Raw genomic sequence first — 57,671 nt, forward strand, 5'->3', positions numbered from 1 at the left:
ACTATTGGGGGTCAGTTCATGAGCAGGCTTTTTAATATCTGCTAACAAATTAGCTGCGTTGTCTAACCAACAGGCACAAAAAAGCTCGCCAATATAGCGAGCTCTCTTCTTAGTCAAACTTGTTTAGCATTACGATTTAGCTGCGGCCGCTTTTGCTTGTTCAGCACGCTTACGGCGAATTTCTTTTGGATCGGCTAACAGTGCTCGATAAATTTCGATACGATCTTTATCTCGAACGGTTGCATCTAACTTAACGTTGCGGCTGTATACGCCAACTTTATTTTTCGCCAAGTCGATTTCTGGATACAACTCTAAAACACCAGACTGCGCAATAATCTCTTCAACGGTCGCGTTTTTGTTCACCACCAAGGTAAACACACGCTGTTCGTGCGGAAGCGCAAACACAACTTCTACGTGGATCATATCTGATTCAATAGTCATGGCTTAGTAAACCTGTTTCGCTCGTTGAGTAAAAGCACTGACCATATTGCTTGTCAGTTCATTGAAAATCTTGCCAAATGCCATTTCAATCATTCGACTAGAAAATTCAAACTCTAGTTTAAGTTCAACCTTACATGCTTGGTCGTCTAGAGGAGTGAAATACCAGCCCCCCTGCAATTTTTTGAACGGGCCATCCACCAGCTCCATCAAGATCTCAGCGCCATCCGCTAAGCGGTTCGATGTGGTAAATGTTTTGCTGATACCAGCTTTAGAGACATCAACCGAAGCCACCATAGTTGAATCTGAAGATTCGATCACACGAGAACCAGAACATCCTGGCAAAAACTCAGGATAACGAGCAACATCATTGACCAAGCTGAACATCTGGTCGGCACTAAAAGACACTAATGCTGAACGAGTAACCTTTGGCATATAGACTCCTGTTAAAGACAGCGTTACATTAACACAAACTGCAATTTTAATTGTATTGGGCCAGAGCGCAAATAAAAAGGATTCCCCATCTAGGGCGCATTCCGTATAATGAGGCCATTATGGCAAAGAATAAATCAAAATCAAAAGCCGGTAGTAATACCATTGCGCTTAATAAGAAAGCTCGCCACGAATATTTCATCGATGATGAGATAGAAGCGGGGCTTGAGCTACAAGGCTGGGAAGTAAAATCCCTACGTGAAGGCAAAACCAATATCGCAGAAAGCTACGTATACATCCGAGATGGCGAAGCATTCATCAGTGGTATGACGATCACTCCGCTCACTCAAGCGAGTACTCATATCGTGGCGAACCCAACACGTATCCGTAAACTATTAATGTCGAGAAAAGAACTCGACAACCTTATCGGTCGTATTAACCGTGAAGGCATGACGCTTGTCGCAACCGCACTTTACTGGTCTCGCTCTTGGGCGAAGATTAAAGTTGGCGTAGCGAAAGGTAAAAAGCTGCACGATAAACGTACTGATATGAAAGAAAAAGATTGGGCGAGAGATAAAGCACGAATTATGAAGAGTAATTTGCGTTAATTTTAAGCACTTAAACGCACAGTGCTAGACAGGGTAAGCTTTTCTGGTACTATGCAAATAACACTTGGGGCTGATTTAGGATTCGACAGGAATTTTGAAGTCTGAGGTGCATGCCGTGGGGCGGTTGGCCACGTTAAAAGCCGCAAAAAAATAGTCGCAAACGACGAAAACTACGCACTAGCAGCTTAATAACCTGCTCAGAGCTCTCTTACCCTAGCTTCCGCTCGTAAGACGGGGACCAATAAGAGATCAAACCCAAACTAGCTAGCGTGGCTTCTCCCACCTGAGAGGAAAAGCGCGAATTATAATTCAGGTTAGCCTTTAACTAGCGTGTCGGTTCGCAGGTTGCTGGTGAAATTAAAGATCGACTAAGCATGTAGTACCAATGATGAATGATTTTTGGACGCGGGTTCAACTCCCGCCAGCTCCACCAAACGTTTGGAAAAGGCCACCTTCGGGTGGCCTTTTTTGTATTTAATTACATGTACTTACTTATAAAACACCACCTATTCTGCCTCATGATGCTTCATACTATCCCACGTTTTTAGTACCCAACTATTTACCTTATACTCAAATCACCACTTAAATTGGGTACTAAGGGAAACTAAATGCCAAGACGAGTTCCGCCTCTAACTGACGCTAAAGTTAAAAACACTCGAGCAACAGACAAAGAGCAAGTTCTTTCTGATGGGAATGGGTTACAGATCAGAGTATTGCCAAATGGAACTAAATCATGGCGGTACGTTTATACCAATCCAGCTTCAAGAAAGCGCGCTAGTATTTCCTTAGGAACCTATCCAACTACGACGCTCGCAACCGAAAGGATTCTAGTACAGGAACTCAGAGAGCTTGTAGCACAACGTATAGATCCCAAAGCTCACAAACTCCAAGAAAGAAAAAAGGAAGAAGCGAAAACTTTTGAGACAACCTTAGATACAGTCTCATAAGGTATAGTTTTTTATATATCCAGAGTCGCTCTATGAAACTTACCGCACTGCTTAAAAAGCACCTGAGCTAGGACTTTTTACCTCTAAATAAAACCAGGCAATAACAAGTTAAAAATAAAAACCATCATGCCACGCAAAAACAAGAACATAACACCACCAAACAAGCCAAAAACCAACTTAAAATTGACATTATATGCTTAATTAGTGATATTTTATGCCAATCTTAATTATAGCTAAAAACTGACAATGAGCACGACAACCACAACATCGAATACCATCCAAAATAAGACATGGAAAATGCCAGATACTCTGGTGCTAATTTTCTTTATCGCGTTGCTTGCGACAGCAATGACATATGTCATACCTGCAGGCATGTTTGAAACACAAGACATCAGCTATGTTTCTGATGGTGCAGAGAAAACTCGTACCGTTCTAGATCCAGCTTCATTTGCCTATCACACCGACCCCCAAGGCAACCCGATTTACAATACTGTCGGACTATTCGCCAGCGGTGGTGATATCGGCTTAATGAACTTCGTATTTGAAGGTTTAGTGTCTGGATCTAAGTGGGGTTCAGCAATCGGCGTTATCATGTTTATGCTTGTGATTGGCGGTGCTTTCGGCATTGTGATGCGCACAGGTACTATTGATAACGGTATCTTGCGTCTCATAGACAAAACCAAGGGCAGTCAATCTCTTTTCATTCCAGTATTATTTGCACTGTTCTCGCTCGGTGGGGCTGTATTTGGTATGGGTGAAGAAGCCGTCGCCTTTGCCATTATTATCGTGCCGCTAATGGTACGTATTGGCTATGATGGTATTACTACGGTAATGGTGACGTACGTAGCGACTCAGATTGGTTTTGCTGCTTCTTGGATGAACCCATTTTCTGTTGCTGTTGCCCAAGGCATTGCTGGTGTACCTGTCTTATCTGGGGCATCGGTGCGTATCGCTCTATGGGTTTTCTTCACCGCGCTCGGCATCGCTTTTACGATGTGGTATGCGAATTCGGTAAAGAAAGACCCTTCGAAATCTTACAGTAAAGCTGGTGATGTTTACTTCAAGAAGCAACAAGGAGACTTGACTCAATCACGTTGGAATATCGGCGATACGTTGGTGATTCTCACCGTGATAGCGAGCATAACCTGGGTTATTTGGGGTGTAGTGGTTCACGCATGGTACATTCCTGAAATTGCCTCTCAGTTTTTCACTATGGGATTTGTTGCTGGCTTAATCGGTGTTATTTTCCGATTAAATGATATGACCATCAACGACATGGCCGATTCATTTAAGGAAGGCGCAAGTGTGATGCTAGCGCCCGCTATTCTTGTGGGTAGTGCTAAAGGTATCTTGCTGATTTTAGGCGGCGGCAGCGATGCAACCGAGCCAAGCGTACTGAATTCAATCTTAAGCAGTGCGGGCGGTGTGATTAGTGCATTGCCAGAAGCGATGGCTGCTTGGCTGATGTTCGCCTTCCAAGCTATTTTCAACTTCTTTGTAACGTCAGGATCAGGGCAGGCAGCTCTAACGATGCCATTAATGGCGCCACTCGCCGATTTAGCAGGTGTGACTCGTCAAGTCGCGGTTTTAGCATTCCAGCTAGGTGATGGCTTTACCAATATCATCGTCCCAACATCAGCTTCTTTGATGGCAACACTAGGTGTATGCCGCATTGACTGGGGTGATTGGGCAAAATTCTGCTGGCGCTTTATCGTGCTGCTATTCTGCTTGTCGAGCGTTATTATTGTTGCGGCTCACCTGCTGGGTTTTGCATAACAGCGCCTTTCAATATTTACGTGTATCTCAATGGGCAGTTTACTGCCCATTTTTAATCACAGCTTTCAATAACAATCATCCAACACAGACTCAGAATAGATTGTGAACCAGAGACAAAGGAAACTAGTGTGAGAAAAACTACTTATACCAATGATGTTCTAAATGGACACCCTGTAATATCTCAACTCAATGTTGATGACTTACCGATGGGATGCCATCGTTTCTGGTTTGAGGCACAAACTAACGGTGTTGGTCAAAATCATCATTTACCTGTGGTCGTCTATCGCGGTGAGCAAAGTCAAAATGCTCGCAAAATAATGGTAACGGCAGGCGTTCATGGTGATGAATTAAATGGAGTTATTACCGCACAGAAGGTCATTCAAAAGCTCGTAAACGAGGAGATACACGGCACAGTCATCATTATTCCGATGATTAATGTGTCAGGTATGTTGATGCACAGCCGAGATTTTATTTCATCGGATCCGGATGCATCCCCAGCAAACCTTAACCGTATATTCCCTGGAAACCCGAACGGTGATGCCTCACAACGTTTTACACATTCAATTTGGCAGAACCTACTCAGCCATAATGCGGATCTTGCTATCGATCTGCATACCCAAACTCGCGGAGCAGAGTATCCTTTGTATGTCTTTGCCGATTATCGAATCCCCGCAGCAATCAAAATGGCTCGATTGATCAATCCTGACTGTATTTTTGATGATCCAGGTGATGATGGCGTTTTAGAAACGCAGCTCAATAAAAGTGGTACGCCCGCTATCACCGTCGAGGTTGGTTCTGGAAAGGTTTTACAACCCGACCTCATTGAGCGTTCAGTGAATGGCGTGATGAATATCCTGCACTCGGAAAATATCATCTCTACAAAGATAGATCAGCCTCACTATGCCTGCTTTGAAGGCAAAGAAACGGTGACCATTAGAGCCAATGTCGGTGGTTTCGCTCTCCCTCAAGTTAAGGTCAGTGAATCAGTACAATCAAAACAATTGATTTCAATTCAATATGATAGTTTTGGTTCTGAGAAACAACGTTATTACGCCCCTGCTGATGGCTATGTACTCAGTGTCAATCAAGATCCGATGCGTGAACCGGGCGCTTTGTTAGTCAGACTATTGAAGTAACACGTCACTTCATCAAATGGCTCTTTACTGATGGCATTTGAGTCGTTAACCCATATTGTGAAAAGGGGATAACTCGGCAGAGCTATCCCCTTATTATTACTTATAAATATTAATCACTTACTGTGATCGGTATGACTATGATTAGTATTACTGCTGAGAAAGCCCAGTACCAATGCGCCAACCATGACTGCACAAACAATGGCAAATAGACGTGTCATTTGTGCCGAGAGGGACGCAGATCCTGGGTGGCTGATGATCTGATAAGCCAAGGTCGTAAAATTAGTAAACAAGAGCTGATAAATCGTCAGATTCGCCTGCCGCCTGATAGCAAAACACGCAAGTTGCAAACCACACACCAAACTCACGCCATAAATAACCAAGATTGGAGCGCCTGACACCATCATGATCATCACAGGTAACGTAAACAGAATGCCAACGCCAGTGGTGACAAGCTTGTTTCGGCTGAATGTACGGTGGTCGTGATTCGATGGGCTTTTCAACATACTGCCAAGCGTAATCGCAATCAACATCGTTTGTGACACCGAATTTCCTACCAAAATCGCCAGCACAACCACAACCGCGGTCGCTTTAAATGCAACCATGATATAGTCACCAGTAGTGGGCGCATCGGAAACGGCCGCAGTCGGAAGGACATTCACTTCATCCCCCGGGAACAACCAGAACCCCAAGTAAGTGACGATCAAAGCTATCACCAGCTTTTCAAAGAACAATAGGGGCAATCCCGCCATTGGGAGATGCATCTGCTTGTTGACCACCACCATTACGATGACCACGATAATGGTCAGTGTCGCGATGATATCTTTTGTATTCTGATGGCTACGCTGATAACTCCAGAACAGCAATAGCCAGCAATAGAGGACAAAACCGGTTGGCGAGTCGACCAATACACTACCAAAAAACACCACACCAAAGCTGATTAAGATTAATGCAACAATCACCTTTAATATTAAATTAATCGGTGGTTTGGATGGCATCAATGTCATGAACATCACAACAAATATGGGCGACAAAACAGCGAGCATCTGCCCACTTTGTTGATGGTAGAACAATAGCGAAAGCGGCAGTAACACCAATCGAATAATGGAGTTAGCTGAGCTATGAAACATAAGTCCACACGCTTAGAATTCTCATCCAAAGCTGAGCAAGCCACTCACCTGGGGTACTTTGCTCTGTCATGACAGCCACTGTGGCTTGTGAACCAAAACGAATGTTGCTTGGAACCTCACCATGATCAAACACAATATTGACTGGGTAGCGCTGCGCGGCAATAGAATTGGTGTCTGAATTTAAAAAGCCAGTCTCTTGGTCAGTGCTATTGCTGCCACCCGTTCCCCAACCAATGCTATCAACCGTGCCGTATAGCACTCGCCCCGGTAACGCATCCAATACGATCTCAACTCTTTGCCCGACTTGTATATGCTCTAGCGAGTTTTCTCTGTATAACGCAGATATCCACACCTCTCGCGGATCAACAAAGGTCAAAACAGGTGAGCCTGCGGTTGCTCGCTGGCCTACCGTCAGTTGTAGGTTACTCACCACGCCATGAGAAGGAGCCATCACTTGGGTTTTCTGTAAGTTGAGCTGAGCCTGCTCAAGGGCTGCAATCGCCGCCAACACTTGTGGATTATCACTCCCTTCTGGCCCTAACGCTTGTTTTGCCTGAACCAAAGAGGCTTCTGCGGCTTTCAATGACGCTTCAGCACGATCACGATTCTCTATGGCGTTGTCTAATTCAGAGCGGCTAACCAGCCCTTTACTGGCGAGTTCACTCACTCGACTCGCTTGCTCTCGAGAATTATCCCGAGCCGCAACCGCCTCGGTCACTTTCGCTTGTGCAACGTTAACCGCCGCTGTGCTTGCGCCAATATTTTGGCCTACTTGAGCAAGATTCGCTTCAGCGGAACGCAAACTGATCTGATAGTTTCGAGCATCAATTTCAAACAACACTTGGTTCGTTTCAACGACCTGATTATTTTCAGTTTGCACAGACGTGATATTGCCAGAAACTTCAGGAGCAATACGCACAATATAAGAGTGAACACGGGCGATCCCCGTCATTGGTGTGACGCGGTCGGCCCACAAACTGTAAAGCCACACTACTAAAATAACCGAAATAATAATTAAACTAAGCTTACGCGAAGATTTTTCTGCTTTTGACATGCTCTCTCTCTCGATCCGACAGCACGATTTACTCGCCTGCCGAATACGATGTTTTAAAAATTAAAGTGAATTCCACTTCATTGTAGTCTAGTCGATCTGTCTCTTGAGTAAAAACAAACGATTACTTGAAATATTGTCACGGCAACAATTAACAATCAACAAAAAGCCACACATCCCATTAATGAAATGTGTGGCTGTTTAGATCTGTTCTGCTACGAACTTAGATAAGTTTAGGGGTTACTCCATATCACCTAACAAGTAATCTTCATCGCTGCTCACTACTGCGCCGTGCTTCAAGAAGTTCTTACCTAGGATCATGCTGTATTCGAAGCGAGAACGGTCTTGAAGGTTTACCCTCACCTCTTTCTCTAGGTCTCCGAGCTTAACCTTCATTTCTACCACAGGGCGAATGTTCACCTTCTCGCCTTTCTTGGCTTTGATACGCATTACATCAATCACTGGCTTGGTGAAATCTTGCTTATCGCCTTGGTTGTTTTGATAGGTAAAGCTCACCATGTCTTGGCCATCTTTCTTAAATCGTTTGATGTTGACTGCGTTCATTGAGCTTACATCCGCACCAGTGTCGAGCTTGGCCGGGAACTTCATGCCGTTCACTTCTACTACTTCAATATGCCCAACTTTAAACAGTGGTTCGGCTTTCAGAAGGTAATCAGAACGCGTATTAACGTAAACGCCCTCTTTTGCCATCTTCTTGCCTAAAATAAAGTACGCTTCTTTCTCATTTGTATTGAGCACGTCGATGGCGAACTCTTGCGTACGCACTTTTCCAGACACCGCAAACTCACCACTTACAACAGGGCGAGTATCATCCCCGACTTTAAGCTTCTTAATAATTGGCTTGGTCACCTTCTGCTTCTCACCATTTACATCCGTAAGATAAAATTCAACGGAAGCATCTTTGCCTTTACCTGTCATTTCAAAACTGTCGACCTTCAGCAAAGGTGTATTGACAGTGAAAGAAGCCACAGCCTTAAGCGGGAAGTCATCTAGGGTGATGTCCTCTTCCGGCGAGATAATCATAGGCTCACCAGACTCAGCCACATCACTAAAGTTCTCTGAACCTTCTAATAAAATATTCTCAGCACTGGTGTCAATCATGAAGAGTTCGCTGGCGGTGTTGGTTCCAAATCTCAACTGCGACTCACTACTCGAGCGCTCACGTAGGTACACCAGAACGTCTTTAGTCGTGTTTTCATCGAGTTGAACAGGCACATACACCAAAGGTCTCTTCTTACCGCTCACGCTTAACATACGAACCAACGGCAATGTCATCTCTTTTTGCTTGCCGTCGTTGTCGAACATATCAAACGTCACTTCACTGTTCTTCTTATCTATATCGATGTCTTTTGCATGAAGGATGCTGTAGCGATTTTTTAATGAGAAGGTCGCGTTCATCGCCATTCCAGAGATAGACACCACCTCTTTTCGGCCAACAACGGTCGCGTTCTGTTGCTCTTGCAAGTAGTCATAACCTGCAAACACCAATGCGTTATCTGCAAGGAAGGTTTTGCCGATCAATACTGGCGCAGAGAAATGACTTCTGTCGGTCAGGTTAACGTCTGTTTTTAGCTCTTGGTCTGCAATGGTGAGCGACATTTTTACGGTAGGACGAAGTAAAGGCGTACTGCTAGTGCGGCTGCGTATCATGCTGACACGCTCTAAAGGCGCTTCGATTAATACCATGTCTCCCGTGCGTGGGTTTTGGACCTTAAAAGAGACCACAGCTTCATATTTCGCAAAGGTGCTGCCATCCCAATCATCGTAATCAACATCAGAATTGTTCAACAGGTCTTCGGTTAACGCCGCCATCAACTCTTGGTCTTTGAGGTTTTGGTAATCGGGATTAGAGCTCTTCACATGAATGTCTTCAGCATGCATAGAAGTGGTTTCTGCACCGGTATCAATTTTACCAATGAAAGGAACGTCTTTTAGCCCTTGAACGCTAGATAGGTACACGTTCTCAGTACGGCCTAATACCGACTTACCATCGAGTTCGTAAGTAGGATTTTGAGTGGTATGTGAAGTATCAGTAGCCAAAGTGTATTGTGAAAAAAGTAGAGTGCTTAAAAGAGTTAGAGCCAAAGGTATCTTTTTCATTAGTTGGTCCGTTGTGATCAGTTCACTAATAATACTGGCGTTTCAGCGAAGAGTTCCCCCACCAGTAATGGTTCTCACAAAACGTTAACGCTATGAGTTTTTCAATGACAAACCGATGACTTTGCGCTGCATTCGCTTATCGATTATTGACTAATGGATACCCAATAACCTTTTCAATACGTGGTGTTCTATTGGAGAAATGAATACAAAAAAGGCCAACGACAAGCGCTGACCTTAGCGATTCAAAACACACCTGAAGCGAGTTTAACTTGCTAAAACACAAACGGTTCTAGATAAACATAGCACTAAAAAGTCCCGACTGTTTTCTTTGCACAGATAGCTCGAGCTTTTTCTGCGTCCTCACCTTTATTTTTGAGATAGCACTGTCGATAAGATTTGACGTAGCGCTCAAATAACACCTCGGCTTCAGGTTGTGGTTTAGAGAGCAGTTGGTTAACGAACTTTCTTGATCCAACCTCAAAATGCTGAGTATCGATTGGGCTATTCCAATCCCCTCCCCAGATCATAAATCCGTGATGGGCAAACAGCTCCACCACATCTTCAGCCATGCCGCGGCGTTCTATTTCATCACGCGCACGAAAGCGAGTACGGTTCACATAGCTTGTCGCAGATTGTGAAGGCTTTACCGTGATTCTTCCGTTGCTATCGAACTCTAAGAAAGGGTTTTGAACTGGGTTGATGTCTATCGCCACACCATAGGCATGCTTCGACCAACCTCCTCCTCCGGTAATAGGCCGAGCGTTAAACGCGCTGCTGTTGTTCGCATCCATTGAGGCGTTGTCGTCCCCTCTGAATTCACGCATAAGGCGAGCAGAATGAAGAGGAAAATTGCGCTGTTTAAGCTCTGAAAAGATTTGTTCAACAGCAGGCGCAACCACATCAAGCACGATCATATTGCCCTGTCGCGTTTCCCCTTTGAAATTAATGAAATCGAAGTCCACTTTGGATAATCGCTCACAACCAACGGGCGCACCACTACTCAAGACATTGTTCTTTTTCATCATGTCGCATTGCCATTGAGATATAGGGGCAACTTGGGCATAACTCGCAGCACTGAGCACAGTGACCAGCCAGCCGAGAATAAAACGTTTCATATCAAAGACTCAAAAATAGTAAGAGTGAAAAGTAGCAGAGTTGGAAAATAACATATTAAGCCAAGTTGAGCGTACGCTTTGTTAGCGCGTTTTGTCCCAATAGACAATCTCTCGAACTCGTCCGTTCTGGTCGACATCCGCTTCTCCACCAACATCAGAAGGCTCTGGTAAGGTCGATAATTGCGAAGCGTAATAGGCAACCAACATAAGTACGAACGCATCGTAAATATCGTCTATCGCGACGTCTTTGCGTTTAGTATTTGAAATGGCCAACGCCAAGCCTTCACACCATTGAGGGGCGAGTTGCTGAATAATAGAAAGCCGTTCCTCTTTGCCTTCTTGAGTTCGTTTTGAAAACGCTAGCGGTTCACCTTTCAAAGCTGCAAACACCACCTCAGGATGTGATTCCCTGATAGAAAGACTGGGGTGAGATTCAATGAGCTCATCAAGCTCACGGATCTTGGGCACTATTCCCCAAGTCTGTTTAGAAAACTTCTTATCAAGCTGCTCAACATTAGCACTGCACGCCGCAATGTAATCGGTTTGGTAAACCACCTCTCGGCACGGAACAGGAAAAACGGAAGAGCCACGCTTGCTGGTGAGAAAACGCCTTGCCGCTTTATCGCATAAGCGATCTGGAGTCTGTGAATCGCTAAAGCCAATAGGCATGTCGATTAATGTTTTTGATCCCGTAAGATCATCAACCAACTCATCGAGCGTATTTACCACGTTGAACACTGGCTCCTGATTATCAGAGACAATCCAAGCGATCCAACCCGCCTTGCAGCCATCAATTCCGATGTATTTCATTGTTTGTAGAGATGCCTTCAGTCCACCTTCGAATATTTCCACTCAACTCATTCCCGCAATTGCAAAAGCCTTTAGCTTAGAAAACAAAAACTGGAACCTCGTTACGCTGTTTAAGAAAGAGTTCCGCTTATCATTCTTCACTACCCTGAATTTTATATTGTGTAATGGCCGAACAAATACAAACGTCACAATAGATGGCAACGACTAAAGCACAGTTACCGATTACCCATTACCCATTACCCATTACCCAACATCAATAACGCGTTTTAATCTCGCAAAAGTTTTCATGCTCTCATTTGCTTCAATAACTTCGTAATCTGGGTTATTTGCCTTCAGATAATAATTTCCTTGAGAATCTTTTTGAATCACCCGCAGTAGATATTGATTGTCACCGCTCTGATCTTGGATCTCTATAGCCATTGTATTGCCTGTTATAGAGCCGGCAGAAACCGGACTAACCAACTCTAAAAGTAATAGCTGTCCATCCAAAATAGGCGATTTTCCACCATTCATTGAGTTACCAGATGCACGAGCTAAAAAGTGTTTTTGAGGGTCTACGTTATGTAGATCAACTTCCATCAACTCCAAATCATCATGGGTTCCCGTTTTAAAGTGGCCACAGGCAATCTTTAGATTAGGATAATAAGGCAGTTGAATAAGTTGCGCGGAAGATTGATCGCTTTCTAATACTGTCTCTGTATTTTTCCTTCTGTCTGCATATTTTGCTAACTGCAAATCCACTAACTCTTTAACTAAATCTCCTAATGCACTGATGTGATTCGGCTCAATTGGAAAGTTATTTTTAAAACGCCCATCTTCAACGACAAACCATGGAGTGGCATTTTTTCGGTTTCCCCCAATAAATGCATTGATAGGATTACTTTTCCAATACTGCAACCAAGTTGTCGACTCAACATCAAGCATCTGTTGTTTACTCGGTAAATCAGCGTCTCTAATCGAAGGGTAACGCGCCAAGACTTGACCACTTTTCGTTGCAAGATCTTGTAATGTTGGTGGAATTTGAAAACCGTCTAGTTCCAAAAATGCCTCTAACAGAATCGCTTTAAAGCTTTTCGTCATACTCATTTTTTGTATCGCATTCAGCAGGAACGTTTTATGTTCATGAGTCACAGCTTGAATGGCAGGTTCACTAATCTGCTCAGAGACTAATTCAAACCAACTTCCATGTTGCTTATTCACTTTGTTAAAATCGTAACCTGCACGATAAAACTCAACTGCTCTAGGTCTATGCCCTAAATGATTCATTAAATAAACAAACTCTTGGGACGAGGAGTGTCGCAACTGCTTCGATAGCTCTTGCCAGAATTCAGTCACTTCAGGGTCTATAGTGATATAACACCCCTCACCGAGTTCAGGAGATCGCGTTGATGTTGAGAGCTTGCTTAGCGATGAGGTCAAGTCCTGCAAGCCTAATACTTCTTGCTTATTCAAGAATGAACGATGGTTACCAATGAAATCAATGACCACTAAATGAGTCTTGTTAACGTGCCTCCTCAATCCTCTCCCAAGCTGCTGAATAAAGATAATGTTTGACTCGGTTGGCCGTATCATTAACACGGTATCAATTGACGGTAGATCCGTACCCTCATTAAAAAGATCAACCGTAAACAGAACTTGTACTTCACCTTGGTCAAGTAACCGCAACGCTTCATTGCGGCGTACAGAGGATTGACTGTGGACAGAGAGTGCTCTAAACCCTTCTTTCTCAAACGTTAAATTAAATTGCTCAGCCATATAATTAGCGTGAGTGATGGATACACAAAAAGCGAGAGTTCTAGATTGACGTCGCAGCTTCCAGTGTTCAAAAACGTGCTTCGCACGACGAGTCGTGGCAAATTGTGCATCGAGTGCAGAAGGCTCAAACTTACCGTTTCGCCAAGGAATCTCTTGATAATCAACAGAATTATCCCAAATTCCGTAATAGTGAAATGGCACCAAAATTTGGCTATCTATGCCATGAACGAGGTTTCTTTCGAAAACGAGATTATCATGGCAAAGAGATAATATATTGGCTTGGTCAGGCCGCTCTGGCGTTGCAGTCAACCCGAGCAAAAACTTAGGTTCGAAGTGATTCAGTATATTTAAGTAAGTGTTAGCGCTGGCATGATGAAATTCATCTACAACAATATAATCAAAGTAATTTGATGCAAACTTCTCTAAGTGATGCTCTCGGCCAAGGCTTTGTACTGACGCGAAAAGCATCTCTTTGTCCTGATCTTTGACTTTACCATGATAGTAGCCCGCAGACTTTTCTGGCCAAAGCTTAGAATAGGTATGAAAAGCTTGTCTCAGAATCTCTTCCCGATGTGCAACAAACAGAACTCTTTTGGCGTTCATCTGTTGAGCATCAAATGCTGATAACCACGTCTTGCCCATTCCGGTTCCCATAACCACAAGGCCGCGAACGTTCCCTTTGTTGCGACTAGCACTAAGTGCTAGTAATGCCTCAACCTGTGCCGAGTTAGGCGAATATGTTTCTTCATCAGTTAAAGAGCGATCTCCCACGGCTTTTAATTCTGGAGGTTGGCGGCGTTTAATATAGTCACTAATCCACTCATCTGAGATTCGAATAGCAGAAGGGTGGTGAAACAGCTTGTCAAATTGCTCTCTAATTTTGAAAAATTGTTGAGCGGGTTCTGAATCTAAAGGAGGTTGATAATCTAACCTTAAGCACCATTCATAGGCATTGGTTAATGCAGTTCTACTGATATTATTTGAGCCAACAAATGCAGTGCCATTATAGAAGCTCTGCTCCTCATCACTTCTCACAAAAATATAAGATTTGAGGTGAAAACTACGATTATTGGACTCAAAAATCTTAACCTCAACACCGTCATTATTTAGTGATGCGAGCGACCGTAAAGCGATTGGATGAGTAATATGAAGGTAATCGGAGGTTAGAATTCGTAGCTTAAGCGTGGTTCCTGCGCTGCGATGCCTTTCAATAGCTTCATAAATACTTGGAAGCAGTAAATCTAACCCTGATGGTTGTATAAAGGAAACCGCGATTTCAATCTCAGTGGCATAGTTGATGGCATGAACCAACTGGGGAAGCAACGGATCGTCATCCCCTACAGTTAAAAGATCCTGTTTTATGGTTAATGATTGCTTTGGCATAAAAATATTACCCTTTCTTAATCAGCAACGCATTTAGCCAACGTTCTTCGACCCTATCTGGCCGCTGATCACCGGTCTGCCAAACTTCCTTAACCTCCAACTGAGTTCCTTCTAAAACGGTCAGCAAACTGCTTTCCGTCAAATTGGTAAACCGGCGCCCCCCTTTTACGACTTCCTTGTCTCCATACTTAAAAGAACAATAAAACACGGCTTTGGGTTTAAGGTAGGAGGATAAGTGCTCCAGAGTTTCAGGTAGCTCAGATAACGAAACATGCAGCAGAGAAGCACACGCCCAGATACCATCATATTGCGTAGTACTTTCAAAGCGAGTAAACGCACATTGCTGAATCGGAAGCGATGTATGTTGCCTCGCGAGCTCCACAAGTTGCTCGCTGAGATCAAAGGCTGTGACTGCAAACCCTGCTTTGTGAAAATACAAGGTGTCACGACCAGATCCGCAGCCCGCATCAAGAATGCTTGCGCCGTCATTGAGTAACGGTATAAACCTTTGATAAACAGGGGCCATGTCAACCTCAACCGTTCCTGAAAAAAATAGTTCAGCATTCTGATCGTAATAAGTCACGAGTCCACTCTCAGTGTGTCATTTAATTCACCCATTCTAACATATTGAAAAAGAGGAAGTGTTGTTGTGTATCAGCTCGATATTCATCCTTAACAACCTAAGCCCAAATAGCATATTGACCGTCTCTCTCATCACCCTATCAATAACCACTACAAACTAAACTCCGCAGAAAAATGAAACAAACCAGGTGCAAGGTGACACGTGAACAGGGATAATTATTTTGATGCTACCCCAACCTCACCCCCTGCAGAATTAGACTAATGAACACATACTCACATATAGATACCCCGTTCAACCTACGCCACACCTGTTGGTTTTGTGGTGAACCTTCCAATGATGTTGTTGAATTTCCTAAGACAGCGCAAGCTGTTGCCAAGATTGGTCACTCACCGATAGCACTGCCGGCTTGTAATGAGTGTGCGAGAATTAACTACTCAAAGAATCTGACCTCAATTTGGGCTGTGCGCGATCAGATAAAACACGCACTCATCGATAAATACGCAAAGCACTTAGGGATTGGTGAGAACTGGACGGAGCAAGAGCTTATTGATTCAGATTTCTCTGGCTCGACGCTTGGCGGGTTTGGGCGCAGTGCTTGGAAGATGTATCAAATCGCCAAACAACGCGTCGATTATAAAGGCTGGCCTTTGTCGGTTGATGACATCCCACTTGAGGTATACGACGAAACCAGTGGCTTTAAGTTTGACGGTACTCGTTATGCCTCAATCAATTCATGTATCGACTATTTCACCAAGGCAGCAGGCGTAGACAAAGAGCTGTTGTCGCAGCTTGTCGACATCGTTTCATCAGAAAGGTTTAGCTACGCACTGCGAATCACCAAGCTGAACAAGAATGTCTCTAATACCAAGCGCTCGGAGATCGTCGAAGAGGTACTACAACAAGAGTCTGAACAAGAAGAGATACTGCTTGAACAAGCTAATTCAATGTTTAACCCAAACGTCGAAGAGGTGAATATTTCAGGCTCAATAGCGCCTGTATTTGCCATTCAGTGGGCGCTGGCTAACAAGGTTAAAGATTTAGCCCACCTTTGTGCTCTCGAAGATGAGTATTTTGACTATTTCGAGCACCTCGGCGGCCCTGCAGCTTTCATGTCCTATAACGGCCTACAACTCTATTTAGAGTCGCGTCAAGATCCTGAATGGGTAGAAGAGTTGGATCCAAATAAACAGTATTGGTGAACATGCCTCGCTACTGGTGAACACGTGTAAGCTCGATAATCGTGTCAAACACCCATTGTTAGTCCTTGTTTTATATAAAGATCTAAAAACAGAACCCTATAACAGTTAATTGTTGCAATTCGGTTAAATAGAGTGAAAACTTCAAGCATCTAAAACTATTTAATCACTGCCATCTGCGGTGAGTAAGGAGTGAATTGTGCTTGCTGTTCTTCGTATTATTTTGGCTACGGTGTTTATTATTTTCACCACTCTATGTGCTTTTGTTTACTGCTTGTTTAGCCCCAAGAACCCCAAGCATGTGTACGTTTTCTGTCGTTGGTTCAACCAACTCCAAAAGATCATCGGTGTAAAACTGGTGCAACGCGGCCTAGACAATGCCCCGACACCAGAAAACAGCGTCTACATCTCTAACCACCAAAGCATATTGGATTTTGTGACCGATCCAGGAATGCTAAGACCACGCACTGTTTCATTGGGCAAACGCGATTTGTTGTACGTGCCTTTCTTTGGCCTGCTGTATTGGATCACCGGTAACATCATGATTAACCGCGAAGACAAATCCAAAGCACGCGATACCATCAAGCAAGTGGCGGAAGCGATTCATCAGAGAGATCTGTCTGTTTGGGTTTACCCGGAAGGAACCCGTAGTAAAGGGCGTGGACTACTGCCATTCAAAACAGGCGCTTTCCGAATGGCAATTGAAGCTGGTGTGCCTATCACCCCGATGTGTACTAGCACCACGCACAATAAGATCGACTTTAATCGTGCCAATAATGGCATTGTGATCACCGAGATGTTGGAACCTATCGATGTGACTGGCTACAAGATCAGCGACGCTAGAGAACTGGCCAATCGCTGTCACGCACTCATGGCAGAGAAAATAGCAGAGCTTGATGCCGAAGTGGCTCGTTTAGAGGCGCAGCAAAAAACAGAGTTGGATTCAGATCGTTCTTCTACGAACTAACTCGCAACGAAAGCACTGAGTCATCGCTCAGTTACTTAAAAAGACACTCAACGATCGCAACTCTCATTGTTCTTGTTTTACTTGCTGGCGCTTATCCGCAAAATAAAAACAGGCGTTAACGGCTTTATAGATCAATGGGAGCAAACGATGGAAGTGATTCACCATGGTGGCAAACATACTGTCACAGGATCTTGTCACGAGCTAAGAGATTCAGGCCAAGCGGTGCTCATCGATTGTGGCCTTTTTCAAGGTTTAGATCTTCAAGGTAAAAAGCTTCAAGGTGCGGACACTCGCCCTCTTGATATTGAATTTGAAACATCCCACCTCAACGCTCTGCTGCTGACCCATACTCACATTGATCATATTGGCCGATTACCTTGGTTACTCGCCAGTGGGTTTAACCAACCGATTTATTGCACGCAAGCCACCGCTGAACTCGCCCCTTTAATGATTGAGGATGGCTTAAAGCTGCAAGGACTCAGCAATAAACAGTCGAAGCTGATACTCAAAAAGATTCATTCGTTAATTGCTCCCAAGCCTTACGGGGAATGGTTTCCAATCACGTCTAAACAGCAAAACAACGGAAAGGATCATCATAGGCCAAATACTCTGTATGCTCGCTTTCAACCTGCGGGGCACATCTTAGGTTCTGCCTATATCGAGATTAAGTTACCAAGCCAAGAGGTCGTAGTCTTCTCTGGCGACTTAGGCCCAACTAACACACCACTGCTGCCCGATCCTCTGCCACCACAACAAGCCGATTACCTATTTATCGAATCCACTTACGGCACCAGTAAACATGACGATATTGCAACGAGATCGGAGCGCTTGAAGGCGATCATTGATCGTTCGCTGCTTGATGGTGGCGTTATTTTAATTCCGGCTTTTAGCATCGGCAGAACACAAGAACTGCTGTTTGATATCGAAAATCTGATCTTTGAGCATCAACTCAGCAGCGATATTCCTATTATTCTCGACTCACCTATGGCTCAGAAAGTGACGCGTTCATACCGACGCTTTAAAGAGCTCTGGGGACAAGAAGCAAAGCACCGCCTTGAACTGAAACGTCACCCACTCGCTTTTGAACAATGCATTACTGTTGATGGGCATAGAATGCACAAGAAAATCGTCAATCGCCTTAAGTCGACAGGTGAACCCGCAATTGTGGTCGCAGCTTCTGGAATGTGTCAGGGCGGCAGGATAATGAACTACTTATCCGCCTTACTTCCCGATAAACGAACCGATGTGATTTTAGCAGGCTATCAAGCGCACGGGACGCTCGGGCGAGAGCTACAACAAGGAGAAAAACAGGTTTCCATCGATAACCAACACGTTGAGGTGAAGGCTCAGATCCATAGTATGTCTGGCTACTCTGCTCATGCTGATAAAGATGATCTCAATCGATTTATAGAAGAAATAACCGTGCCACCCAAAGAGGTACATTTGATTCACGGCGAGCCAAATACTCAGTCTGAGTTCGCTAAAGAATTACAGGCGCGAGGGTTCGTAGTTGTTTGAAACAGGCATCAAATTAACAACTTTTACTAGGTAGATATTAAGGCCTCAATTATCAAACCTTCAAAAGCCATAGTCTCATAGACCTGCTAGCTCACCTGATGCAGGTGATATATTCCAACCTACTTATCCCACCATCCATATGTCAGCCGTTTATGCTAATCGGCTTTAACCGCTGTTTTGCGCAATTTCGTTTCTTATGCGCACCTCAAGATCCCCTTTCTGTATTAATCACTATTTATTCACTTTTCAAAACACAACAAATAACAACTAGTTGCATATCAGGTTAAATGGAACGATTCTAGAATTAGCACTAAGCATTAACAAACACCCTCTATAACTTGCTTTATGTCACAGTAATCCTAATGCGCAGTTAAATAATTTAACACTCGGGTTACAAGTGAAGTATTGTGTTGTTCGAAAAACAATCATAAGCAAAACTAACAGGGAAAATACTCATGCAGTCATTCGTTGATTTTTTGAATGGAATAATCTGGAGCCCAGTACTTATCTACCTATGTTTAGGTGCAGGTTTGTTCTACTCCATCATGACTCGATTTGTTCAAATCCGTCACTTCTTTGAAATGTGGCGCTTGCTACTATCGGGTAAAAGCTCATCAAAAGGCATCTCGTCTTTCCAAGCTCTAGCCGTTTCGCTATCTGGCCGTGTAGGTACAGGTAACATTGCTGGTGTTGCTGCCGCTATCGGTTTCGGTGGCCCAGGTGCCGTATTCTGGATGTGGGTTGTAGCCTTCTTTGGCGCCGCGACTGCTTATGCAGAATCTACGCTAGCGCAAATCTACAAAGAAGAAGACGAAGGCCAGTTCCGTGGTGGTCCGGCTTACTACATTGAAAAAGCAATGGGTCAGAAGTGGTACGCATGGATCTTCGCAATCGCGACTATTTTTGCATGTGGTATTTTGCTTCCAGGTGTTCAGTCAAACAGTATTGGTAATGCTGTAGAAGCTGCATTTGGTTCAGGTGACATGATTGAAACAGCTGTCGGTACATTCAGTTTCGCTAAAATTTTCACCGGTACTGTTGTTGCTATCATCCTTGCTTTCATCATCTTTGGTGGTGTTAAACGTATTGCGAACTTCACACAGATCGTTGTTCCTTTCATGGCATTGGCTTACATCATCATCGCGTTCGTTATCATTCTGCTAAACATCGGCCAAGTGCCAACGGTTTTCGCAATGATCATTGGCGATGCATTCACACCTATGGCAGGCTTCGGTGCTGCAATTGGTTGGGGTGTTAAGCGTGGTGTTTACTCAAACGAAGCGGGTCAAGGTACAGGTCCTCACGCGGCTGCGGCTGCAAGTGTTGATCACCCAGCTCAGCAAGGTTTGGTACAAGCTTTCTCTATCTACATCGATACTCTTCTAGTATGTTCTGCTACAGCGTTCATGATCATCATCACTGGTGCTTACAACGTTCACGGCGGCGCTGAGGGTGTGTTCCTTGTTCAGAACCTAGCAGCAAACATCGGTGCGAATGGTCCTGTATTTACACAGCTTGCTATTGAAAGTGCACTACCAGGCATTGGTAAGCCATTCATCGCATTTGCTCTGTTCTTCTTCGCATTTACAACGATTCTTGCTTACTACTACATCGCAGAAACGAATATTGCTTACCTACGTCGTACCATCAAGATCCCTGGCATGATGTTCGTACTTAAGCTTGTTCTTATCACTGCCGTTTTCTATGGCACAGTTAAAACAGCGAACCTTGCATGGGCAATGGGTGATGTTGGTGTTGGCTTGATGGCATGGTTAAACATCGTTGGTATTCTGATCATCTTCTTCATGTCTAAGCCTGCGCTTAAAGCTCTAGCTGACTACGAAGAACAGCAGAAACAAGGCGTAACTGAGTACACATTCAACCCTGTAAAACTAGGCATTAAAGGTGCAACTTACTGGGAAGAGAAGTACAAGCGTAAAACAGGCAAGTCTCCAGAAGCAGAAGCTGCAGACACTAAACCTGTAGAGCAACCTTCAGCTTAAGCTTTCCTTAGCAAATAGATCGCTTTAACAAATAGTGCTATTAATAACGCATAAAAAAGGGGTTAGCTATTTCGGCTAACCCCTTTTGTTTTATTCATAACCAATAAATGGCTTATAACAAACTAACTGTTCCCGAGTTAGAGTATTAAGCAGCGATTTCTTGTGTTGCCATTTGAGGCGCTTTCTTCTCACCGATAGGCAGTACTGTGCGGCCGTATTCGTTGTTGATTACTTGTGCCATTGCAAAGTAGATAGCTGAAGCGCCACAGAAGATACCTTCAAAACCAGCGATAGTGCCGATTAGTTCGCTGCCAGTGAAATCACGAGCTGCAAGTAGGAAGAACAAGATAGTTAGTGAACCGAATACTACTTGCTTCGCCACTGGGTAGCATAGAGAGCCGATGAACATGAAGCCTGTGAAGATGCCCCATAGTAGTAGGTACCAACCCATGAATGCTGCAGGGCTTGCAGGTAGGCCCATGTAAGGCATCACGATTAAACCAACCAAAGACAACCAGAATAGGCCGTAAGAAGTAAACGCAGTTGTACCGAACGTGTCACCACGTTTGAAACACATTGTGCCCACGATAACTTGGCTCAAACCACCGTAAAAAATACCCATAGCAAGAATCATTGAATCGATTGGAAAGAAACCTGCGTTGTGGATATTAAGAAGAATAGTGGTCATACCGAAACCCATTAAGCCTAGTGGCGCTGGGTTAGCTAGTTTGGTCGACATTGCGAATTTACCTTATTAAAGTGGTTAATTAAAAAAAAGCGATAAAAATTATCAGAAAATTTTAATCTATAAACCGTACAACTAGGTAATCCAGTTATCGAAAACTAAGATTGTGTAAATGATCTTATGGAAAATAGGTTTCATAATGAATCTATTCAATTCACCGAAACTATCAATAAACAGGTTCCCTATCACGTTCGTTCCTCACTGTAAGGAATGACGAGTGAGGTAAGTGTTGAGGCAATGAGACAAAGCCTGGTGCTACGTCACTCTAGAATCGAGGGACGGGATATCTGGAATCTACTCTTCGATATGAGCACTTGCGGCACACAAGAGCCCTCTGTCACGTTCGTTACTTACTGTGGGGAATGACGAGTTTTTTTTAGGTACGATAAACGAGATGGGGATGCGAAAAGAGTCTTTAGATTTGAGTAAGCGCCCCCTTAATAGCAAACGTAGGCAACAGATGGCGAGCTTTTCGTTACTCGTTTACTCGCATCCCGTATCTACTCACTCACCTGTTATCTTAAATTATGCTTGTTGAGCTTTAGACTCAGACACTTGAGATTGAACGTCTGAAGAAGCGTTTTTACTCGCATCGCGCTTGGCTAACAACGTCACGACAATCAACTGAGCAACAAGAGCACCTAACACAACCAATGCACTTCCCGTAAAGCCTGCGACTACAAAACTAATCAGAGCAATAGAGCCGTTCATCAATGCGTAAGGAAGCTGCGTCTTAAAGTGTTCAAACTGATCACACCCTGCCCCGGTTGAAGAAAGAATCGTGGTTTCAGAAATCGGTGAGCAATGGTCACCAAACAAGCCACCAGACAACACAGCGCCAATTGCGACGAGAAGGGGAGCATCTATCGCAATCGCGGTTGGAATAACCAATGGCATCATTATCGCGAAGGTTCCCCACGACGATCCCGTTGCGAATGAAATGATAGCCGATAATAAAAACGCGACCGCAGGTACTAACCAATATGGAAAGCCGCTCTGTGCTTGCTCAGCAATATAAGCTGCCGCACCCAACTCTTTACCAACGGTGCTTAATGCCCAAGCCAATACCAAGATGATCGCGACTGGCATCATGTTTCCCATGCCTTTTAAGTACACAGAAACACCATCAGACAACTTTCTTACACCGTAGTAAGCCATTAACGAAATTAATGTAATCGCCGCAAAGAAATAAGCCGATGATAACGCCGCTCTAAATGATGAACCTGCGACCTTTTGGAACGGGAAACCTTGTGGTACCAGCATGGCACACAACACCACCAGCATCACTAACAATGGTGCCCAGACAAAAGATGCCTTTGCATTTTTATGCGAGAACGGATTTAGTGATTCGTTATTCACGCCAGAGTTAATTCCCGCCTGGCAATCACGCTCAGCTTTTGCCATTGGCCCAAAATCTAAACCTTTAACGGACACGAGCGGAACGATGAAAATCGCGAGGAATGCGTAGAACTGAAAAGGAATCGCACCGATGAACGCATCCCAATCGGACATGTTGACATTCAACGCCGTGAACTCTTTCTGAATAAGGCTCATGATATACACGCCCCACCCAATGAAAGGGATAAGAATAGCAACGGGCGACGAGGTTGAATCAATGATGAATGCTAGCTTCTGTCTAGAAAGTTTCAGTTTATCGAAAAGGGGACGAAAAACAGGGCCAACAATTAAAGGGGTGCCTAAGTCTGAGAAAAATATAACGATTCCACCCAACCATGCTGACAATTGAGCTTGGCATTTATTGCTTACCCACTGAGTCACTCGCTTTGCAAACGCGACGCCACCACCGGACTTTTCCATCAATGCGACAAAGCCACCGATGAATACCAACAGCATGATCACACCAGCGTTATAGCTGTCGGTAAGTTGAGGGACTAGGTAACCTTTCACCATGGTACCAAACGTATCAAGCGGGTTAAGTTCGCTAAACATGCCAGTCAGCATTGCAACACCACTCAGCACACCAGCAAAAAGGCCTATCACCACATTCCTTGTCGCCAATGACAACACCAAAGTAATCACAATGGGGATGAGTGACGTGATATCTGTCTGTTCCATAGGTACACCTTAACCCTAAAATAAGAGAATAAATATAAATTAAATTTGAATATAAATTCACAAGCATCATTTGTACAGAACTTTATCCTCTAACTGGATAATTAGTCTTTAAATGCGCTTCAACATAGCCAAATAGACCAATCACCCTGCTTAAATAGCCAAGTTCGAAACGGAAAAAAGCCGAAAGTAGAAACTTTCGGCTTTTGATTATTTATATCGCTATGGTCGTACTACTGAGCTCGTAACTTAGGCCACCTCTTCAGTATTCAGACTATCAATTACAACTAATTTCATCCCAGAACCAATTCGATTGAACTGGGCTTTCCCATACGCCCGGGCCGTTTTTAGCCACGAAGCACTTGCCGTTATGCGTCACTTTGTCGCCATTACTCACTTGGCTAACGCCCGCTTGCCACGTGATAAACACAGATGGGTCAACAACGACAGGTGACTCGGTAACTGGCGGTTCAACTGGTGTTGGGTCTACTGGTTCTGGATCGACAGGGGCAGGATCAACAGGCGTTGGATCTGTCACAACTGGTGGTGTTGGCTCGCCCGCTACTAGTTTCCAAGGGCCACCATTGGCAGGGTCATCCCCTTGTGTCCACCATTTCGCTTCATAGGTTGCGCCGTTATGCGTCACTTGGTCACCCGCGTTGTAAACCTTGGTCGCACTCCAACCATTACCACCCGGATCAGTACCAGGATCTACCGGATCAAGCTTATCGACCACTTTCACTTCAGGCCAGCTCGCATGAGAACCATAAAAGTTAGTCACACACTTATCGTAATCTCCAGCCACCAGCGCGGAATAAGCAGTTTGAAAGCCCACTAGCTCACACTCAAATGAATACCCTTCTGGGCGGTCTGCGTAGTATTTCCAGTTACCATCCCAGTTGGTGTACAACACATCCGTTGCTCCGTTGAGATTCAAGCTTCCGTAAGGCGTTTGCTGCCAACATGTATTGGCTTCATCGGCTTCTACAGGAATTTGATAGTGCGCGGCTAACCCTTCCCAGTAACGAATACGGTTAACGGGTTGGCCTTTGTCTTTGTTCTGCTCGCCACATTCAATACCACCATTGATCACGTTGATTGTGGTACCAAAGCCATAGCCAATACCCGCATCCAATTCACGTTGAGATGGTGTCCATGTTCGGTCAATTACATGCAGCATTGCCGGTTTAGGCGCTTGTGGTGTTAAAAAGAACCAGATAGCAGACGCTAAGTTCAACCAAGAATCCGCCACTAAGCCCGGATTGTTGAGAAGCACCGTCGCATCGCCATCGAACATCACTTCAGAGAACGCGCCGTAATTAAAATGGTAAGAAAGCTGTTTAGCACCACGTCCGAAGTAACCCTGCCCCGCAGCACATGGCCAACGGGCATTCTGCCAATCATTCTGACCACAACCTGTGGTGTAACCTTCTTGGCCTTCAGACCAACCCATTTCGCGAACATGCACCAGCGCTTGCTGCCACTCTTCTAGAGCTAATGGATTATCAGAGGTGTTGCCTATCGCGATGTGCCCACCCGTCTCTTGTGAAAAGTGAGCAAAGGCCGTGATGATGGATTTCTTACAGATGGCATCGGAGTCACGGCCATCGGTGTACTCTCCACAGAACGCTGGGAATTTACCGATCGCACGTAAGAAGCGAGTGTAGGTGTATTCTGGCGCTGCCATCTGAGTGAGGAAGTCCCATTCAGATTGAGGGAACACGCGCTCTACACGCTTTATGTTTTCAGGATTCGAGGGGGAACCGGGTTCAATCGCTTCAACGATTGTATTCGGGCGAGTTTGAAGGGCCTGTGACCAGATCGCATACATAGGATCGGATGTTTTCGCTTGTTCAGCAGCTTGTAGAGCCGACTTTTCAACAAGGTAACCATTCGGGTTTTGCGGATCAGGTTGAATGTTCAAAGACGCATGACTTTGCGCTGCTAATGTGCAGCCCAGTACTGTCGCCAAATATTTGATTTTTAACATGATGTATTCTCTTATCTGTCCTTAATAAGTCCATCAAAGAGTATGCTTCACATGTGGAATGGCCTAGCTGTAGCTGTGTGAATTTATAAAAAGTGCGAGTGATCTTTTTGATACATGGCTCAGCACAACAAAGCGTCTCATGGTTTCTTGAGCTGATATCTAGTTTCCAACTCATTTGGTTTCTAGTTATTGTTCATTTGATTTCGAGGTATTGCTCATAAGCCTTTAATGTAATGAATCAATATAATCAATCGAAAAGAAAAAAGCCCCGAACTGAGTTCGAGGCTTAAGATCTTAATCAAAGCTGGTTAAATCTCTAAGAGATTATTCCCACTCGATAGTTGCTGGTGGCTTACCAGAAATATCGTAAACAACACGTGAAATGCCGTTAACTTCGTTGATAATACGGTTAGAAACCTTACCTAGGAAGTCGTATGGTAGGTGTGCCCAGTGAGCAGTCATGAAGTCGATAGTTTCTACGGCACGTAGAGATACAACCCAATCGTACTTACGGCCATCGCCCATTACGCCAACTGAACGTACTGGTAGGAATACCGTGAATGCTTGAGATACTTTGTGGTAAAGGTCAGCAGCGTGAAGCTCTTCAATGAAAATAGCATCTGCGCGACGCAGTAGATCACAGTACTCTTTCTTGATTTCGCCAAGAACACGAACACCTAGACCAGGACCCGGGAATGGGTGGCGGTAAAGCATGTTGTATGGAAGACCAAGCTCAAGGCCGATCTTACGTACTTCATCTTTAAACAGCTCACGTAGAGGTTCAACAAGACCCATTTCCATATCATCAGGAAGGCCACCAACGTTGTGGTGAGATTTGATTACGTGTGCTTTACCTGTCTTAGATGCTGCAGACTCGATTACGTCTGGGTAGATAGTACCCTGAGCAAGCCATTTAGCATTAGATAGTTTCTTAGACTCTTCATCGAAGATATCTACGAATACGTGACCGATGATTTTACGCTTAGCTTCTGGTTCAGCTTCGCCTTCCAGAGCTTTAAGGAAACGATCTTCTGCATCGACTTTGATGATGTTTAGGCCGAACTGGTCACCAAACATATCCATAACTTGCTCAGCTTCGTTTAGACGAAGAAGGCCGTTATCAACAAATACACATGTTAGTTTGTCGCCGATAGCGCGGTGAGCAAGCATCGCAACTACAGATGAATCAACACCACCAGAAAGACCAAGGATAACTTCGTCGTCACCTACTTGTTCTTTAATACGTGCAACTGCATCTTCAATGATTGAAGCTGAAGTCCACAGACCTTCACAACCACATACGTTAAGAACGAAGTTCTCAAGCATTTTCAGGCCGTTTTTAGTGTGTGTTACTTCTGGGTGGAATTGAACACCGAAGTACTTCTTCTCTTCGTTTGCCATTGCAGCGTATGGGCAAGTGTCTGTTTCAGCGATCTTTGTGAAATCAGCTGGAATCTCAACTACTTTGTCGCCGTGGCTCATCCAAACATCTTGAGTAGACTCAAGGTCAGCGAAAAGTGCAGATTCGCCAGTCACTTGTACCGCTGCGTAGCCGAACTCGCGCTCAGTAGACGTTGCTACTTTACCGCCAAGTTGCTCAGCCATAGTTTGCATGCCGTAGCAGATACCGAATACAGGAACACCTGAATCAAATACGTACTGAGGTGCACGTGGAGAGTTCTCCTCCGTTACACTTTCAGGACCACCAGATAGGATGATGCCGTCTGGATTGAATTCACGAATATCCGCTTCTTCTACGTCCCAGCTCCAAAGTTCACAGTAAACACCGATCTCACGAATACGACGAGCTACTAGCTGTGTGTATTGAGAACCGAAGTCTAGAATTAGAATACGTTGGTCATGAATATTTTTAGTCATTGTAAGCAGTCTTATTGGCTATGTGATAAAATGGAGGTGAGTTTACTCACCTCTGATTAACTCTTCAAGAAATAAAGCAAACGTTTTCGTTAGATATCTTTAACCACGTGTTTTGAGACAATCGGACTTTTAACAAAACAGGCGGTAGATATAATACCAATCACAGTAAGTAAGTGTTCAGGAATAGCGTAGGAAAAAAGCCTGAGAACGAGGCAGCTCTATTCGACAAAGAGTTCTGATAAGTAGTTATTCTACAATCAAAAATTCTAACGAAGTTATCGAGGTTTTTAACAAGCTAGGATGACCAGTTATTTACTACGATTGGTATATTAATGTGCCGACTAAATCAGCACATTATTCAAACGTTTGGACGTATTATTAACCTAAACGGTAGTTAGGTGCTTCTTTCGTGATTTGAACATCGTGTACGTGAGATTCTTTCATGCCCGCACCAGAGATACGAACAAACTCAGCTTTAGTACGCATGTCTTCAACAGTTGCAGAACCCGTTAGGCCCATGCTTGAGCGTAGACCGCCCATCTGTTGGTGAACGATCTCTTTTAGACGACCTTTGTATGCGATACGACCTTCAATACCTTCTGGAACAAGCTTGTCTGCAGCGTTGTCAGATTGGAAGTAACGGTCAGAAGAACCTTGAGACATAGCGCCAAGAGAACCCATACCACGGTAAGACTTGTAAGAACGACCGTTGTAAAGAATAACTTCACCCGGTGCTTCTTCAGTACCCGCGAACATTGAACCAACCATCACACAAGATGCGCCAGCAACGATAGCTTTACAGATATCGCCAGAGAAGCGGATACCGCCATCTGCGATTACTGGAATACCGTATTCGTTAGCTACTTCAGCTGCGTCTGCGATTGCTGTTACTTGAGGAACACCAACACCAGTAACGATACGAGTCGTACAGATTGAACCCGGGCCGATACCTACTTTAACCGCACTAACACCCGCTTCGATAAGAGCACGAGCGCCAGCGCCAGTTGCTACGTTACCACCGATGATTTGTAGATCAGGGTATGCAGCGCGAGTTTCGCGGATACGGTTAAGTACGCCTTCAGAGTGACCGTGTGAAGAGTCGATAAGTAGAACGTCTACGCCAGCTTCAACTAGAGCAGCAACGCGCTCTTCGTTACCAGCGCCAGCACCAACAGCTGCACCTACACGTAGGCTGCCGCGCTCATCTTTACATGCGTTTGGTTTACGTTCTGCTTTGTGGAAATCTTTTGCAGTGATCATTCCAGTCAGTTGGAAGTCATCATTTACAACAAGAACTTTTTCAACACGCGCTTCGTGCATTTTCTCTTGAACTTCTTCACGAGTTGCACCTTCTTTAACAGAAGCAAGGCGAGCTTTAGGCGTCATTACTACATCAACTTTCTTAGAAAGGTCAGTAACAAAGCGAACGTCACGGCCAGTAATGATACCAACCAATTCGTTTGTTTCAGTAACAACAGGGAAACCGGCGAAGCCGTGTTTTTGAGTAAGGGCTACAACATCAGCGATTGTCGCGTCAGGGCTTACAGTTACTGGGTGAGAAACCACACCAGCTTCGTAAATTTTAACCTGGCGAACCATTTCAGCTTGCTGCTCGATTGACATATTCTTATGAATAAAGCCAATACCACCTTCTTGCGCAAGGGCAATTGCTAGGCGTGCTTCCGTAACAGTATCCATCGATGCAGAGATCATTGGGATGTTTAAAGAAATGTTTTTCGTTAACTGAGTGCGAAGATCAGCTGTGTTCGGAAGAACGGTTGAGTGTGCTGGGACGAGTAAAACGTCATCAAAAGTTAAAGCTTCTTTTGCGATTCGTAGCATTTGCAATATCTCACAACAAAGGTGTTAAAAGGAGTAAACCCAACTTTATCGTTTCGCATAATAAAGTGATTTGGATTTGATATTGCAGACGGATTATACGCACGGCGAAATCGCTTGGCTACACATTTTTGTATTTTTAATTTGCATTTACCCCCTTGCTATGTATTATATTGCCGCTATCTTCCATACTCACGCCCTGTGAGATTCCAAGAAAGACCTTCCTTCAAGGAAAGATAGTGCTTCTATGACTAATCCAAACATCTTTACTGTTTCTCGCCTCAACTCAGAGGTTCGTCTCCTATTAGAAAACGAAATGGGAATAGTCTGGCTCGTTGGTGAAATCTCAAACTTCTCTGCACCTGTCTCTGGTCACTGGTACCTCACGCTAAAAGACTCTCGCGCTCAAGTTAAATGCGCCATGTTTCGTGGCAATAACCGCCGTGTGACCTTTAAGCCTCAGAACGGCAATCAAGTTTTAGTCAAAGCTCGCCTATCTCTTTACGAGCCACGCGGTGACTACCAACTGATCATCGAAAGCATGCAGCCAGAGGGTGACGGTAAACTTCAGCAAGAATTTGAAAAGCTGAAGATGAACCTTGCCGCAGAAGGACTGTTTGCTCAATCAAGTAAGCAAGCTCTTCCTGAACACCCAAAACGTGTTGGCGTTATCACATCTAAAACCGGTGCAGCGCTGTTTGATATTCTTGATGTACTAAAAAGGCGCGATCCTTCGCTACCGGTTGTGGTTTACCCGACCATGGTTCAAGGCGAAGAGGCGGCGATTCAGATTGCCCAAGCGATTGGACGCGCTAACGAACGCAATGAATGTGATGTGTTAATCGTCGGCCGTGGTGGCGGCTCACTGGAAGACCTATGGTGCTTCAATAACGAGATCGTAGCTCGCACAATCGCAGCAAGCCAAATCCCGATTATCAGCGCCGTTGGCCACGAAGTGGATGTCACTATCGCTGATTTCGTTGCCGATATGCGTGCCCCAACGCCATCAGCTGCCGCAGAATTGGTTAGCCGTGACAACAGTCATAAAGAGCAAGCTTATGCCTCTAAACGTGCTCGCTTGGTGAGTGCGATTCGTCATGTGTTAATCAAACAAGCACAATCCACTCAAACGTTAAAATACCGCTTGGAGAAACAACACCCTAGCTACCAACTTCAAAAGCAGAGTCAGCAGCTTGATGACCTAGATATGCGTTTGCGTCGTGGTATGACTCAATACCTAAAACAGCATGCACAGCGTGTTGAACGTAAACAGCACCAGCTTCAATTGAACTCGCCAGTGAAACGCCTTGGCGAACAGAAACTGCATCTGCAACGTTCAGAGCAAAAGCTATTGGATGCAATGGACAAGACATTACTAACCACTCGCCACCAGCTCGCTATGGCTGCAGAGAAGTTAGAGACCGTTAGTCCACTGGCAACCCTAAAGCGTGGCTACAGCATTACTCATTCCGCATCGAGCAAGACAGTATCATCAATTAACGATGTCGAAGTCGGTGAAGTGATCACCACTCAAGTTGAAGACGGTGTGATTGAGTCGCAAGTGACCACAAGAGTGACTAAGAGCGAGCTTTAAGTTCGACCTAACGTTTCAAACCAGAAAGCCCTATCGATAATCGACAGGGCTTTTTAGTATCTAACGCTTTCAAAAAACTAACCTATTCCAACCCTACTCAGTAGTAGAAGGCTCCTTCATGGTTAGCATCCCTTCAGTCACAATAAAGTTGATGATGAAGTCTAGCCCTTGGCTCTCTTTGAGGTTGGTGAACACGTATGGCTTGGTTGGACGCATGCGTTGTGTGTCTTGCTCCATCACCTCAAGTGACGCACCCACATATGGTGCTAAATCGATCTTATTGATAACCAGCAGATCAGAACGCGTAATACCCGGTCCGCCTTTACGTGGGATCTTCTCCCCTTCCGCTACATCAATCACGTAGATGGTAAGATCGGCTAATTCAGGGCTGAACGTCGCACTCAAGTTATCACCGCCACTTTCGACGAATACCACATCGAGGTTCTTATGCAGCTTGGCAAGCTCTTCTACCGCAGCTAAGTTCATCGACGCATCTTCACGGATCGCCGTGTGCGGACAGCCACCCGTTTCAACACCAATAATACGATCTGGTTCTAGAGCCTCTGCTCGCGTAAGTATCTTGGCATCTTCTTGAGTGTAGATGTCGTTGGTTACCACTGCGATATTGAGCTTGTCGCGAATCGCTTTACAAAGCACTTCTAATAGCGCTGTTTTACCAGACCCTACCGGGCCGCCAATACCAATTCGAAGTGGTTGCTTATAACTTTCCATTGTCTACTTCCTTATATTCTTTTTGCTACATCGTTCGCGCTAACCGCTACGAACGAAATAGTCGTGTGTATTGTGTTTCGTGCAATGAACTCGCTAATGCCATCGAAGGCGAAAAGCTGCCTATCATCCAATCTTCTATCGTGCGGGCCTTTTCGATCACCTCAGGAAAGGTGTTGGTGATATTAATCAATGCCAACTGACCATCGGTTTGACCTAAAGGCACTAACTTGACCCCTGCGGTAACGATGTTTTCAAGCCAACTCCATAAATAACCCTGCTTGAGGCTCTCTAAATCAATACCCCAATGCTGAGCCGCCATACACATGCCCAACAATTGGTTTGGATGACTATCAACAGAATCCACCAGCGAAATATCGATATCCAAGCGCTTCAACAAGGTGTTCAATGCATGCCCACGCTGCTTTTCTTCCGCTCGCAATTCACTGGTTTCACGGCTTGAGTATAAGTAGTTACACCAATGCTCAATCTCATCGATTTCACCCTTTTCTAGCGCGTGATAAAGACGCTCTAAGATAGGTAATTCCAAAGTTGCGACACTGGAACTGACGATGGTATTAAGCCACTGTTCCATGCTGTTGCGATCGGTCACCCACCCCGCTTCAACCGCTAACTCTAAGCCTTGCGAATAAGTGAACCCACCAATCGGCAACGATGGACTGATCAATTGAAACAGACGATAGACGGCTACATTTTCTGTTGTGGTCATAATCGTGCCCTCAGTCTTCCAGAATCAAATAAGTTCGAGAGCCTACGCGCCTAACAGCAATAGTGCGCTTGCTGAAGCCACGCCGACTGACAACCATTTAGAGTAAACCGCGCGGCCAACAAAAGTACCGATAACCATCAGAGCCAAAGCACTGATACTCATGCCTGTTGCGAACTGAGTCAGGTTGCTCGCGGCTTCAACGCCGTGTGCGTAACCATGGAAAAACAACATAGCAATCGAAGCAACTAATACGCTGTTTACACGCTTGGTTGATGGTGAGAATACATGCCATAAACATAAGCTGACGACAAACAGAGAAGCGATAATGGCAGGCTCAACAATCACAGAGAAACCTAGGGCTTGGCCTGCGATAAGCCCTACCACTAAAGACACCAACCCACCGCCAATCAAAGCGGCTTTTATCTTGCTTGAAAACGACAGTGCGCCAATTAACAAACCGAAAGCAATCAGCATGATCAGGTGATCCATGCCAGTCACAGGGTGAGTTAAGCCAGACATAAACGAGTGAGACTCATGAACTGAATGCGCCCCATGTCCCGGGTGAGCGAAAGCCATCGTTGATGTTGTTAGAGAAGCTATTGTGAAAGTGCATAAGCCTGCAGCTGTTTTAAAGTTCATCGCGAGTTCCTTGCTTTATACCAATCGTAGTAAATAATTGCTCACCCTAGCTTGCTAAAATGCTCGATAACTGCGTTATAATTTTTGATTGTAGAATAACTACTTATCGAAAAATTATGCCTTGTTCTCAAGCCTTTTTTCTGCGCTATTGTTGATCACTTACTTACTGTGATTGGTATTATTGTTATTAATATCGTTGTTATATAAATCGTTTAGTGAGTCATCAATGACTCGATTAATGATGGTGATGATGTCCACCAGAGCGACCGCCATAAGCACCGCCTTCTGGTTCAAACGGTTGTTTCTCAGTGGTCACTTTCGCGCCTAAGCCTTCAACCATTTCATCTAAAACATGGTCGTGTTGGTAACGAACCCAACCCGCTTCCACTTGCAGCGGAACATGACGGTTGCCAAGGTGATACGCCACTCGCGTTAGCAAGTGTGGGTCTTCACAATAAACAGTCGAAACAGTTTCCGGTGCCGCTTTCACTTCTACGACTAAACCACATTCACTTGAGAGTTGTTCGCCGCCACGCAAGATATGACCTCGTGGTAGAAACAGCCCTGCATTGCGCCCGTCATCTAGCATCACCTTAAGGCGGCTTTTGATGCGACTATCGATCGGCAGGCTCAAATAGCCGTCCGGTGCATTTTGTATTTGAGTATTCAGTTGAGTCAGTTCAATCATGCTATTACCTCAATCTCCTTGTGAGATTTATAACGTTCAAAATAGGGTCACTAAAATAAGATTCTTTAGTCAAAGGCTTAGAATAGAAAGTACCGCTGAGCCATTGGCAGCTCTTCAGCAGGCTCACACGTGAGTAGTTCACCATCGGCGCGCACTTGGTACGTCTGAGAGTCGACTTCAATCTTCGGCATCCAATCATTGAGCTTCATGTCGGCTTTGCTGATGTTTCGGCAGTTGCTCACAACACCAATCAAGCTCTGCAGACCCAATTGCTTGTCGATGTTCTGCGCCTTGGCTTCTTTAGAGACAAACAGCATTGATGTGTTCTGACACGCCTTGCCGTAGCTACCAAACATCGAGCGATAGTGAACTGGCTGAGGTGTTGGGATTGAAGCGTTTGGGTCACCCATCGGTGCCATGGCAATCATGCCACCTTTCAAAATCACGCTGGGCTTCACACCAAAAAAAGCGGGCTTCCACAACACTAGATCAGCTAACTTCCCTGCTTCGATAGAACCGATTTCATGAGACATGCCATGCGTGATAGCAGGGTTGATGGTGTACTTAGCGACATAACGTCTTAAACGAAAGTTATCGCTGTAATCAGAATCTTCTTTTAGGCTGCCACGCTGAACTTTCATCTTGTGCGCGGTTTGCCAAGTTCGAGTTATTACTTCACCCACTCGCCCCATAGCTTGTGAATCCGAAGCGATCATCGAGAACGCGCCTAAGTCATGAAGAATGTCTTCTGCGGCAATGGTTTCACGGCGAATACGCGATTCGGCGAACGCGACATCTTCAGCAATCGATGGTGAAAGGTGATGACACACCATCAACATATCCAAATGCTCATCGACGGTATTGATAGTGTAAGGACGTGTCGGGTTAGTTGAGGAAGGCAGAACGTTCGGTTCACCTGCTGCGCGAATAATATCGGGAGCATGACCACCGCCCGCACCTTCAGTGTGGTAGGTATGAATCACTCGGTCGCCAATTGCGCCAAGTGTTGATTCAACAAAACCAGATTCATTCAGAGTGTCGGTATGAATCGCAACTTGTACGTCCATCTCGTCAGCCACACTCAAACAGGTATCGATTGAAGCGGGAGTGGTTCCCCAGTCTTCGTGTAACTTCAAACCCACCGCGCCTGCCGCTACTTGCTCACGTAGTGCTTCTGGCTGACTGGCATTGCCTTTGCCTAACAAACCAAAGTTCATCGGGAATTGATCGAGTGACTCTAGCATGCGGTGCATGTTCCAAGGCCCCGGTGTGCATGTGGTCGCGTTAGTACCTGTGTTTGGCCCCGTGCCACCGCCGATCATGGTTGTCACACCTGACGCCAGTGCTTCTTCAATCTGTTGTGGGCAAATAAAATGAATGTGTGAATCAATACCACCAGCAGTCAAGATTGAACCTTCGCCTGCTAAAATTTCCGTGCCCGGGCCAATCACAATATCAACGCCCGGTTGAACATCTGGGTTGCCCGCTTTGCCCAATGCCTGAACTCGACCATCTTTGACTGCGACATCGGCTTTTACGATGCCCCAGTAATCCAACACAATCGCGTTAGTGATCACCAAATCTGGAGTTTCGGCACTTGGACGTTGGCTTTGTCCTTGCCCATCGCGAATCACTTTACCTCCGCCGAACTTCACTTCGTCACCGTATACGGTGTAATCTTTTTCAACTTCTAGCCATAAATCAGTGTCAGCAAGACGCACTCGGTCACCGACTGTTGGCCCAAACATTTCGGCATAAGCCTGTCTGGATATCGTCGCCATGTTCAATCCTTTGTTGTTTTCATTATTCCGTGGGAGCGCTTAGAGCTTGCCCATCACCTTTCCTTGGAAGCCATAGATCTCTAACTTACCGGCGTAACGCACTAACTCGACGCTACGCGACTGACCCGGCTCAAAGCGAGTTGCAGTACCCGCAGGAATATTGAGTCGAAAACCTTTAGTGGCTTCTCGGTCAAAGATCAGTGATGGATTTGCTTCATAGAAGTGGTAATGAGAGCCAATTTGGACAGGACGATCGCCAATGTTTTGTACCTTAACGGACGTTGTGTCTCGGCCTTCATTGAGAGTGATGTCACCCGGTGCGGTTTCTACTTTTCCGGGAACGAATCCTGAGTATTGTTTTGTGGAACCAGCCATATTACTTCTCCCTACACGATAGGTTCATGAACGGTCACCAACTTGGTGCCATCGGGAAAAGTCGCTTCGACTTGTACATCTGGGATCATGGAAGGGATCCCCTCCATAACGTCATCGACGGTAAGCAGTGTGCGTCCAAAATCCATCAATTCCGAAACGGTTTTCCCCTCACGGGCACCTTCAAGAATGGCACTGCTGATCAGAGCAATAGATTCTGGGTAGTTGAGTTTTAAGCCTTTCTGTTTACGCTGCTGTGCCAGCATTCCTGCGCAGAAGATAAGTAGCTTATCTTTTTCTCTTGGTGTTAATTCCATTTAGCTGCCCGCTGTTAGTGTTGTTTTCTTAGTGCTCAGAAACGCATGAGCAGTAAGTGGGATTCAATCACAGCAAGCTTGAAAAAATGTACCGAGGGCCGGAAGTCGCCCTCGGTACAAATAGGGCTAATCGCTAAGTCGCCCAAATCCTTGGTAAATCAGGAGTCGTACCACATAAATGAGAGCGAGTTGCTTGCCATATCTGACCAAAGGCCTGGAGGATGTCTTCACTCCAATAACCCAAGGCTCGCACCACAATCAATCCTTCTATCTGTGTCGCACCCAATATTAATGTGGGTTCACTCGACGTTTTTGGTGTAACTGATTGCTGTGAAGCTTGCTGTGTAATAGATAAGAGCAAGCTCTGTACCAACTCTAAATCTTGCTTCTCATTTGAGGTGAGATAAAAGGTACCCATCATTGAATAATCAAGTAACCCCATATTTATCATTAACTTATCGCCACCATGAAAATTAAAGCCTTCAGTCAGAAGCCTTTGATTATCAAGATAGATTTCTGTTTTCCCAACGAGATGACCATGCTCGAATCCCTCATTCTGTGCAGGGCGTCCAAAACAGTGCATCTCCCAACCCCAAAACTGTGCACCCTTTTCTAGGCGAATTTCAGTATCTAAACGAACGTGTGCATTCGGGAAAAAGATGTTCTCTTGCGGCATCCATTCCAAGCGTGCATCTTTCTTCACTCGTAGGGTCTGCTTCTGCTTGGCGTACTTGTTGTTTGAGCGATAAAACTTGGTGGCACCGGGTGTGGTAATCAACGCGTGAGCACCGTGCTCAAGATTCACGTTAATATTGAGAGTGTCACCACCTACCACTCCGCCGGGGGGATGGAGTAAGTAGGTGTGACACGTTTCCCCATCAGGATACAGGGGGCGTTGCACCGCAAGCGGACCAGACTGCTGACGATTCTTTAATACGGTTTTATCACCTCGATCGACAAAGGTGAGGTTTAAACTCGCTTGCCAACCATCACGAATATCTTGTTCGATGGTCTCATTCAAAGATAAAGCTTCTACTAAAGAAGCCTTGCTTACTTCATTCGGAGAAAAGAGAGAATTCATACGGTTAGGTACTCCTTTATCAAGGACTCATCGAGCCCTGTCATTTCACCTTCTGCCACTTGGCGTCCACGGTCGATAATGCAAAAACGGTCACCGACCTTTCTTGCAAACGGCAGCTTCTGTTCAACCAACAGAACCGTGAGCCCCATTTTCTCGTTGAGCATGCGAATGATGTCGCCAATCTCTTGCACAATATTGGGTTGAATACCCTCCGTCGGCTCATCCAAGATCAATAGCTTTGGATTAACCACCAGCGCACGCCCAATCGCTAGCTGTTGCTGCTGGCCACCCGATAAATCACCACCGCGACGATGTAGCATCTCTTTTAACACTGGGAAAATATCGAAGATGAATTCAGGGATCTTGCGGTCACCCTTTTTACGAATCGGTAAACCGACCTCTAGATTTTCTTGAACAGTGAGCATTGGGAAGATCTGGCGACCTTGCGGTACATAGCCGATCCCTTGGCGTGGACGGTCCTCGGCATCGGTTTTCAAAAGTGACTCACCCGATAAGGAGATGTCACCGCTTTCAACCTTCACCAACCCCATAATGCATTGCAGTAAGGTGGTTTTACCGACACCATTTCGCCCCATTAGCACCGTGCATTTACCTTCTGGGATCTGCATATCCAAATCCCACAGCGTGTGGCTCTCACCGTAATATTGATTAACTGATTTAACCTCTAGCATCCTATTCTCCGAGATAAACTTGTTTAACTTCAGGGTGAGCCTGCACTTGATCCATAGTGCCTTCAGCCAACACATGACCTTGATGAAGCACGGTGACATGGCTGGCGATAGAACGAACGAAATCCATATCGTGTTCAACGACCACAACCGAGTGCTTACCTGCCAGTGAGTTAAGTAACTCAGAGGTGCGATCCATTTCTTGGTGAGTCATACCTGCCACGGGTTCATCCACCAGCAATAGCCTAGGGTTTTGCATCAATAACATGCCTATCTCTAACCACTGTTTCTGACCGTGAGACAGGTTACCTGCCAAATTCGCCGCTTCGTCTTTTAAATGAATCAGCTCAAGTACCGAGGTCAATTTGTCTTTCTGTTCACCAGACATCACAGCGGTGAACGTCGCCCACACTGAGCGGTCACCGGCCATGGCTAATTCAAGGTTCTGCCACACAGTTAAACACTCAATCACGGTCGGTTTTTGGAATTTACGCCCAACGCCTGCATTGGCGATTTCGGCTTCGTTCATCTTCAATAAGTTGATGTTCGAACCCAACCACACCTCGCCGGTGTCTGGCTTAGTTTTACCTGTGATAATGTCCATCATGGTGGTTTTACCTGCGCCATTAGGACCTATGATACAGCGTAGCTCTCCCTCTTTGATGTAGAGGTTGAGGTCGTTTATCGCTTGGAAACCATCGAAGCTTTTGTTGACGCCTTCGACATACAACAGCACGTTATGTCGAGTATCGATGGCAGGATGAATATCGGGTTTGAGGTAATCAAAGACTTCGTCTCGACGAGTGAACGCCTGAACCGATTCCTTTACGCTATTAAATGTGGTCATGCGATCACCTCCTTGGCCTTGTGCTGATCATCCTTATCTTTATCTTGGTTTTTCCCATTTGATGCCTTGCGCAGCTGCTGCCACTTTTCACTGACAAAGCCAATCACACCTTGTGGGAAGTACATGGTTGAGAGTACGAATAGTCCACCCAGAGCAAACAGCCACACCTCCGGGAACTCAACCGTAAACCAACTCTTGGCGTAGTTGATGATCAATGCACCGACAATGGCACCAAACAGAGTGGCACGACCGCCTAAGGCTACCCAAACCACAATCTCAATCGAGTTAAGAGGAGCAAATTCTCCCGGATTGATAATACCCACTTGAGGGACATATAAAGCCCCGGCAATACCGGCGATAACCGCAGAAAGAACGAAGACCCACAGCTTGATGCCATCGACGTCATAGCCCATAAAGCGAGTGCGTGATTCCGTATCACGAATCGCTAATGCCACACGACCTAATCGACTGGTCACCACCATGCGACAAGCTATGTAGCTGAGAATAAGCGCAATACCAGTCGCGACAAACAGACCTATCTTGACCGCATCACTCTGCAAACTCAGACCGATGATGTCTTTGAAATCCGTCAGTCCGTTGTTGCCACCAAAGCCCATTTCGTTGCGGAAAAATGCCAGCATCAATGCGTAAGTTAATGCCTGAGTCATGATAGAAAGATACACCCCGGACACACGAGAGCGGAAAGCTAAATAACCGAACAAGTAAGCCAATGCGCCCGGCACTAGCACCACCATCAGGCAAGCAAACCAGAACTGGTCAAAGCCCTGCCAGAACCACGGCAACGCAGACCAATCAAGGAACACCATGAAATCTGGTAAGACTGGATCACCATAAACCCCACGGTCACCAATCTGACGCATCAAGTACATGCCCATCGCATAACCACCAAGCGCAAAGAAAGCACCGTGGCCAAGGCTCAAGATTCCGAGATAGCCCCACACCAGATCGAGCGCCAACGCCAACATTGCGTAGCTCAGATATTTGCCCATCAGCGAGATAGTAAAAGTCTCTACATGGAGCGGGTGCCCACTTGGTAACATGGTGTTAGCCAGTGGGATAAGAATAACGGCCGCTAGAATGGCAAGGATGGTCAGTTGGCCACCTTTGTCACCACGCATTGCCGAAAGTACAAATGATTTTGACTGCATGATGTTGTCCTTAACCTTCAGCCGCACGACCACGTTGCGGGAAGAGTCCGCGTGGGCGTTTTTGAATAAATAGAATGATGAAAACCAGTACCAGAATCTTGGCGAGAACCGCACCAGCCCATGGTTCTAAAATTTTATTGAACAGACCAAGGCTTAAGCCTGCGACTAGCGTGCCCCATAGGTTACCAACACCGCCGAATACCACCACCATGAATGAGTCGATGATGTACGCCTGTCCCATATTAGGGCCAACGTTGGTCAGTTGAGACAGTGCCACGCCTGCAACACCCGCAACGCCAGAGCCTAAACCGAAGGTCATCGCATCAACTCGCTCTGAACGAATACCCATCGCACGAGCCATGCCACGGTTTTGAGAAACCGCACGAACCTGCAAACCTAGTGGTGTCTTTTTCAGAACCATTAATAAGCCCATAAACACCAAACCACAGAAGAGAATGATGTAAAGGCGGTTGTAGGTCAGGGACAACATTGGGTTTAATTGAAGTGCTCCAGACATCCATTCAGGCGTGCTCACTGAGCGGTTCAAAGGAGAGAAAATAGAACGAACAGCCTGCTGCAAGATTAAGCTAATACCAAAGGTCGCGAGTAAGGTTTCCAATGGGCGACCATAAAGATGACGAATCACACTTCGCTCAATCGCAATGCCCACTAAGCCAGAAACAATGAATGCCGCTGGAATGGAAAGTATCAGCGCTAGGCCAATATGATTCGGCATCAACAACTGCAATACGTAGGTGGTGTAAGCGCCAATCATGATCAGCTCGCCATGAGCCATGTTGATAACGCCCATCACACCAAAGGTAATCGCTAAGCCAATGCCTGCCAGTACCAATACCGAGCCTAAACTCAAACCGAAGAATACTGTTTCTACACCCGAATAGAGTGCTTGGCTTTGTTGATAGCTATCCATCGCACGTTCTGCTGCAGCGGTAATGCTTGGATCTTGCTCACTGTTCAGTAGTTGGTTCAGTGTTTTCAGAACGACCGAGTGTTTGAAGTCGCCAACTCGTTCAATTGAAGCCACACGATCTTCAATGGTGGCACTGTTATTAAGAGAAGTGGCAATCGCTAACGACAAATCCATTAGCTCAGCTACTTTGCCATCTGATTCATTGGCTCTGAGTTCAGTTAGTCGTTCGATAATGTCAGCGTCTTTGGTTCCTAACAAATCCAAAACCGCCTTATAACGCACATCAGGGTTGCCGCTGTTCAGTCCAATCGAGGCTATTTCCCCGCGTAATATCCCGCGAAGTTTGTTATTCACACGAACCTTTTTAAACTGTCTCGCATTCTCGATATTAAGCGTTGAATCATCCCATACTGACTGAGCTGACGTCGCTGTTTTGATACTTTGAATGAGGTAGAGCTGTTTGTACTGCTCGCTCTGTTTCTCATTGAAGTAGTAAAGGTTTCCGTTTAACCAGCCATCTAAAATAGCTTTCGACACGTCTTCCGTTTGCGTCTCAATCACCCAATCGATAGCTAATTCTTTATCCGATGTTTTCTTACCAACTAGCGCCTTGGTAAAGCTAGCTTCATCCGTTATTCCAGCAAAAGCCAACTGAGCACTGACTGCCATGAGCAACAGCGCTTTAAATACGTTTAATACGTTTTTCATCCCTGCTTCCTTAACCAACCAAGTTAGATATTGTTATTTTTACTTGGAGGATGTGTGGATAGTGGTTGTTACCTGAAACGATGAGCCTTCCGTTCGCTTCGCCCGTTAAACAGACGCGTTCTTCCCAAACCGGAAGGCTCAATATTCCTGAATTGACGATCTAGTTACCGCCAGAACACTTCTTCGTTTCGACGTTAAACGCACCACATGAGAATGGCTTCGACCAGCTAGAGAACAGTTTTGCCGATTCAGGTAAGTAACTCGACCAAGCATCACCCGCCACTAGTCCAGTGGTTTCCCAAACGATATCGAATTGACCATCGCCTTGGATTTCACCGATCAGGACTGGTTTAGTAATGTGGTGGTTTGGCAGCATGGTAGAGTAGCCGCCAGAAAGGTTAGGTACAGACACGCCAATCAAGGCATCTTGCACAGATTCAGGATCGGTTGTGCCCGCATTAGTGACCGCTTGAGCCCACATATTGAAGCCAACATAGTGCGCTTCCATTGGGTCATTGGTGACACGCTTTTCACTCTTGATGAACGACTGCCACGTTTCAACGAACTCTTCATTAGCTTCAGTATCAACACTCATGAAGTAGTTCCATGCCGCTAGATGACCAACCAATGGTTCTGTGTCCATGCCTGACAGTTCTTCTTCACCAACAGAGAATGCAATAACTGGGATGTCTTCAGATGAAATGCCTTGAGCGCCTAGCTCTTTATAGAAAGGTACGTTCGCATCGCCGTTTACAGTAGAAACCACAGCGGTTTTCTTGCCAGCTTCACCGAACTTTTTGATGTCTGAAACGATAGATTGCCAATCAGAGTGACCAAATGGCGTGTAGTTGATCATGATGTCTTCTTCTGCGACACCTTTATCTTTTAGGTAGGCTTCTAAGATCTTATTGGTTGTACGTGGATAAACGTAATCGGTACCTGCAAGTACCCAGCGCTCGACTTCAAGCTCTTCCATCAAGTAATCCACTGCTGGGATCGCTTGTTGGTTTGGCGCGGCACCGGTGTAGAAAACGTTTTTAGAAGACTCTTCACCTTCATACTGTACTGGGTAGAAAAGGATGCTGTTGAGTTCTTCAAAGACAGGTAGCATGGATTTACGTGATACCGACGTCCAACCACCGAACACCACATCCACTTTCTCTTTTTCGATAAGCTCACGCGCTTTCTCAGCAAATAGCGGCCAGTTTGACGCAGGGTCAACCACGACAGGCTCTAGCTTCTTACCAAGCAAACCGCCCTTTTTGTTCTGCTCTTCGATGAGCATTAGCACGGTATCTTTTAGCGTTGTCTCACTGATCGCCATGGTGCCAGAGAGTGAGTGTAGAACACCGACCTTGATGGTCTCATCAGCAGCAAACACTGTTGCAGAAGAAAATGAAAGTGTTGTACACAGTGCAGCTAGCGATAAATTGAACACCTTGTTCATGATATTACTCCATAATTGTATTTTTGTTATTCAATTACAGAGTTACAAGAAGAGTGCCAAACTTATAAACCAATGAAATTATTTATAAGTAATTGTATTAATAGAATTTAAAAGAAACTCACACCAATAGAGTGCATAGCAATCATGTAACTATGTTTCATACTGGTGCAGTGACGGTGGGAATGAACCAAGATGACACATTCCTGTTCTTCAGATACAAAAAAGACCCAACACTTTAGTATTGAGTCTCTGGTATAACATCACCGATGGTCGTTCAAACCATGAGTTTAAGGCTATTCCGCTGGTTTAAATTCGAATTTTACTCTCGACTTAGATTTCAACTCGTTGCAATCACCGTTGCAAAAATAGCTCGCCGCACCACAGGCTTGAAGCTTCTCAAGTTGGCTGCTGCACTCAGGGCAAAACCCAACTTTAGTAAAGTGAGCCTGACAACTTTCACAATGATACTTGCCATCCCAAGCTAGCTCAGACTGGCACTTAGGGCAGATATTTTCACTCATTAGCATTTCCTAATTCACTACTATTTTTACAATCTACTACCGCTGAGACTTCGCTTGCTTGATTTGGTACATGTTCTTATCAGCTTGTGCGATCAACTGGTCTAATCCTTGAGGATCTTTCTCACAAGACAACCCAACACTCACTGAGAACTGCACATCATTGATATAAAGCGCTTGTTGCAGTGCTTTCTCTAAGCTGTGGTAGAAGCTAACAACGCTTTCTTGATCATCAAAGCAAGAGAACACCACAAACTCATCGCCACCATAACGGCCTATCTTGGCACATGCTGTGGTTGCCTCATCAAGAACTTCGGCAACCGCCAACAGCACATCGTCACCGAAACTGTGGCCATAGGTATCATTTATCGATTTGAACTTATCGACATCAACAAACAAACACGCCATCACCTTTTCAGAAAAGCATCGCTTGGCCAACACTTTCTCCGCTTCATTAAACAATGCGCGACGATTCAAGCAATGGGTTAAAGAATCTCGATTAGCGAAAAAGTTTAGCTGGTTCTCCAGCTCAAACTTCTCTAGTGCTACCGAATACAGGGAAGCCAGTAGCTCTAAGACCTCGAGCTCAAATTCATGTGGTTCAGAGATGTACTGGCTATAAATAGCGAAGGTACCCAACACATTACCGCGCGACGAGATAATGGGGACCGACCAACAGGCATGTAAATTCGCTTGATTGGTTAAGACCAGAAAAGGTGCCCAGTTTGGGTGTGCATTTATGTTGGAGACCATCACTGCTTTCTTAAGCGCAGCTGCCTCGCCACAAGAGCCTATCCCCGCACCAATTTCTACCCCTTCAATCTGTTGATTGTAAAAATCAGGCAGGTTTGGGGCATACTCAAGGTGTAACGTTTTAGACTCTGAGTTGAGCAGTAAAATTGAAGCCATGCGCTGCTCGGTAAGCTGAATAATCTTGTGATTTAAATCTTTGCGATCCATCCCAACCGCAAGCTTCCGTAGCAAGCTATTGACGGCTCGATGACCTTCTAATAAAAATTGTTGTTCCATTCACTAAGGCTTTCAATTGTGTAATCGGGTACAACTTGTTCTTATGCAAGCTTGTTATTGGTTAATAATAACACACTAAATTAGTACGACACACAATCGAAGATCATAGGTTGATCTTTCGCTTTATCTATTTTGATCAGCGATCTACCCCAAAAAGAATATTTATATCACCACACACCGAAAGCATAAGTTACATATGCTGCATTTCAATTTCAAATAGTCATTTATATCAAAAGTAACATGTAAAAATAAAATAAACAGCACAAGCCATTTCAATCTGTAGTCTAAATCATCGAATTACATGCGTCAGCATTTCAATGTTTTGGCCATCTAGCTGGGTCAGCTTAACGGACAGCGCACCAAGTTCTGAGGTATTTCCAATGTGTGTGCCACCACAAGGAATAGTGACCTGAGTATCTGCGTCAAGCTGCCACTCCCAGTAACGAGAGTCTGTTAACGCCTCGCCTTCTAGTCTCATCGCAACTGGCGTCGGCTCGGCAAGCCAGCCCGCAAGCATTTGGTTGATATCAGCTTCGATGTCATCAAGATTTGCTAGCATGTCTGCAACGTTCAAACCGCGCTTCTTGAGGGTTTTGCCTAAGCGATACTTATCGGTACACAGCTCTGGAGTCACAAAGCTCGTCACTTGTGCGTAGCTATTGAAGTCGTAACTGCCAAGCGGATCTTTTCTGTCCGCATCTTTACGCCAGTAGCTTTCAGCCAATACTTTATTCAAGGCTAGGAAAGCGATGTGACCAGCACTGTGACCACGGCTCAAACTGGCTTGGTACTCTTTATCAACCGACAACACGACTTCGTCGTTAACCTTAATCATAGAAGCAGATGTAGGTAGCTGGTGGACAACAACAAACGCCCACCCTTCCGTATCACGCTTAACAGGGATATCTGCTGCGATATGAAGCTTGCCAGTAGATTGCTCTATAGCACCAACAAGGCAGTCTTCAACGGGAAATTGCACGTCACCAACATTCACAAAGCCTTGGTCTGCAGGGTGATCGGGCCAAATATGACTCACTGGGTGGAAAGGTGTTACGTCGGCAATCAGGTAAGTTTTGCTGTCGTCGCTTTCAACGTATAGCGCTTTAGCATTGAGCTGCCAAGCCTGATGACAAAATTGAATAATGGTTGGTGTGATTGCTGACGCTGGTGTAATCAAATCGCTAGTAGTCATATCGTTCTTCTTTTGGAATCTAGTCTGATTCGTTAAGCCATGATGATAAAAACATATTGTTATGGCTTAACGTGAATTTTGCTTAAAAAAATACCCGAGACAGGCTCGGGTATCAAATCTATTGGAAAGGTTTACTTACGACCTTTAACCATGCTCATCATACGCTTACGTTTACGTTCTTGAGAAATTGTCAGCTTGTTTGTCTTAGCTTCAAATGGGTTATCGCTGTTCTGGAATTGAATGCGAATAGGTGTACCCATGATTTCTAGTGAACGACGGTAGTAGTTCATCAAGAATCGTTTGTATGAATCTGGCAAGTTACGAACTTGGTTGCCGTGGATAACGATAATCGGTGGGTTGTAGCCACCAGCGTGCGCGTATTTCAGTTTCACACGACGGCCACGAACCATAGGCGGTTGGTGATCATCAGTCGCCATCTTCATGATACGAGTTAGCACAGAAGTACCAACACGAGTAGTCGCTGACTTGTAAGCTTCTTGTACAGACTCAAACAAGTGACCAACACCTGTACCGTGAAGTGCAGAGATAAAGTGAATACGTGCGAAATCAACGAAGCCTAAGCGACGGTCTAGCTCTTTCTTAACGCGTTCTTTAACGTCGTTATCTAGGCCATCCCACTTGTTTACGGCAATAACAATTGAACGACCAGCGTTCAACGCAAAGCCTAGCAAGCTTAGATCTTGATCAGAGATGTTTTCGCGAGCATCGATAAGCAGCAATACAACGTTAGCATCTTCAATCGCTTTCAGTGTTTTAACCACTGAGAACTTCTCTACCGTTTCGTTGATGTTTTTACGACGACGAACACCCGCAGTATCGATTAGAACGTATTCACGCTCGTCACGCTGCATTGGGATGTAGATAGAGTCACGAGTCGTACCTGGCATATCGTAAACAACCACACGCTCTTCACCAAGAATACGGTTCGTTAGCGTTGATTTACCTACGTTAGGACGGCCAATGATCGCTAGTTTGATCGGTTGATCTTGAAGACGCTTGAATTCTGCTTCAGCTTCTTCTTCTGTAAATTCAACCTGCTCTTCTTCTTCGTCTTCAAACTCAGTTAAGTCGCTTACTTCGCCATTCTCAGCTTTTAGCGCTTCTGCGAATGGGTTAAGAGCAAGGTCAATAAGTGCAGTAACACCACGACCATGCGCCGCAGCGATTTGGTACATGTCTTCTACACCTAGTTGCCAGAAGTCAGCACTTGCAGCATCAGGGTCGATACCATCAACCTTGTTTACTACTAGCATTGAAGGCTTTTCTAGTTGACGTAGGTGCTTAGCAATCGCCACGTCTGAAGGTGTTAGACCCGCACGGCCATCTACCATAAATAGAACGACATCAGCTTCATCAATCGCCGCTAGCGACTGTTCAGCCATTTTAGTTTCAACACCTTCTTCAGTACCGTCGATACCGCCAGTGTCAATAACAATAAAGTCATGCTCGCTAAAATGAGCATGACCGTATTTACGGTCACGCGTTAAGCCAGGGAAATCCGCAACCAATGCATCACGAGTTCGAGTCAATCGGTTAAATAACGTAGATTTACCTACGTTCGGACGCCCTACTAGAGCAACAACAGGTACCATAACAACCTCTACAATTTCTTCTCTAAATGTAGTTATAGGTAAGCACTTGTTCGCAAGTTTAAACTCTTACCTATAACCACACGGTTTATTAATTTTTAACAACAAAACGGCTCCTGGCTGTTACCAACCAGGAGCCGACTGTGAATTATATCACGCTTTTATTGGCTAATCGTTAGTTTCTTTACATCGCCATTGCGAGTCGTCACTAAGTAGCCTTCAGGCAGTTCAATTGGTGCAACCGCAAAGCCGCTATCATCGACAAGCTGTTGAGCAACAAACTCACCCGATGAACGATCCAACCAGTGCAGATAACCTTCAGTATCACCCACGACTACATAACCATTAATAATAGCAGGTGCTGTCAGTAAGCGGTTTTCTAACAATGGAGTGCTCCACAGTTCAGTACCACTACGCGCATCAACCGCAACCACATGGTCTTTGTCGGTAACAACGAACAAACGGCTACCATCACTTGCTAAATCAATCGCTGATGAGTAGTTACGTTTCCAAATTGGCTTACCAGAACGAAGGTCGATAGCAATCAGCTGACCATTGATACCTACGGTATACAGGGTGCCACCAAGAACAATTGGAGATGCATCAACATCAACCAAACGATCAATTTCCGTTGCACCTTTTGGTGTGCCTACTGGCTGTTGCCAAATAAGCTGACCACGATCAACGATAGCCGCAGCTAGACGACCATTTGCTGTACCCCAGAATACACCACCAGAAACTGCAACAGGCGAGCTATCGCCACGCAGTGTTAGGCTTGGTACTTCCGTACTGATGGTCCATTTTTGTTCACCGCTTGCTTGATCTAACGCGATCAACATACCGCGACTGGTATGAACAATGACCATGTTGCTATCAGTTGCTGGGGATGCAAGCACCTCGCCATTGACTGATACACGCCACAGCTCTTCACCGGTCGATTCTTCCAGTGCGATCACTTCGCCATTTTCAGAACCAACAAAAACTTTACCGTAAGCCGCCGTTAAGCCACCCGATAAACGAGCCAATACGTCTTTCTCAAGATCGACTTTCCACAGCGCTTTACCTGTATCAGGATCAAGCGCTTTAACCATACCTTCACGGCTTGCAACAAACACTTTGTCGTAAGCCAATTCTGGCGTTAGTTTTGAAAAGTAGTGACCAACACCATCACCAACCGACGTAGACCATTCCTGACTAGGAGTGAACTCGCTGTTTACCGTTGGGACTGGAGCCATGATTACGGTGTCTTCTTCACCCGCACAGCCAGCTAGTAGGCCAAGAGCAATCGCACACAACGCCGCTTTTGGAAACATCTTCTTCATTCAAAGCGCCTTATTTAGCTAGGTCGTCAAGTTTGATTTGAAGCGTTTGGCTAGCGTCAACAGCTTGCTGTGCTTCTGTGTAAGCACTGTATGCTGCGTCTGTGTCGCCTTTACGAAGTGAGATATCACCACGCAGTTCAGCAACACGGCCTTTCCAAGATTCATCTGTCATAGCAGCAAGATCAGTCAGTGCTGCGTCAAATTCACCTTGCTCAGCTTTAATACGTGCAACACGGTAAGTAAGTAGTGGCGCAAGTGCCGCGTCCTTAGTTGCCGATTTTGCCCACTCGAGCTGTTCAAGTGCCGCCGCTAGATCGCCTGCTTGTACTTGTACTTTTGCTAGTTGCATAGCAGCAAGTACTGAGTACTCAGCATCTTTGTTTGCGTCGATGAAAGCTTGAATATCAGATTGAGCATCAACACCCTTAACATCAAGAGCTGAAATTACAGAGGTGTAGCTTTCTGAAGCTGCTTCACGCGCTTCAACTACTGAATCTTGGTAATAGCGCCAGCCAAATAGACCACCTAAACCAATAACCGCACCAAAGATTACGGCTTTACCGTTCTCTTTCCACCAATCTTTAATGGCTTCAACTTGTTGCTCTTCGCTATCGTAAAGTTCCACTTCCTGTCCTCTTTAATTCTTTAAACGCCAGCATAGTGCTGACGTTAGTATTCATTATGAGCGTTTGCTCAATGGCTAATTAGATTAGCGCAGCAACTTTCTCTGCAACTTCCGTTTGAGACACGGTTTCTTGCTCGCCGCCAACCAGATCTTTTAGCACAACTGTATTGTCAGCAACTTCGTTCTCACCAAGTACCAGCGCCACAACAGCACCTACTTTGTCAGCACGTTTGAATTGCTTCTTGAAGTTACCACCACCGAAGTGGTTCATTACACGCACGCCTTCAACGGTGTCGCGTAATTGATTCGCTAACTGCATGCCCGCGATCATAGTACCTTCGCCAGCAGCAACTACGTATACATCAACGCTACGACGAACTTCTGTTAGCTCTAGCGTTTCCATCATCAGAACCAGACGCTCTAGACCCATTGCGAAGCCAACTGCATTGGTTGCTTTGCCGCCTAGTTGCTCAACAAGACCATCGTAACGACCGCCGCCACATACTGTACCTTGAGCACCAAGGCTGTCTGTGATCCACTCAAATACAGTGCGGTTGTAGTAATCTAGGCCACGTACTAGACGCTCATTAACTTGGTATTCGATACCAACAGCGTCAAGAAGTTCACACAAACCAGCAAAATGTTGCTTCGATTCTTCACCTAGATATTCAGATAGTCGAGGTGCGTCACCTAAGATAGCTTGAACATCAGGGTTCTTAGTATCAAGTACACGTAGAGGGTTAGTGTGCATGCGACGTTTGCAGTCTTCGTCAAGCACATCAATGTGTTGCTCAAGGAAAGCCACTAACGCAGTGCGGTAGCTAACGCGATCTTCTTGAGAACCGATTGAGTTCAGCTCTAGGCGAACGTGCTTGTCGATGCCTAGCTCACGCCATAGACGTGCTGTCATCATGATAAGTTCTGCGTCAACGTCTGGACCGTCTAGGCCAAACACTTCAACACCACATTGGTGGAATTGACGGTAACGACCTTTTTGAGGACGCTCGTGACGGAACATAGGGCCCATGTACCATAGGCGCTGTTCATCACGGTTGATAAGGCTGTTTTGAATACATGAACGAACACAACCTGCTGTGCCTTCTGGACGCAGCGTTAGGCTATCGCCATTGCGGTCGTCAAAGGTGTACATCTCTTTAGAAACAACGTCTGTCTCTTCACCAACTGCACGGCTAAATAGGTTTGTTTCTTCAACGATAGGCATACGTACTTCGTTGTAACCGTATGCACTCACCACGTTTTTAACTGCGCTTTCTACTTTCTGCCACAGTGGTGATTGAGTTGGAAGGCAGTCGTTCATGCCTCGAATTGCTTGAATATTTTTAGCCACAGTATTTATTCCGTAATTTCTCACGACCAGGTGTTAGTGCGAATAGACAATCACACCCCATCGCGTTGTATTAATCTTCTAAGTTTTCTACATCAATGCGATTTGCTTTATCAAGCACTGACGCTTTTGCACGAATCTTAGCTTCAAGTTTGTCGACAAGGTCATCGTTGTCGAAGCGCTCTTTCTGACGCTTACCATCTTCGTAGAAGGCACTCTTACGTGCACTACCAGCTAAACCTAAGTGAGACACTTCAGCTTCACCAGGGCCGTTAACCACACAACCGATGATAGATACGTCCATTGGAGTGATCACGTCTTCTAGGCGCTCTTCAAGGGCATTAACGGTGTTAATAACATCGAACTCTTGACGAGAACAGCTCGGACACGCAATGAAGTTGATGCCACGCGAACGAATGCGCAAAGATTTAAGAATATCAAAGCCAACTTTGATCTCTTCAACCGGATCAGCCGCTAGCGATATACGCAGCGTATCGCCGATACCTTCAGAAAGAAGCATACCTAAACCTACCGCTGACTTCACAGAGCCTGCACGCGCACCACCCGCTTCGGTAATACCAAGGTGGAGAGGTTGATCAATCTGCTTAGCCAGCAAACGGTAAGAACCGACAGCAAGGAATACATCAGAAGCCTTCACGCTGACTTTGAATTGATCAAAGTTCAGACGGTCTAGGATATCTACATGACGCATTGCTGATTCAACAAGCGCTTCTGCTGTAGGTTCTGTGTATTTCTCTTGGATCTCTTTCTCAAGAGAACCGCCGTTAACACCAATACGAATCGGAATATTCATATCACGTGCACAATCAACAACTGAGCGGATACGGCTTTCGTTACCGATGTTACCTGGGTTGATACGCAGACAGTCAACGCCGTATTCCGCCACTTTAAGTGCGATACGGTAGTCGAAGTGAATATCAGCAACCAAAGGAACAGAGACCTGCTGCTTGATTAGCTTAAAGGCTTCAGCTGCATCCATAGTCGGTACAGATACGCGAACGATATCAGCGCCAACTTTTTCCAGAGCTCTAATTTGAGCAACGGTCGCGGCTACATCTGTTGTTCTTGTGTTGGTCATGGATTGCACAGCAATTGGTGCACCATCACCGATCGGCACATCACCCACATAAATACGGGTTGATTTGCGACGAATAATAGGAGATTCGTGTTGCATATTAACTCTAAGGTAAGGTTATTCTAGCTACTTTGCCTGAAGTATACCCAGAAAGGTCGACAGGTTCACTTGCAAATGTCATTGATACGCCTTCTGGCGCACCTAGAATCACTTTATATGGCGCAGTTCCTGATAGATTTAACGACTGACCTGCTTTTTTGATGCCAGTCGACAAGGTTTTACCCGTTGCATCTTTTACTTGGATCCAGCAATCAGCGGTGAACTGCATCACTAGCTCGTTAGCCACAGCTTCAGGAGCCGTGCTAGCTTCAACCGCTTCTGCATTAGCAGTAACTTCAGCAGTTGGTTCAGTCTCTGTTGCTTGCTGTGCAGGAGTTTCGTCAGCTGGAGTAACAGCACCTGAAGTATCTTCCGCATCGCTTATTGCAGCAAGGCCTTCAGTACCTTCAACAACAGAAGCACCCGCTTCGTTTTGTTCAGCTTCAATCACTTCTAAAGAGGTGAATTCAGGGGCAAGTGATTCTTCTACCGCTAGCTCTTCTGAGCTTTCAGTATTCGCTAAAGATTGAGATAGGGTGTCTTGTTGTTGGTTCTGCCACCACCAAAGTGAGGAGATACCCGCAATGACCGCAAAAATACTCCAAGTCAGGATCATAATACGGCTGTTGTGCTTCTCGGTTTTGGTCTTACGAGAAAAGCTCAACATTTCTTGCTCTTGATGCTGAGCATCACCGGCATGATGCAGCGCACTCAATACGACTTTTTCGTCAAGATTGACGTATTTCGCGTATGAACGAATATAGCCACGCATAAACGTCGCCACTTGATCTGACTCGAATTGGTTTTCTTCAATTTGTTGGATCAGCGTAACGCGAAGTTTCAAGCGATCAGAAATCTGCTTTTGCGTTAAACCAAGAGATTCTCGTTTGTTCTTAAGCAGCGTTCCCGCTTCCAAAGCTGGAGCTACGGTTTCTTGCGTTTGTGTATCTTGTTCTGTGTTCATAGAGAGTGAACTTCTAAAGTATTATCGCAGGTTGAGGAGAGCGTTTTCTTATTGTCGTTTAAGCTCAATCTAACAACCCACGTTATGTGGAATTTTTCCTGCTATCTAAATCATCAACCCTTAAAGGCGAACATCATTCATTTGTTATGGATGACCTTCTCAGGAAGCTAGTTTATCAAGTAGCCAACCTAAATAGACATATTGATGATCAGTAGCAAGCGAGCACTTAAATTAATTTAAGATTAGTTAATCATAAGCTAATGCCATTACAAGGCAAAAACACTTTAAACAAAATTTACCGTCAGCTCATGGTTTTGTCCAAAATTTGACGAAAAATGTAAGAAAGCGTGGGCAAGAAGTCCAAAAAATCAAAAACTGCACCCCAGAAAAGCAACAAGCCAGAAGTAAGACTTCTGGCTTGTTTAGGTTCTAATCGCGTTTTATACCGCTTTTACTTCAATCACACCACCGGCAATCAAGTTCGCTTCAGAGGCTGCTTTAAGCATTTTAGTACGCTTGGTTCTATCAATCACATCACCGACTAACTGACCACACGCGGCATCAATATCATCACCACGAGTCTTACGAACGGTTACTGTGTAGTTGTATTCCATCAGCGTTTTTTGGAAGCGATCAATACGAGAGTTGCTTGGCTTCTTATAAGGCGACCCCGGGTAAGGGTTGAATGGAATCAAGTTGATCTTACAAGGCGTCTCTTTCATTAGCTCAGCAAGTTCACGTGCGTGGTCCATATCATCATTCACATGATCCAATAACACGTACTCAACCGTTACTTTACCGCGGTTAGCATTTGAAGATGCAATGTAACGACGAACAGATGCTAGGAAGTCTTGGATATCCCAACGGTCGTTGATCGGCATGATTTGGCTACGTAGTGCATCGTTTGGCGCATGTAGAGAAATAGCCAATGCGACATCGATGTTGTCTGTCATTTGGTCAAGGCCAGAAACAACACCAGAAGTTGATACGGTTACACGACGCTTAGACAGTGCGAAACCTAGATCATCAAGCATGATTTCTAATGATGGCATTAGGTTCTTCATGTTCAATAGAGGCTCGCCCATACCCATCATTACAACGTTAGTAATTGGACGACGACCGGTTTCTTTTTCTAGGCCGATTTCGCGAGATGCACGCCAGATTTGGCCAACAATCTCTGAAACTTTTAGGTTACGGTTGAAGCCTTGTTGAGCTGTAGAACAGAACTTACATTCAAGTGCACAACCAACCTGTGAAGATACACATAGCGTCGCACGGTCACCATCTGGGATGTATACCGTTTCAACGTCTTGGTCGCCAACGCTCATCGCCCATTTAATTGTGCCATCTGAAGAGTGTTGAGCTTCAGAAACAACAGGTGCAACAATCTCACAGCGACGTTGAAGTTTCTCACGTAACTTTTTGTTGATGTTATTCATTTGTTCGAAGTCATCGACACCGAAGTGATAAATCCACTTCATCACTTGCTCTGCTCGAAACGCTTTCTCATTCAGTTCTTCTGTGAAAAATTTACGAAGACCTTTACGATCAAAATCGAGTAGATTGACTTTAGCTGTGGTCATGATGCCTCTCAATGACGGAACAATAATTAAGGGCGCGAATTGTACAGGCTTTACGCAACTTCAACAAGCATTGTAAAACCCTGTGTTTATTAAGACATTCAAACTTAAGCGATTAAAATTTGAACAATTGTATTTATCGGCCTGAGATTACCCAATTTAAACAAAGATTCCCGATTACACTCCTTCGTCGCTTTCGGGAATGACGTAAATAATCACCAATTGCTCGATAATATTTACCACGAGATGGTTGCTCCAAAGTTCCCCGTCATTCCAGAACTGAGGAACGAAGTATCTGGAATCTCCAATAACAAAAACAGATTCCCGATTACGCTCCTTCATCGCTTTCGAGAATGACGACTAAATTGATTATCGAGAGCGTAAAATCCACTTACAAAAAAGGCCTCACCGAGGTGAAGCCTTTAGAATAATTTGCAGTGCCGATTATTGAGCTGGGCGTGGGCAAATTTCAGATTCTGGGAAGAAGAATTCGATTTCGCGAGCTGCAGACTCAGGGCTGTCGCTGCCGTGAACTGAGTTGTAACGCATGCTGATTGCGTAGTCAGCACGGATAGTGCCACATGCCGCTTCTTCTGGGTTTGTTTTACCCATAAGCTCACGGTAACGAGCGATAGCGTTTTCGCCTTCAAGCACTTGAACCATGATAGGACCAGAAGTCATAAACTCTTTAAGAGCTGGGAAGAACTCTTTACCTTCATGTTCAGCGTAGAAGCCACTCGCTTGCTCTTCAGTAAGACGAACCATTTTAGCAGCAATAATTTCTAGGCCTGCTTTTTCGATACGGTGGTAGATTTCACCAACAAGGTTACGCTTAACTGCATCCGGCTTAACAATTGAGAACGTTCTTTCTAGAGCCATAGGGATTCCTTCACTTCATTTTTTTGTTATTAAATACTGAAATTACTGAGATCTTTCGATCTGAGCTTTATGAATGAGCGGCACAAAATACCGCTCACCCTTATTATTATTTTGCTTGGTCGATAAGAAGACGAGCCAGTGTGCGAACGCCCATACCCGTTGCGCCTGCCGCCCACTTGTCACTTGCTGACTTACGGTAAGTACCCGCGCAATCCATATGAATCCAACCTTTTTTGTAGTCATCTACAAAGTAAGAAAGGAATGCCGCAGCTGTACTTGCACCCGGTGTGTAATCGCCTGTGCTGATGTTTGAAAGATCAGCAAAGTTTGAAGGCAACATACCACGGTGGAAATCAGCAAGAGGCAGTGGCCATAAGCCTTCTTTCTCTTGGTTTGCCGCTGTTAGCGCTTGGTGAGACAACTCATCATCGAAGCTTAATAGTGCGTGGTAGTCGTTACCTAATGCGTTTTTAGCCGCGCCTGTTAGCGTTGCACAGTCGATGATCAGCTCAGGGCTTTGTGCACTTGCGTACATCAGGCCATCAGCTAGCACTAAGCGACCTTCCGCATCAGTGTTCATAATCTCAACTGTTTTACCGTTTTTGTAGGTAATGATATCGCCAAGCTTCAATGCGCGACCAGAGATCATGTTCTCTGCGCAACATAGAATAAGCTTAATGCGCTTGTTAAGACCGCGTTCAATCGCAAGACCTAAACCACCAGTAATCGTTGCTGCGCCACCCATGTCAGCTTTCATCGCTGTCATGAATTGGCCTGGCTTGATACTGTAACCGCCCGAATCGAACGTAATACCTTTACCGACTAAACAGGCAAATACAGGTGCGTTTTCATCGCCTGTTGGGTTGAAGTCCAGTTGCAGCATTGCTGATGTACGCTCAGAGCCACGGCCGACCGCGTAGATGCCTTCCCAACCTTCGGTTAGTAGATCCTTGTCTTTAACGATCTTCGCTTTAACAGTGCCCGCTGGCGCCACTGACTTGATGTATTCTGCAGCCATTGTCGCAAGTTGACGAGGTGCCACTTCTTCAGCGGTTTTATTGATAATGTCACGCGTCCAGTCAGTTGCGCGAATACGAGCTTCAAGCTCAGTTTGATCGGCTTCTGAAAGTGCATCCCATTCCAATGCATTCTTTTTCTTTGGTCCACGGTAGCCTTGGTAGAAAGCCCAAACGCTTTCTAGATCCCAACCTTCACCACGAAGTGAAACGAATGCGATACCTTGTCCGTCAAGCGTACGACCCGCACGTTGAACTGCGCCTAGATCGTGGCCTTCACCAATGTGAATTGTCGCTCCCGCTTCTGAGAACGATAAAATAGCTCTTGCTCCCCACTGAGGCTGGGCAGCTTCTTGACTTAAAAATACTGACATCTGTGTAGACATGATTTCTCCTTGTCATGAACCACTGTGAGTGTGTGATTCTGATTATTTTTTATTAGCGCACTGATGTTAGCATTATGTAGGAGGAAAATGTCATTTTGATAAAAAAACGGACCATAAGGTCCGCTTTTTTTAGTAAGAATTGTTAACTTGGCTGCGTTTTATATTGGACTGATACCAACCCGCGACCAAATCATTAGACAAGAGGATTAATCCATCTCATCCATCCAGCACAAAATAATAGCCTCTAAGATTTTTTCATTCGAGTGGTTAGGCTCGTCGTCGAACTCTTCAAGGTCTAGCACCCATTGATGCAGATCGGTAAAACGTACCGTTTTAGGATCAGTATCAGGGTACAAATCACATAGCTCAATTGCGATATCTCGCGAATCAATCCACTTCAAGCTCATAACACTTCCTTATATTTATCAGCGACGCTCTGTCACCTTTATGATCTATATTCTAGGCCAGTTTTCTTAGTATGTTTGTCTAAGCAATAACTCTCTCAGTCATCGCTGTATTAGCCATGACTGAGAACAGGTTCTTAATGGTCTTCAGAAGCCAGGTTCAACGTGTACTTTGGAATCTCTACAACAAGATCCGTATCAGCCACTTTAGCTTGGCAACCCAAGCGAGATTCCATCTCTAAGCCCCATGCTTTATCTAGCATGTCGTCTTCTAGATCATCACTCTCTTCTAAAGAATCAAAACCTTCACGAATCACAACGTGACATGTTGTACATGCACACGATTTTTCACATGCGTGTTCAATACCAATACCGGCCTTCAATGCAACATCA

At 45.2% G+C, this 57,671-nt stretch carries 50 protein-coding genes and 1 other RNA gene (1 of these 51 running past the window's edge); 10 read left to right on the top strand and 41 right to left on the bottom strand.

Annotated elements, in window-relative coordinates; genetic code table 11:
* Positions 1-129: 129 nt before the first annotated feature.
* Both AB4263_RS00015 and AB4263_RS00020 read right to left on the bottom strand, forming a co-directional pair.
* Positions 130-441, bottom strand: a complete 312-nt coding sequence (locus AB4263_RS00015; RefSeq protein ID WP_010438916.1) for an RnfH family protein — start codon at positions 439-441, stop codon at positions 130-132.
* A gap of 3 nt (positions 442-444) precedes the next feature.
* On the bottom strand, positions 445-873 hold the full coding sequence (locus AB4263_RS00020) for an SRPBCC family protein (RefSeq protein WP_372097100.1): 429 nt from the start codon (positions 871-873) through the stop codon (positions 445-447).
* 119 nt (positions 874-992) lie between these two features.
* Here AB4263_RS00020 and smpB point away from each other — a divergent pair, with 119 nt between their 5' ends.
* From smpB to AB4263_RS00045, 5 genes are all read left to right on the top strand, one after another.
* Entirely contained in the window at positions 993-1,478 is a 486-nt protein-coding gene (smpB, locus tag AB4263_RS00025; protein WP_004735156.1) for an SsrA-binding protein SmpB, read from the top strand.
* Positions 1,479-1,544: 66 nt separating this feature from the next.
* Positions 1,545-1,911, top strand: a transfer-messenger RNA (tmRNA) gene (gene ssrA / locus AB4263_RS00030).
* A gap of 175 nt (positions 1,912-2,086) precedes the next feature.
* Positions 2,087-2,425 carry an Arm DNA-binding domain-containing protein gene (locus tag AB4263_RS00035; RefSeq protein WP_137001232.1) on the top strand — a complete coding sequence of 113 codons (339 nt, stop codon included), beginning with the start codon at positions 2,087-2,089 and terminating at the stop codon, positions 2,423-2,425.
* A 297-nt stretch (positions 2,426-2,722) separates the two neighbouring features.
* On the top strand, positions 2,723-4,201 hold the full coding sequence (gene yfcC / locus AB4263_RS00040; RefSeq protein ID WP_372097140.1) for a putative basic amino acid antiporter YfcC: 1,479 nt from the start codon (positions 2,723-2,725) through the stop codon (positions 4,199-4,201).
* A 128-nt stretch (positions 4,202-4,329) separates the two neighbouring features.
* Positions 4,330-5,337, top strand: a complete 1,008-nt coding sequence (locus AB4263_RS00045; RefSeq protein ID WP_017059743.1) for a succinylglutamate desuccinylase/aspartoacylase family protein — start codon at positions 4,330-4,332, stop codon at positions 5,335-5,337.
* Positions 5,338-5,450: 113 nt separating this feature from the next.
* On the opposite strand, the gene AB4263_RS00050 is transcribed toward AB4263_RS00045, so the two are convergent.
* The 7 genes from AB4263_RS00050 to AB4263_RS00080 all read right to left on the bottom strand — a co-directional run bounded on the left by AB4263_RS00050 (position 5,451) and on the right by AB4263_RS00080 (position 15,282).
* Positions 5,451-6,464, bottom strand: coding sequence for a multidrug DMT transporter permease (locus AB4263_RS00050; RefSeq protein WP_372097102.1), 1,014 nt, complete (start codon positions 6,462-6,464; stop codon positions 5,451-5,453).
* Positions 6,454-7,518, bottom strand: a complete 1,065-nt coding sequence (locus AB4263_RS00055; protein WP_017059741.1) for an HlyD family secretion protein — start codon at positions 7,516-7,518, stop codon at positions 6,454-6,456. The genes AB4263_RS00050 and AB4263_RS00055 overlap by 11 nt, the downstream gene beginning before the upstream one ends.
* 237 nt (positions 7,519-7,755) lie before the next feature.
* Positions 7,756-9,636: an ATP-dependent zinc protease gene (locus AB4263_RS00060; RefSeq protein WP_372097104.1), complete on the bottom strand. Its 1,881-nt coding sequence runs from the start codon at positions 9,634-9,636 to the stop codon at positions 7,756-7,758.
* Between the two features lie 305 nt (positions 9,637-9,941).
* Positions 9,942-10,751 (bottom strand): M15 family metallopeptidase, encoded by an 810-nt coding sequence (locus AB4263_RS00065; protein ID WP_372097106.1) that lies wholly within the window; start codon positions 10,749-10,751, stop codon positions 9,942-9,944.
* Positions 10,752-10,832: 81 nt separating this feature from the next.
* Positions 10,833-11,561 (bottom strand): DUF429 domain-containing protein, encoded by a 729-nt coding sequence (locus AB4263_RS00070; RefSeq protein WP_372097142.1) that lies wholly within the window; start codon positions 11,559-11,561, stop codon positions 10,833-10,835.
* Positions 11,562-11,804: 243 nt separating this feature from the next.
* Complete coding sequence (locus AB4263_RS00075; protein ID WP_372097108.1) at positions 11,805-14,699, bottom strand: DEAD/DEAH box helicase family protein; 2,895 nt, start codon at positions 14,697-14,699, stop codon at positions 11,805-11,807.
* Between the two features lie 7 nt (positions 14,700-14,706).
* Positions 14,707-15,282, bottom strand: coding sequence for a bifunctional 2-polyprenyl-6-hydroxyphenol methylase/3-demethylubiquinol 3-O-methyltransferase UbiG (locus AB4263_RS00080; protein WP_241910585.1), 576 nt, complete (start codon positions 15,280-15,282; stop codon positions 14,707-14,709).
* A 260-nt stretch (positions 15,283-15,542) separates the two neighbouring features.
* On the opposite strand from AB4263_RS00080, the gene AB4263_RS00085 reads away from it, so the two are divergent.
* From AB4263_RS00085 to AB4263_RS00100, 4 genes are all read left to right on the top strand, one after another.
* Entirely contained in the window at positions 15,543-16,481 is a 939-nt protein-coding gene (locus AB4263_RS00085; RefSeq protein WP_372097110.1) for a hypothetical protein, read from the top strand.
* Positions 16,482-16,677: 196 nt separating this feature from the next.
* Positions 16,678-17,445 carry a 1-acylglycerol-3-phosphate O-acyltransferase gene (locus tag AB4263_RS00090; protein WP_372097112.1) on the top strand — a complete coding sequence of 256 codons (768 nt, stop codon included), beginning with the start codon at positions 16,678-16,680 and terminating at the stop codon, positions 17,443-17,445.
* A 147-nt stretch (positions 17,446-17,592) separates the two neighbouring features.
* Complete coding sequence (locus AB4263_RS00095; protein ID WP_372097114.1) at positions 17,593-18,963, top strand: MBL fold metallo-hydrolase; 1,371 nt, start codon at positions 17,593-17,595, stop codon at positions 18,961-18,963.
* Between the two features lie 455 nt (positions 18,964-19,418).
* Positions 19,419-20,966, top strand: coding sequence for an alanine/glycine:cation symporter family protein (locus tag AB4263_RS00100; RefSeq protein WP_372097116.1), 1,548 nt, complete (start codon positions 19,419-19,421; stop codon positions 20,964-20,966).
* A gap of 145 nt (positions 20,967-21,111) precedes the next feature.
* On the opposite strand, the gene AB4263_RS00105 is transcribed toward AB4263_RS00100, so the two are convergent.
* The 5 genes from AB4263_RS00105 to guaB all read right to left on the bottom strand — a co-directional run bounded on the left by AB4263_RS00105 (position 21,112) and on the right by guaB (position 29,494).
* Entirely contained in the window at positions 21,112-21,705 is a 594-nt protein-coding gene (locus AB4263_RS00105; RefSeq protein ID WP_010440610.1) for an acetate uptake transporter, read from the bottom strand.
* A gap of 531 nt (positions 21,706-22,236) precedes the next feature.
* Positions 22,237-23,787 carry a Na+/H+ antiporter NhaC family protein gene (locus AB4263_RS00110; protein ID WP_065584648.1) on the bottom strand — a complete coding sequence of 517 codons (1,551 nt, stop codon included), beginning with the start codon at positions 23,785-23,787 and terminating at the stop codon, positions 22,237-22,239.
* A 274-nt stretch (positions 23,788-24,061) separates the two neighbouring features.
* Positions 24,062-25,774, bottom strand: coding sequence for a glycoside hydrolase family 19 protein (locus AB4263_RS00115; protein ID WP_372097118.1), 1,713 nt, complete (start codon positions 25,772-25,774; stop codon positions 24,062-24,064).
* A gap of 324 nt (positions 25,775-26,098) precedes the next feature.
* Positions 26,099-27,652 (bottom strand): glutamine-hydrolyzing GMP synthase, encoded by a 1,554-nt coding sequence (gene guaA / locus AB4263_RS00120; RefSeq protein WP_017059729.1) that lies wholly within the window; start codon positions 27,650-27,652, stop codon positions 26,099-26,101.
* Between the two features lie 378 nt (positions 27,653-28,030).
* Complete coding sequence (guaB, locus tag AB4263_RS00125; protein WP_017062496.1) at positions 28,031-29,494, bottom strand: IMP dehydrogenase; 1,464 nt, start codon at positions 29,492-29,494, stop codon at positions 28,031-28,033.
* 244 nt (positions 29,495-29,738) lie between these two features.
* Here guaB and xseA point away from each other — a divergent pair, with 244 nt between their 5' ends.
* Complete coding sequence (xseA, locus tag AB4263_RS00130) at positions 29,739-31,085, top strand: exodeoxyribonuclease VII large subunit (protein WP_372097120.1); 1,347 nt, start codon at positions 29,739-29,741, stop codon at positions 31,083-31,085.
* 93 nt (positions 31,086-31,178) lie between these two features.
* Here xseA and ureG read toward each other — a convergent pair whose 3' ends face one another.
* The 27 genes from ureG to fdx form a co-directional block, all read right to left on the bottom strand.
* Complete coding sequence (gene ureG / locus AB4263_RS00135) at positions 31,179-31,817, bottom strand: urease accessory protein UreG (RefSeq protein WP_017062498.1); 639 nt, start codon at positions 31,815-31,817, stop codon at positions 31,179-31,181.
* A gap of 46 nt (positions 31,818-31,863) precedes the next feature.
* Positions 31,864-32,544, bottom strand: coding sequence for an urease accessory protein UreF (locus tag AB4263_RS00140; RefSeq protein WP_065584651.1), 681 nt, complete (start codon positions 32,542-32,544; stop codon positions 31,864-31,866).
* 42 nt (positions 32,545-32,586) lie between these two features.
* The gene (locus AB4263_RS00145; protein WP_017071853.1) at positions 32,587-33,183 is read right to left on the bottom strand and encodes a HupE/UreJ family protein; all 597 of its coding nucleotides are present in this window, start codon (positions 33,181-33,183) and stop codon (positions 32,587-32,589) included.
* A 235-nt stretch (positions 33,184-33,418) separates the two neighbouring features.
* Complete coding sequence (gene ureE / locus AB4263_RS00150) at positions 33,419-33,871, bottom strand: urease accessory protein UreE (protein WP_048614367.1); 453 nt, start codon at positions 33,869-33,871, stop codon at positions 33,419-33,421.
* A 77-nt stretch (positions 33,872-33,948) separates the two neighbouring features.
* Entirely contained in the window at positions 33,949-35,652 is a 1,704-nt protein-coding gene (gene ureC, locus AB4263_RS00155; protein WP_017084416.1) for an urease subunit alpha, read from the bottom strand.
* A gap of 39 nt (positions 35,653-35,691) precedes the next feature.
* On the bottom strand, positions 35,692-36,027 hold the full coding sequence (locus AB4263_RS00160) for an urease subunit beta (RefSeq protein WP_004735120.1): 336 nt from the start codon (positions 36,025-36,027) through the stop codon (positions 35,692-35,694).
* 11 nt (positions 36,028-36,038) lie between these two features.
* Positions 36,039-36,341, bottom strand: a complete 303-nt coding sequence (gene ureA / locus AB4263_RS00165) for an urease subunit gamma (protein ID WP_004735119.1) — start codon at positions 36,339-36,341, stop codon at positions 36,039-36,041.
* A 133-nt stretch (positions 36,342-36,474) separates the two neighbouring features.
* Positions 36,475-37,422, bottom strand: coding sequence for an urease accessory protein UreD (locus AB4263_RS00170; RefSeq protein ID WP_372097122.1), 948 nt, complete (start codon positions 37,420-37,422; stop codon positions 36,475-36,477).
* Positions 37,419-38,114, bottom strand: a complete 696-nt coding sequence (urtE, locus tag AB4263_RS00175; protein WP_017062505.1) for an urea ABC transporter ATP-binding subunit UrtE — start codon at positions 38,112-38,114, stop codon at positions 37,419-37,421. Before urtE ends, AB4263_RS00170 begins: the two co-directional genes overlap by 4 nt.
* A gap of 1 nt (position 38,115) precedes the next feature.
* Positions 38,116-38,958 (bottom strand): urea ABC transporter ATP-binding protein UrtD, encoded by an 843-nt coding sequence (gene urtD, locus AB4263_RS00180; RefSeq protein WP_017056203.1) that lies wholly within the window; start codon positions 38,956-38,958, stop codon positions 38,116-38,118.
* Complete coding sequence (gene urtC / locus AB4263_RS00185; protein ID WP_017062507.1) at positions 38,955-40,127, bottom strand: urea ABC transporter permease subunit UrtC; 1,173 nt, start codon at positions 40,125-40,127, stop codon at positions 38,955-38,957. Before urtC ends, urtD begins: the two co-directional genes overlap by 4 nt.
* 10 nt (positions 40,128-40,137) lie before the next feature.
* The gene (urtB, locus tag AB4263_RS00190) at positions 40,138-41,766 is read right to left on the bottom strand and encodes an urea ABC transporter permease subunit UrtB (RefSeq protein WP_372055855.1); all 1,629 of its coding nucleotides are present in this window, start codon (positions 41,764-41,766) and stop codon (positions 40,138-40,140) included.
* A gap of 160 nt (positions 41,767-41,926) precedes the next feature.
* Positions 41,927-43,213, bottom strand: coding sequence for an urea ABC transporter substrate-binding protein (gene urtA, locus AB4263_RS00195; protein ID WP_017069306.1), 1,287 nt, complete (start codon positions 43,211-43,213; stop codon positions 41,927-41,929).
* Between the two features lie 293 nt (positions 43,214-43,506).
* Positions 43,507-43,734, bottom strand: a complete 228-nt coding sequence (locus AB4263_RS00200; protein WP_017062829.1) for a zinc ribbon domain-containing protein — start codon at positions 43,732-43,734, stop codon at positions 43,507-43,509.
* 36 nt (positions 43,735-43,770) lie between these two features.
* Positions 43,771-44,760, bottom strand: coding sequence for a sensor domain-containing diguanylate cyclase (locus tag AB4263_RS00205; RefSeq protein WP_372097124.1), 990 nt, complete (start codon positions 44,758-44,760; stop codon positions 43,771-43,773).
* Between the two features lie 289 nt (positions 44,761-45,049).
* The gene (locus tag AB4263_RS00210) at positions 45,050-45,952 is read right to left on the bottom strand and encodes an alanyl-tRNA editing protein (protein WP_372097126.1); all 903 of its coding nucleotides are present in this window, start codon (positions 45,950-45,952) and stop codon (positions 45,050-45,052) included.
* 131 nt (positions 45,953-46,083) lie between these two features.
* Positions 46,084-47,565 carry a ribosome biogenesis GTPase Der gene (gene der / locus AB4263_RS00215; protein WP_372097128.1) on the bottom strand — a complete coding sequence of 494 codons (1,482 nt, stop codon included), beginning with the start codon at positions 47,563-47,565 and terminating at the stop codon, positions 46,084-46,086.
* Between the two features lie 158 nt (positions 47,566-47,723).
* A complete protein-coding gene (gene bamB, locus AB4263_RS00220) occupies positions 47,724-48,884 on the bottom strand; it encodes an outer membrane protein assembly factor BamB (RefSeq protein ID WP_017062512.1) in 1,161 nt (386 codons plus the stop codon).
* Between the two features lie 10 nt (positions 48,885-48,894).
* A complete protein-coding gene (locus AB4263_RS00225) occupies positions 48,895-49,509 on the bottom strand; it encodes a YfgM family protein (protein ID WP_017062513.1) in 615 nt (204 codons plus the stop codon).
* A 79-nt stretch (positions 49,510-49,588) separates the two neighbouring features.
* A complete protein-coding gene (gene hisS / locus AB4263_RS00230) occupies positions 49,589-50,857 on the bottom strand; it encodes a histidine--tRNA ligase (RefSeq protein WP_017062514.1) in 1,269 nt (422 codons plus the stop codon).
* A 70-nt stretch (positions 50,858-50,927) separates the two neighbouring features.
* Positions 50,928-52,049, bottom strand: a complete 1,122-nt coding sequence (ispG, locus tag AB4263_RS00235) for a flavodoxin-dependent (E)-4-hydroxy-3-methylbut-2-enyl-diphosphate synthase (RefSeq protein WP_009848294.1) — start codon at positions 52,047-52,049, stop codon at positions 50,928-50,930.
* A gap of 7 nt (positions 52,050-52,056) precedes the next feature.
* Entirely contained in the window at positions 52,057-53,013 is a 957-nt protein-coding gene (rodZ, locus tag AB4263_RS00240; protein WP_017062833.1) for a cytoskeleton protein RodZ, read from the bottom strand.
* A 440-nt stretch (positions 53,014-53,453) separates the two neighbouring features.
* Complete coding sequence (locus AB4263_RS00245; protein WP_017062516.1) at positions 53,454-54,596, bottom strand: bifunctional tRNA (adenosine(37)-C2)-methyltransferase TrmG/ribosomal RNA large subunit methyltransferase RlmN; 1,143 nt, start codon at positions 54,594-54,596, stop codon at positions 53,454-53,456.
* Positions 54,597-55,037: 441 nt separating this feature from the next.
* Positions 55,038-55,472: a nucleoside-diphosphate kinase gene (gene ndk / locus AB4263_RS00250; RefSeq protein WP_016797173.1), complete on the bottom strand. Its 435-nt coding sequence runs from the start codon at positions 55,470-55,472 to the stop codon at positions 55,038-55,040.
* A gap of 106 nt (positions 55,473-55,578) precedes the next feature.
* Positions 55,579-56,874: an aminopeptidase PepB gene (gene pepB / locus AB4263_RS00255; RefSeq protein ID WP_017062517.1), complete on the bottom strand. Its 1,296-nt coding sequence runs from the start codon at positions 56,872-56,874 to the stop codon at positions 55,579-55,581.
* Positions 56,875-57,080: 206 nt separating this feature from the next.
* A complete protein-coding gene (gene iscX / locus AB4263_RS00260; RefSeq protein WP_004740335.1) occupies positions 57,081-57,281 on the bottom strand; it encodes a Fe-S cluster assembly protein IscX in 201 nt (66 codons plus the stop codon).
* A 134-nt stretch (positions 57,282-57,415) separates the two neighbouring features.
* Positions 57,416-57,671: the 3' portion of an ISC system 2Fe-2S type ferredoxin gene (gene fdx, locus AB4263_RS00265; RefSeq protein WP_010440525.1), read on the bottom strand. It continues 83 nt past the right edge of the window; the window shows 256 of its 339 coding nt (coding positions 84-339); its start codon lies beyond the right edge, outside the window; its stop codon occupies positions 57,416-57,418.

The sequence above is a fragment of the Vibrio sp. 10N.261.55.C5 genome (assembly GCF_041470505.1).
Lineage (GTDB): Bacteria > Pseudomonadota > Gammaproteobacteria > Enterobacterales > Vibrionaceae > Vibrio > Vibrio crassostreae_C.

Coding starts and splice junctions, on each gene's coding strand:
- AB4263_RS00015 (WP_010438916.1), bottom strand. CDS start 441: ATGACTATTGAATCAGATATGATCCACGTAGAAGTTGTGTTTGCGCTT.
- AB4263_RS00020 (WP_372097100.1), bottom strand. CDS start 873: ATGCCAAAGGTTACTCGTTCAGCATTAGTGTCTTTTAGTGCCGACCAG.
- smpB (WP_004735156.1), top strand. CDS start 993: ATGGCAAAGAATAAATCAAAATCAAAAGCCGGTAGTAATACCATTGCG.
- AB4263_RS00035 (WP_137001232.1), top strand. CDS start 2,087: ATGCCAAGACGAGTTCCGCCTCTAACTGACGCTAAAGTTAAAAACACT.
- yfcC (WP_372097140.1), top strand. CDS start 2,723: ATGCCAGATACTCTGGTGCTAATTTTCTTTATCGCGTTGCTTGCGACA.
- AB4263_RS00050 (WP_372097102.1), bottom strand. CDS start 6,464: ATGTTTCATAGCTCAGCTAACTCCATTATTCGATTGGTGTTACTGCCG.
- AB4263_RS00055 (WP_017059741.1), bottom strand. CDS start 7,518: ATGTCAAAAGCAGAAAAATCTTCGCGTAAGCTTAGTTTAATTATTATT.
- AB4263_RS00060 (WP_372097104.1), bottom strand. CDS start 9,636: ATGAAAAAGATACCTTTGGCTCTAACTCTTTTAAGCACTCTACTTTTT.
- AB4263_RS00065 (WP_372097106.1), bottom strand. CDS start 10,751: ATGAAACGTTTTATTCTCGGCTGGCTGGTCACTGTGCTCAGTGCTGCG.
- AB4263_RS00070 (WP_372097142.1), bottom strand. CDS start 11,561: ATGAAATACATCGGAATTGATGGCTGCAAGGCGGGTTGGATCGCTTGG.
- AB4263_RS00075 (WP_372097108.1), bottom strand. CDS start 14,699: ATGCCAAAGCAATCATTAACCATAAAACAGGATCTTTTAACTGTAGGG.
- AB4263_RS00085 (WP_372097110.1), top strand. CDS start 15,543: ATGAACACATACTCACATATAGATACCCCGTTCAACCTACGCCACACC.
- AB4263_RS00095 (WP_372097114.1), top strand. CDS start 17,593: ATGGAAGTGATTCACCATGGTGGCAAACATACTGTCACAGGATCTTGT.
- AB4263_RS00100 (WP_372097116.1), top strand. CDS start 19,419: ATGCAGTCATTCGTTGATTTTTTGAATGGAATAATCTGGAGCCCAGTA.
- AB4263_RS00105 (WP_010440610.1), bottom strand. CDS start 21,705: ATGTCGACCAAACTAGCTAACCCAGCGCCACTAGGCTTAATGGGTTTC.
- AB4263_RS00110 (WP_065584648.1), bottom strand. CDS start 23,787: ATGGAACAGACAGATATCACGTCACTCATCCCCATTGTGATTACTTTG.
- AB4263_RS00115 (WP_372097118.1), bottom strand. CDS start 25,774: ATGTTAAAAATCAAATATTTGGCGACAGTACTGGGCTGCACATTAGCA.
- guaA (WP_017059729.1), bottom strand. CDS start 27,652: ATGACTAAAAATATTCATGACCAACGTATTCTAATTCTAGACTTCGGT.
- guaB (WP_017062496.1), bottom strand. CDS start 29,494: ATGCTACGAATCGCAAAAGAAGCTTTAACTTTTGATGACGTTTTACTC.
- xseA (WP_372097120.1), top strand. CDS start 29,739: ATGACTAATCCAAACATCTTTACTGTTTCTCGCCTCAACTCAGAGGTT.
- ureG (WP_017062498.1), bottom strand. CDS start 31,817: ATGGAAAGTTATAAGCAACCACTTCGAATTGGTATTGGCGGCCCGGTA.
- AB4263_RS00140 (WP_065584651.1), bottom strand. CDS start 32,544: ATGACCACAACAGAAAATGTAGCCGTCTATCGTCTGTTTCAATTGATC.
- AB4263_RS00145 (WP_017071853.1), bottom strand. CDS start 33,183: ATGAACTTTAAAACAGCTGCAGGCTTATGCACTTTCACAATAGCTTCT.
- ureE (WP_048614367.1), bottom strand. CDS start 33,871: ATGATTGAACTGACTCAACTGAATACTCAAATACAAAATGCACCGGAC.
- ureC (WP_017084416.1), bottom strand. CDS start 35,652: ATGGCGACGATATCCAGACAGGCTTATGCCGAAATGTTTGGGCCAACA.
- AB4263_RS00160 (WP_004735120.1), bottom strand. CDS start 36,027: ATGGCTGGTTCCACAAAACAATACTCAGGATTCGTTCCCGGAAAAGTA.
- ureA (WP_004735119.1), bottom strand. CDS start 36,341: ATGGAATTAACACCAAGAGAAAAAGATAAGCTACTTATCTTCTGCGCA.
- AB4263_RS00170 (WP_372097122.1), bottom strand. CDS start 37,422: ATGAATTCTCTCTTTTCTCCGAATGAAGTAAGCAAGGCTTCTTTAGTA.
- urtE (WP_017062505.1), bottom strand. CDS start 38,114: ATGCTAGAGGTTAAATCAGTTAATCAATATTACGGTGAGAGCCACACG.
- urtD (WP_017056203.1), bottom strand. CDS start 38,958: ATGACCACATTTAATAGCGTAAAGGAATCGGTTCAGGCGTTCACTCGT.
- urtC (WP_017062507.1), bottom strand. CDS start 40,127: ATGCAGTCAAAATCATTTGTACTTTCGGCAATGCGTGGTGACAAAGGT.
- urtB (WP_372055855.1), bottom strand. CDS start 41,766: ATGAAAAACGTATTAAACGTATTTAAAGCGCTGTTGCTCATGGCAGTC.
- urtA (WP_017069306.1), bottom strand. CDS start 43,213: ATGAACAAGGTGTTCAATTTATCGCTAGCTGCACTGTGTACAACACTT.
- AB4263_RS00200 (WP_017062829.1), bottom strand. CDS start 43,734: ATGAGTGAAAATATCTGCCCTAAGTGCCAGTCTGAGCTAGCTTGGGAT.
- AB4263_RS00205 (WP_372097124.1), bottom strand. CDS start 44,760: ATGGAACAACAATTTTTATTAGAAGGTCATCGAGCCGTCAATAGCTTG.
- AB4263_RS00210 (WP_372097126.1), bottom strand. CDS start 45,952: ATGACTACTAGCGATTTGATTACACCAGCGTCAGCAATCACACCAACC.
- der (WP_372097128.1), bottom strand. CDS start 47,565: ATGGTACCTGTTGTTGCTCTAGTAGGGCGTCCGAACGTAGGTAAATCT.
- bamB (WP_017062512.1), bottom strand. CDS start 48,884: ATGAAGAAGATGTTTCCAAAAGCGGCGTTGTGTGCGATTGCTCTTGGC.
- ispG (WP_009848294.1), bottom strand. CDS start 52,049: ATGCAACACGAATCTCCTATTATTCGTCGCAAATCAACCCGTATTTAT.
- rodZ (WP_017062833.1), bottom strand. CDS start 53,013: ATGAACACAGAACAAGATACACAAACGCAAGAAACCGTAGCTCCAGCT.
- AB4263_RS00245 (WP_017062516.1), bottom strand. CDS start 54,596: ATGACCACAGCTAAAGTCAATCTACTCGATTTTGATCGTAAAGGTCTT.
- ndk (WP_016797173.1), bottom strand. CDS start 55,472: ATGGCTCTAGAAAGAACGTTCTCAATTGTTAAGCCGGATGCAGTTAAG.
- pepB (WP_017062517.1), bottom strand. CDS start 56,874: ATGTCTACACAGATGTCAGTATTTTTAAGTCAAGAAGCTGCCCAGCCT.
- iscX (WP_004740335.1), bottom strand. CDS start 57,281: ATGAGCTTGAAGTGGATTGATTCGCGAGATATCGCAATTGAGCTATGT.